The sequence below is a fragment of the Nocardioides sp. genome, assembly GCF_016462705.1.
Classification (GTDB): Bacteria; Actinomycetota; Actinomycetes; order Propionibacteriales; family Nocardioidaceae; genus Nocardioides.
In genome coordinates this window covers 1-41,572 of the sequence record NZ_JAEMSS010000012.1, presented here as the reverse complement: position 1 = coordinate 41,572, position 41,572 = coordinate 1, and the positions used below count along the sequence as shown (strand labels likewise).

Here is a 41,572-nt window from a genome sequence, read left to right as displayed (position 1 = left end):
CCTCCCAGCCGGTCCCGAACGGCCCCCGCACCCCGAGCACGGTGCCGGGTGGGGCCGTGGCCAGGGCGTGCGAGACGGAGCCGACGTCGCGGATCGTGTGCTGCAGCACCTCGGGCCGCGCGGGGTCCCCGCTGATCGAGATCGGTACCTCCCCCACACCGAAGGCGAGCAGCATCGTGAACTGGCCGGGCGCGAAGCGCAGCGGGCCACCCTCGGGCGCCTCGAGCTCCAAGGTTCGCGAGTCGCGGGTGTCCCGGCGGGTGCTGGTGACGACGAACCGACGCGGGACCATCGCGCCGGCGCCTGCCGGTGCGGACACCGGCGCCGTCGTGGTCCCGGTCATGGCTTGACCCCGTAGAGGTCGAGCAGCCGGACCCTGGCCGAGTGCAGCCGTCCGGACATCACCTGCACCACGCGCTGGAGCAGCGCGTAGCCGAGCGCGGCGTCGTTCTCGCACTTGCCGCGCAGGCAGGCACCGTCGAAGGCGATCGCCGACGTGTCCTCGGTGGCCAGGGCGTCGAACGTCCAGCGGTAGGGAGGGACCAGCCACGACCACCCGACGACGTCACCCGCGTGCGCGGTGTCGAGCAGCACGCCCTCCGTCGGCGTCCGCATCTGGATGGAGACCCGTCCGCTCCTCAGCACGTAGAACACGTCCGCCGGATCGCCTTCCCGGAACAGCACTGCGCCCGGCCGGAAGTGCACGTTCACCGCGCAGCCGGCGGCCAGCTCGAGGGTGGCCGGGTCGAGCCCGGCGAAGAACGGGTGCTCCGGGAGGTACTGCGCGATCGTCTGCACGGTCATGGGCCCGCACCTGTCTCGGCGGCGGAACGCAGGTGGGCCACTTCTTCGGTGATGTCGATGGCGGCCGGGCACCAGGTCACGCACCGGCCACAGCCCACGCACCCCGACATCCCGAACTGGTCGATCCAGGACCCCAGTTTGTGGGTCATCCACTGCCGGTAGCGGGAGCTCGTGGACTGGCGCACGTTGCCGCCGTGCAGGTGGGAGAAGTCGCTGTTGAAGCAGGAGTCCCACACGCGCGTGCGCTCGGACTGGTCGCCGCTCAGGTCGGTGAGGTCGGCCACGGTGGTGCAGAAGCAGGTGGGGCACACGGCGGTGCAGTTGCCACACGCCAGGCACCGGTCGGCCACGTCCGCCCAGACCGGGCTGTCCGCGCTGGAGTAGAGCAGGTCCTTCAGGCCGGCCGTGTCGAGGGTCCGCCCCATCCGGGTCGCGGCCCGCTCGGCGACCCGGTCCGCGAGGGCGGCCTCGGTCTCGCCCGCAGGTGGCGCCCCCAGCTCGGCGAGGACCTCCCCACCACGGTCGGTGCCGACCTCCACCAGGAACCGGTGCCCCGAGTCGTCCAGCAGCTCGGTCAGCGCGAGGTCGAACGGCGCCCCGTGCCCCACCCGGGGACGGGGGCCGGTTCCCATCGAGACGCAGAAGCAGGTCCCGCCCGGGTCACCGCAGGTCACCGCGACGACGAACGCGCCGTCGCGGCGGGCGGCGTACGCCCCGTCCTGGAAGCCCCGGTCCCGCAGCACCGTGTCGTGGATGCCCACCGCGTGCAGGTCGCACGAGCGCACGCCGAGCAGGGCGTACGGACCCTCCGCACCCACGTCCGTGGTGTCGGTCTCGAAGCCGTCCTCGGTGCGTCGGCCGCGCCAGAGCACCTCCTCGGTCGGGAAGAAGACCGGCTTGGCCGCCTGGGCGGCCGCGGCGAACCCGAACACCGCGCCGTCCTCGCGACGCCGGAGCCGGTAGCGGCCGGAGTCCTGGTCGTCACCCCAGCCGACCGGCAGGTCCGACACGGCCCGCACCGGTGCGTTGACGACCACTCCGTCGCGCACCGTCGGACCCAGCACGCGGTAACCCCGACCCGCCAGCGCATCGATCAGCGCCTGCAGGCCCGCAAGATCCAGCACCCGGGTCTCCAACGGTGAGCCCCCTCGTGTCGTCCTGCGAGCTGTGGCCAGTGTCACGCAGCTCGGTGTCTCCACGCCAGGGACCTCGGTCCCTTGTCTGGTGGCCCCGGCTGCCCGAGGGTGGAGGGTGTGACCACCCTCGAGGAGACCACCACGCCCACCCTGCCCCCCGACGAGCTCGAGCTGCTCGACGCCTGGTGGCGGGCCGCCAACTACCTCTCGGTCGGCCAGATCTACCTGCTCGACAACCCGCTGCTGCGCCGCCCCCTCGTGCGCGAGGACATCAAGCCGAGGCTGCTCGGGCACTGGGGCACGACACCGGGGCTCAACCTGCTGTGGGCCCACGTCAACCGGCTCATCCGGCAGCGGGACGTCAACGCGATCTTCCTCGCCGGGCCCGGGCACGGTGGACCGGCCGCGGTGGCGAACGCCTGGCTGGAGGGCACCTACAGCGAGGTCTACCCCCATGTCGGCCTCGACGAGCAGGGGATGCAGCGGCTGTTCCGGCAGTTCTCGTTCCCGGGCGGGATCCCGAGCCACGTCGCTCCGGAGACGCCCGGGTCCATCCACGAGGGCGGGGAGCTCGGCTACGTGCTCTCCCACGCGTACGGCGCCGCCATGGACAACCCCGACCTGGTGGTCGCGGCGGTCGTCGGCGACGGCGAGTTCGAGACCGGCCCACTGGCCGCCTCCTGGCACGCCAACAAGTTCGTCGACCCGGTGGCCGACGGCGCGGTGCTGCCGATCCTGCACCTCAACGGCTACAAGATCGCGAACCCGACCGTGCCCGCCCGGATCTCCCGCGACGAGCTCGAGAGCCTGATGCGCGGCTACGGCCACGAGGTGCTGTTCGTCGAGGGCGACGACCCGGAGGACGTGCACCAGCAGCTCGCCGCCGCGCTCGACCACTGCCACGACACGATCCGGGAGATCCAGCGCGCCGCCCGCGAGGACGGCGACGTCGAGCGGCGCCCGTGGCCGATGATCGTGCTGGTCACCCCCAAGGGGTGGACCGGCCCGCGTGAGGTGGACGGCGTCCTGATCGAGGGGACCTGGCGGGCCCACCAGGTCCCGCTGGCCAACACCCGTGAGGACGACGACCACCGCGGACTGCTCGAGGAGTGGATGCGCTCCTACCGCCCCGACGAGCTCTTCGAGGACGACGGCCGGCTGGCCGCGCGACTGCGCGAGCTGTCGCCGGCCGGCACCCGCCGGATGAGTGCCAACCCGCACGCCAACGGCGGGCTCCTCCGCCGGCCGCTGGTGCTGAGGGACTACCGCGATCACGCGGTGGAGGTGACGTCTCCTGGCGAGTCGGTCCACGAGGCCACCCGCGTGCTGGGCAACTACCTGACCGACGTCATGCGGGACAACATCGACAACTTCCGGATCTTCGGCCCGGACGAGACCGCCTCCAACCGGCTCGACGGGGTCTACGCGGTGACCGACAAGGTGTTCGCCGGCGAGATCTGGGACGTCGACGAGCACCTCGCGCACAGCGGCCGGGTCGTCGAGATCCTGTCCGAGCACACCTGCCAGGGCTGGCTCGAGGGTTATCTGCTCACCGGACGGCACGGCCTGTTCAGCTGCTACGAGGCCTTCATCCACATCGTCGACGCGATGCTCAACCAGCATGCGAAGTGGCTCAAGACGACGCGGGAGATCGAGTGGCGCCCGCCGATCGCCTCGCTCAACTACCTGCTGACCTCGCACGTGTGGCGCCAGGACCACAACGGCTTCTCCCACCAGGACCCGGGGTTCATCGACCACGTCGTGAACAAGAAGGCCGAGGTCGTCCGGGTCTACCTGCCGCCGGACACCAACACCCTGCTCTCGACGATGCGGCACTGCCTGGAGAGCACGCACTACGTCAACGTCGTGGTCGCCGGCAAGCAGCCGGTCTTCGACTGGCTCGACCGGGACGCGGCGGACCTGCACTGCGCCCGTGGGCTGGGCATCTGGGACTGGGCGTCCAACGGCGGTGACGACCCCGACGTCGTGATCGCCTGCGCCGGCGACGTACCGACCCTGGAGGCGCTGGCGGCCGTGTCGATCCTGCGCGAGCACCTGCCCGAGCTGAAGGTCCGGTTCGTCAACGTGGTCGACCTGATGCGGCTCCAGGACGACACCGAGCACCCGCACGGTCTCTCGCACCGGGACTTCGACACGGTCTTCACCAAGGACAAGCCGGTGATCTTCGCCTACCACGGCTACCCGTGGCTCATCCACCGCCTCACGTACCGGCGCACCAACCACGGCAACATCCACGTGCGCGGCTACAAGGAGGAGGGCACCACGACCACGCCCTTCGACATGGTGATGATGAACGACCTCGACCGCTACCACCTGGTCATGGACGTCATCGACCGGGTGCCGAGCCTGGGCTCGCGGGCCGCCTCCCTGCGCCAGCTCATGGGTGACACCCGGATGCGCGCCCGCGCCTGGACCCGGGAGCACGGCGAGGACCTGCCCGAGGTGCGGGACTGGTCGTGGTCCACGGCCAGCCCGGAGCGGGGCGAGTCACCGTCGACCACCGCGGAGCCCGCCTCGCCGACCGACGACAACTGACCGCAGCCGGGCGGGCCGGCCTCAGGAGGCGACGAGCGCGGAGACCTGCCTGGCGATCGAGAGCTCCTCGTTGGTCGGGACCACCAGCACCGGCACCGGTGAGGTGTCGGTGCTGACCACCCGTGCTCCGTTCGCGTCCGCGGAGTTGCGCTCGGGGTCGACCTCGATACCCAGCAGGCCCAGCCCGCTCAGCGAGTCGGCCCGGACGTCCGGGTCGCGCTCGCCGACCCCGGCGGTGAACACCACGGCGTCGAGCCGGCCCAGCACCGCCGCGTAGGCACCGACGTACTTGCGCAGCCGGTGGCAGTAGACCTCGTACGCCGACGTCGCCCGCTCGTCGCCGCGGGCCCGGGCGGCGTGCAGGTCGCGGAGGTCGTTCATGCCGGCCAGGCCCTGCAGGCCGGACCGGTGGTTCAGCAGGTCCTCCAGGTCCTCGACGGAGTAGCCCCGGTGCAGCAGGTGCAGGAGGACACCGGGATCCACGTCGCCGCCGCGGGTGCCCATGACCAGGCCCTCCAGCGGGGTCAGGCCCATCGAGGTCTCGACCGGGCCACCCTCGAGCACCGCGGTCGCCGACGCCCCGTTGCCGACGTGCAGCACGACCATCGCCAGCTCCTCGGGGGGCCGGCCGAGGAACCGCGCCGCCTCGCCGGCGACGTACTGGTGGCTGATGCCGTGGAAGCCGTAGCGCCTGATCCCCTCGCGCTCCATGACGTCCCGGTCGAGGGCGTACGTCGTGGCCGCGGCCGGCAGACCGGCGAACCAGGCCGTGTCGAAGACGGCCACCTGGGGTGCGTGCGGGAACGCCTCGCGCGCGAGCCGGATCCCGCCCAGGGCGGGAGGGTTGTGCAGCGGAGCCAGCACGGCGAGCTCGTCGATCGTGTCGACCACGTCGTCGTCGATCAGCACCGCCTCCGCGAACCGGTCTCCGCCGTGGACCACCCGGTGACCGACGCCGGCGAGCTCGTCGCGCTCGACGCCCGCTCCGCGGACCGCCTCGAGCACGCTGTCCAACGCCCCACCCCGGCCGGACTCGTCGACCCGCTCGACCAGGCCGCGGACCACCGTCTCGCCGGTGCCGGGAGCGACGACCTGGTACTTCAGCGAGGACGAGCCGGCGTTGAGGACCAGGACCAGTTCTGACACGCGAACACCGTACGGCGTGCGGTGCGGCCTCGGCCCGCTGGCCGGACTGCGGGCTGGGCGTGGTGCCCCGCGCCCCTGGTTAGCGCATGGATCGCACGCACCTGGTGCGTGCGGATCGCGCGCTTGTTGCGCCCGGCGGGTCGGGTTCGGGATGCGGCAGCCAGATGGCCAGGTGCAGGAGTCCGTGCACCGCCAGGAAGACGACCACGACGACCGTCGTCATGACGGGGATCCGGAGCGCGCTCCCCGCACCGCCAGGGTCATCGTCAACGCCGACAGGAGCAGCCCCACGGCTGCCGCGACGAGCAGCGCGACCGCCAGCCAGCCGAGCCAGTCGAGCGTGGCGCCGACCGCGACGTCCGCGGTCACGTCGGCACTGCCGTCGGCGTTCATCACGACGACGGTCCAGTCGCCGTCCTCGACCGGCCAGACCACGGAGACCGTCCCGGAACCGGTCGCCTGGGCCGACCACACGTCGAGCTCGGTGGGCGGGACGTTCGGCGCGTCCTGACCGGTGACGAGGTACTCGGGGTCGAGACCGCCGCCGTCGGTCGAGTCGAGGTCCACGACCTCGGCCTGCCGGACACCGTCGAGGTAGTCCTCCACGGCAGCGGTGCGCGCCACCCCGACGAACAGTGGCTCGCCGCCGGTGCTGGTCGCCTCGATCTTGGCGTCCCCGAGGATGGACTCGGGAAGGTCGGCGGTCGACGAGTCCGTGTGGATGGTGATCTGGTCGGACACCAGGGCGTAGGTGTCCGTGGTGAGGAGCTCCTCGTCACTCATCACGAAGCCGGCGTCGTCACGCGCCACCTGGTCCGCGTACGCGGCCATGCCGCCGGCCGCACCCAGCCCGAGCGACAGCAGCAGGAGCAGGCAGCCGGCCACCAGGGCGATGACCCGCCCGGCGGTCCAACCCCGCCGGGGTGCCGCTCGAGGAGGCGGAGGCGGAGCCACGACCCCCGGTGCGCCGGGAGGACCGGGCGGCACGGTGGGCGCCTGAGCGCCGGTCGCGGAGAGCTCCAGCCGGCCGTCGCCCGGGTCGGCGCCGCCCTGGTCGAGCCGGAACGGCGGGTAGTCGTCGGTCATCAGGCTCGCGTACGCCGCGACCCGGATCACCCAGCGGTTCAGGCCGAGCACCAGGTCGAAGATGGGCTGCGGGTAGCGCCCGGTGAACAGCAGCACGACGGCCGCCACGAACACCAGCAGGGAGATCAGGCCGGAGTTCCACAGCAGGTTCCCGTCGCGGTCGTCGACGGCCTCGCTGCCGAGGTACCAGCCACCGCCGAGGAAGAACCCGACCACGAGGTAGTGCGGGATCGCGAGCAGCCACGACTTCACCAGCACCAGCCCGCGGGACAGGTGCTCGGGATATTCGACCTCGAGGTGCGCCGGGTAGTCCGGCACCTCGTCGAGCGTGAACGGCGGGTAGCGGTCGGTGCCCAGGGCGCCGTACGCGTAGTAGGCCACCCGCCAGCTCCAGCGGAGCACGCCGACGTTGAAGTCGAAGATGGCCCGCGGGTAGCGGCCGGTGAACAGGATCGCGAAGAACGCGACCACGCTCAGCACCACGAAGGCCAGCCACAGGAAGGCCAGCACGATGTAGTGCGGGATCGCCAGCAGCCACTTGACCAGCCACAGCCAGCGGTTGAGGCCCGCCTCCAGGTGCGCGTCCACGTGCACGGGATAGGACGACGGGTGGGTGGGCGGATAGGTCGACGGGTAGGTCGGCGCAGTCATGCGGATCGCCTCCTGGGGGATCGTCTACTCGGTGGTGATGGCCTTGAGGATGTCGACGCGGCTGGCCCGGCGCGCCGGTCCGAGCGCGGCGAGCAGCCCGACCGCGACGGCGACGAGCAGGTAGATGACGAGGGTGGTCGTCGGCACCGTGATCGTGCTGATCCCCTCGTCCTCGAGCGCGCGGCTGAGGGCGACACCGGCGAGCGTGCCGAGGCCCACCCCGGTGAGCGCGCCGAGCAGGGACATGAGGACGGACTCGCGCCGGATGACCGCCTTGACCTGCCGCCGGGTCCCGCCGACGGCACGGAGCAGGCCGAGCTCACGGGTGCGCTGGACCACGGACAGGACCAGGGTGTTGACGATGCCCAGGATGGCCACCACGACGGCGAGCAGCAGCAGCGCGGTGACGATCCCGAGCAGCTGGTCGACGGAGGCGCGCGCGTCAGCGGTGATCTCCGCCGGGTCGTTCACCTCCACGTTCGGGTAGTCCACGAGGGCGTCGTCGATCGCGTCCTCGAGCTCCTCGGCGCCGACGCCCGGAGCCTTCGTGACGAAGATGGCGGCGTCGAGCGTCGAGGTGACGTTGGCGGCGAAGTCGGGGAGCGGCATGACGTAGGTCGCGTTGATCAGGCTGCCCTTGCTGAAAGTGCCCGCGACCTCCATCGTCGTGTCGCCGGTCTCGGCGAACGTCACGGTCACGGTGTCGCCGACCGCCAGCCCGAGCTCCTCGGCGTTGTCGGTGCTGACCAGGAGGCGTCCGGGTTCGAGCGCTCCGAGGCTGCCGGTCTCCACGCCGAGGTCGATCACCCGGTCGAGGCCCTCGGTGTCGATCCCGGTGACCAGGGCGTCGTGCCCGTCGACCTGCGCACCGGTCTCGCGGAACTCGACGACGTCCGCGACGTCGTCACGTGCCCGGAGCAGGTCGGCGACGACCGGGCTGACACCCAGACCCACGCCGACGGGCTCGAGGATCAGGTCCGAGCGGTTGCCACCGCTGACCGCCTCCGTGACCGAGTCCTTCAGCGACGAGGCGGTCACCGCCACGGCGGACACGACGGTCAGGCCGATGGTCAGTGCCATCGCGGTCGCCGCGGCCCGTCGCGAGCTGCGGCCGATGTTGCGCGCCGCCATCCGCCAGCCACCACCACGCCGGCCATGGTCGGCGAGCCGGGCCATGCCGCGCGCCAGGCTGGGCCCGACGAAGAGCAGCCCGACGAAGGCGACCAGCGAGGCGAAGACGGTGCCCCACCGCTGGTTGCCGACCACGGCGCACCAGACCAGGGCCGCGACGCCGGCGAGCATGAGGGCCCACCCCATCGTGTGCCGCAGCCGAGGCGAGCCCGGCAGCGTCTGGACGACGTCGCGCAGGGCCTCCATGGGCGACACCCGAGCGGCGGACCACGCCGGGAGGATCGCGGCGACGACGGTCACCACCAGCCCGACGGTCATGCCCACCAGCACGGTGCGGGTCTCGACGGCTGGGGACGTCGTCGGCATCTCGATGCCGATGAGGGTGAGCAGCTCACGGATCCCGATGGCCAGGCCGACGCCGACCAGGATGCCGAGGATGCCTGACACGAGGCCGATGAAGGCCGCCTCGACCAGGACCCCGCCCAGGACCTGGCGCCGGGTCGCGCCCACCGCGCGCAGCAGGGCGACCTCGCGGCGCCGCTGCGCCACCAGCACGTTGAAGGTGTTCCAGATGACGAAGGAGCCGACCAGCAGGGCGACCCCCGCGAAGACCAGCAGGACCGTGGTGAAGATGCCCATCGCGTCCTCGACCGCCGCGGTGCCGTCGTCGGCGACCTGTTCGCCGGTCAGCGCCTCGACACCGTCGGGGAGCACCTCGCCGATGCGGTCGCGGAGCTCAGCCGCGCTGACGCCGTCCTCGGCCAGCACGCCGACCTCGTCGACGACGCCGTCCTTGCCCAGCACCGACTGGGCGGTGGGCAGGTCGAAGCCGGCCAGGGTCGCGCCCAGGATGCTGTTGGTCTCGCCGAACCCGACGACGCCGACCAGCGTGAACGTCCCCCGGCCCTCCTCGAACACGACGTCCACGGAGTCGCCCAGGACGAAGCCGGCCTTCTCCACCGTCCGGGCGTCGATCGCCATCTCCTCAGGGCCCGACGGGGCGCGTCCCTCACGGAACGACACCTCACCCATCAGCCGCTCGTCACCGCCGACGTTGGTGCCGAACGTGGGCGCACCCCCGGGCTGGATGGCCTCGCCGTCCTTGTCGATGATGATCGCGAAGCCGAAGACCGAGCCCTGGGCGACCTCGACCCCCGGCACGTCGGCCACCGTGTCGACCATGGCCTCGTCGAGCGGAGCCACGGCACCGCCGTTGGTGGTCACGTCGGCCTCGAAGGCCGGCTCGGACTTCACCACGACGTCGGTGCCGGCACTGAGCCCGGTGTAGAGCTCGTCGAACGCCTTGACCATCGTGTCCGAGAGCACGAAGGTCCCGGACACGAAGGCGACGCCCACGGTCACCGCGGTGACGGTGAGGAACAGGCGGAGCTTGTTGACCAGAAGGTTGCGCAGCGAGACCTTGACCATGACGGGACCCCTCAGTCCCCCAGCCGGCCCATGACCTCGAGGACGCGGTCACGGGTGGGCTCGGCGAGCTCCTCCACCAGGTCCCCGTCGACCAGGAACACCACCCGGTCGGCGTACGCCGCCGCCCCGGGGTCGTGGGTGACCATCACGACCGTCTGCCCCAGCTGGTCCACGATCGACCGCAGGAACCGCAGCAGCTCGTGGCCCGCCTTGGAGTCGAGGGCGCCGGTGGGCTCGTCGGCGAAGACCACCTCGGGGCGGGAGATCAGCGCCCGGGCGATCGCGACCCGCTGCTGCTGGCCACCGGAGAGCTCGGAGGGACGGTGCCGGAGCCGCTCGCGGAGGTTGAGCTTGTCGACCACGGTGTCGAACCACTCACGGTCGACCGACCGCCCCGCCAGGTCGGCCGGCAGCGTGATGTTCTCCTCCGCGTTCAGCGTGGGGAGCAGGTTGAACGCCTGGAACACGAAGCCCAGCCGGTCCCGCCGCAGGAGGGTGAGCTCCCGGTCCGACAGGGTCGCGAGATCGGTCGAGCCGACGAGCACGTGCCCGGCGGTGAGCGTGTCGAGACCGGCCAGGCAGTGCATCAGGGTCGACTTGCCCGAGCCCGACGGTCCCATGACCGCGGTGAACTGGCCGCGGGGCAGCTGCAGCGACACGTCCCCGAGCGCGGTGACGGCCGCCTGACCGGTGGCATAGACCTTGTGCGCGTGCTGCGCCTCGGCGGCGAGCGTGATGTCGGTCGCGTGCGGCAGCGCCACCACGGACCCTGGGTGAGACGTCGGGGTCATGTGATCAGCCTCCGCCGGCGACCCGCTGGGCGTGAGAGTCTGCGGGCCTCAGTCCTCGGGACCAACGACAGATGACAGGCTTCGGCCCGGGCCACCCTGGGGTGACCCGGGCCGATGCCCCGGAGGCCTTGCGGTCCCGCTAGAGCGCTGCGCCGACCGCGATGAACGCAAGGCAGAGCACGAACAGGATGCCGACCAGCGGCATCACGAACCGCAGGTACTGGTCGTAGCGGACCTTGGCCAGTGCCAACCCGCCCATCACCACGGCCGAGGTCGGGGTGATGAGGTTCACCAGGCCGGACGCCGACTGGTAGGCCGTGATGACCATCGCCCGCTCGACGCCGGCGAAGTCGGCCAAGGGCGCCAGGATCGGCATCGCCAGGGCCGCGTGGCCCGACGTCGACGGGACCAGGAACGCCAGCGGGATGTTGATCAGGAACATCCCCGCACCGAACAGCGCGTTGGAGCTGTCGTTCACGATGTTCTCCATCGAGTGGAGGATCGTGCCGGTGATCTCGGAGTTGTTCATGATGACCGTGACACCGCGGGCGAGCACGATGATCAGGCCGACCCCGATGAAGTCTCCGGCGCCCTTGACGACCGTGTCGGTCAGCCCCTTCTCCCCCAGGCCCCCGATGAGACCGACGACCAGTGCCATCACGATGAACAGCGCGGCGAGCTCCGGGAAGTACCAGTCCAGCTGCCAGCCGTAGCTGGCCGCGTCCGGGCCGTCGATGACCTGGGCCCACGGGACGATCGCGAAGATCATGAACGCGAAGGTCACGCCCACGATCGCGAGGACCGTCTTCTCCCGGCCGGTGAGCGGGTCCGCCACGCGCAGGCCCTGCGCGCGCATCTCCTGGTCACCCTCGACCTCGCCGACCTTCGAGTACGACGGGTCCGCGTGCACCTTGCGGGCGTAGCGGAGGACCCACCAGACGCCGACCGGCACCAGCAGCAGGTACATGAGGAAGCGGAACCCGATGCCGTCACCGATGGAGATGCCGGCGGCGTCCGACGCCACGCCCGTCGCGAACGGGTTGACCGTCGAGGCCAGGACACCGATGCCGGCGCCCACCAGGATGGTGGCGGCCGCGACCATGCGGTCGTAGCCGAGCGCGAGCATCAGGGGGATCAGCAGCGCGTAGAAGCCCAGCGTCTCCTCGGCCATGCCCTCGGTGGTCCCGCCGATGGAGAACAGCACCATCAGCACGGCGATCAGCACCGTCCCGCGGCCGCTCATCCTGGTGGCGATCCGGGCGACGCCGTTGTCGATCGCGCCGGTGCGCATCGCCATCGTGATGAAGATGCCGATGGCGATGACGAACATGAACACCCCTGCGGCGCCGTACAGCTCACCGCTCTCGTACGGGCCGATGTAGCCGTCGGCGTTCATCACGCCGTAGAGGCCGTTGATGGGTGCGAGGAACAGCTCCATCAGCCGGTCGCCGAACGAGAGCACGCTGTCCGTGCCCTCGTAGCTGCCCGGGACCGGGGCGCCGGTCTCGGCATCGGTCGCGTACTTGCCGGTCGGCACGACGAACGCGAGAACCCAGACCGCGATGGTCACCGCGAAGAGCACGGTGAAGGCGCTGGGGAACCGGAACGACCGCGGCTTGGCGGTCTGAGTCTCCGCCGCGCCCCGGTGAGACGCTGACGGAGGGGTCTTGCTCTGGACGGCCACGGTGGGCCCCCTCTCCTAGTGGCGATCTGCCGACTCCACGCAACCAGGGGGCGACCTCGTCCGAGACCTGTCTCGGGGCCCTTGTCGACAGGACCTTGGACTCTCCGCCTGCGGCGTCCCACGACGTGACGCTCGTCAGGTAACCCCGGCGAGAGACCGGCGAGAGACCGATGAGAGAGAAGGTTCGATGACCCTGCACGTGGACTCGGAGGTGGGCCGTCTGCGACAGGCGATCCTGCACCGCCCGGACCTGGAGCTGAAGCGACTGACTCCGACCAACCACGACGAGTACCTCTTCGACGACGTGCTCTGGGTCAAGCGGGCCAAGCAGGAGCACGACGCCTTCGCCGAGACCCTGCGGGACCAGGGCGTGCAGGTCCACCTGCTGCACGAGCTGCTCACCGAGACGGTGGCGATCCCCGAGGCCCGCCAGTACCTCCTCGACCGGACCTTCGACGAGCGCGTCTACGGCCCGATGGCCCTGGACGCGCTGCACAGCGTCTTCAGCCAGATGGGCGACGAGGAGCTCATGACCAGCCTGATCGGCGGCATGACCAAACGCGAGCTGCTCGAGCTCGCGCCGGAGCCGCCGTCGGTGCGGATCCAGGCATTGGGCCTGGACGACCTGCTGCTGCCCCCGCTCCCCAACCACCTCTTCACCCGCGACACCTCGGCGTGGGTCTTCGACGGGGTCTCGATCAACGCCATGCGCAAGCGGGCCCGGATGCGCGAGACCATCCACTACGAGGCGATCTACCGCTGGCACCCCGCCTTCGCCGCCGAGGACTTCCGGATCTGGGCCGAGGGCACGGCGAACGGCCTGGCGACGACCGAGGGGGGCGACATCCTGGTCCTCGGCCGGGGCGCGGTGCTGGTCGGGATGAGCGAGCGGACGACCCCCCAGGGCGTCGAGCGCCTGGCGACGAAGCTCTTCGCGGCCGGCAGCGCGTCGAAGATCGTCGCGCTGGCGATGCCGCAGAAGCGGGCGTTCATGCACCTCGACACCGTGATGACGATGGTCGACGAGGAGACGTTCACCCAGTACGTCGGCCTCGGCATGCTGCCGTCGTACACGATCGAGCCGGGCGACACCGAGAAGGAGCTCAAGGTGACGCCGCACGCGCCCGAGGACATGCACGGCGCCATCGCCTCGGCCCTCGGGCTTCCGGAGATCAAGGTGCTCACCGCCACCCAGGACGTCCACGCCGCCGAGCGCGAGCAGTGGGACGACGGGTGCAACGTGCTCGCCGTCCGCCCTGGCGTGGTCGTCGCCTACGAGCGCAACGTGACCACCAACACCTACCTCCGCAAGCACGGCATCGAGGTGATCACCATCCAGGGCAGCGAGCTCGGCCGCGGACGCGGTGGCCCCCGGTGCATGACCTGCCCGATCGAACGAGAAGGGATCTGAGCGTCATGGCCTTCAACCTCCGCAACCGCAGCTTCGTCAAGGAGATCGACTTCACGCCCAAGGAGTGGAGGTTCCTCCTCGACCTGGCGGCCGAGCTCAAGGTGGCCAAGTACGCCGGCTCCGAGCAGCCCCGGCTCACCGGCAAGAACATCGCCCTGATCTTCGAGAAGACCTCCACCCGCACCCGGTGCGCGTTCGAGGTGGCGGCGTTCGACCAGGGCGCCCGGGTGACCTACCTCGACCCGACCGGGTCGCAGATCGGCCACAAGGAGTCCATGGAGGACACCGCCCGCGTGCTCGGCCGCATGTACGACGGCATCGAGTACCGCGGGTCGGCCCAGACCAACGTGGAGACGCTGGCGACGTACGCCGGTGTGCCGGTGTGGAACGGCCTGACCGACGAGTGGCACCCGACGCAGACGCTCTGCGACATGCTGACGATGCGCGAGCACTCCGGCAAGCACGACGAGGACATCGCGTTCGCCTACCTCGGCGACGCCCGCAACAACGTCGGCAACTCACTGCTGATCGCCGGCGCCATGATGGGCATGGACGTGCGGATCGTCGCCCCGAGGTCGCTGTGGAACCACGACGACGTGGTCACCAAGGCCGCGGAGATCGCCGAGGTCACCGGTGCCCGGATCACCCAGACCGAGGACGTCGAGGCGGGCGTCGCCGGCGTCGACTTCCTCTACACCGACGTGTGGGTGTCGATGGGTGAGCCCCCGGAGACCTGGGAGGAGCGGATCCGGCTGCTCAAGGCGTACCAGGTCAACATGGACGTGGTGAAGGCCACCGGCAACCCCAAGGTCAAGTTCATGCACTGCCTGCCCGGGTTCCACGACCGGCACACCAAGGTGGGCGAGGACCTGTTCCAGCGGACCGGCATGGAGGCGCTGGAGGTCACCGACGAGGTGTTCGAGTCGCGGCACTCGATCGTGTTCGACCAGGCCGAGAACCGCATGCACACCATCAAGGCCGTGCTCGTCGCCACGCTGGGCGGCTGAGGTGCGCGTCGTCGTCGCCCTCGGCGGCAACGCCCTGCTCCAGCGGGGCCAGACGCCTGACGCGGAGGTGCAGGAGGCCAACGTCGACCGGGCGGTGGCCGCCCTGTCCCCGATCGCGCACCACAACCAGCTGGTGCTGACGCACGGCAACGGCCCCCAGGTCGGCGTGCTGGCGCTGCAGAGCGCCTCCGACCCGCACCTCACGACGCCGTACCCCTTCGACGTGCTCGGCGCGCAGACCCAGGGGATGATCGGCTACTGGCTGCTGCAGTCCATGCAGAACCACCTGCCCGACCGCCAGGTCGCCGCGATCATCAACCAGACCCTGGTCGAAGCCGCCGACCCCGCGTTCCAGGACCCGACGAAGTTCGTCGGCGAGGTCTACACCCAGGAGGAGGCGGCCCGCCTCGCGGCCGACCGCGGCTGGGTGGTGAAGCCGGACGGCACCGGGTGGCGCCGCGTCGTCGGCTCGCCGCGACCGCAGCGGGTCGTCGAGACCCGCCTCATCCGGCTGCTGCTGGAGAGCGGCGCCGTGGTCGTGTGTGCGGGCGGTGGCGGCGTACCGGTGATCCGGGACGAGTCCGGCCAGCTGCGCGGTGTCGAGGCGGTCGTCGACAAGGACCTCACCAGCGCCGTGCTGGCCGAGGCGCTGGACGCCGACGTGCTGCTCGTGCTCACCGACGTGTCCGCCGTGATGGAGGACTTCGGCACCCCGGAGCAGCGGCCGGTCCCCCGCGCCACCCCGGCCGGCCTGCGGGCCCTGAACCCGCCCGCCGGCTCGATGGGACCCAAGGTCGACGCCGTCTGCCGCTTCGTGGAGCTCACCGGTGGCATGGCCGCCATCGGGTCCCTGGACGACGCGGCGGCCATCCTGCGCGGTGAGGCCGGCACGATCGTCACGCCGAGCGGGCAGTACGCCCCGCCGGACTGACCGCTCGGTCAGCGCCGAGCGACCTCGAGGCCCGCGTCCCATCCCGGTGCCCGTCCGCCTGCCGGCGGGCGCAGCGACGTCACGTCGTGACCACTGCGCGCCAGCAACCAGGCGACCAGGGAGTTGGAGTTCCACATCTCGCCGGTCCCGAGCTCGTCGCGGCCCCAGGTCGCCGCGGGGAACTCGGCAGCCTCGGCCAGCACCGCCTGCGCGCTGGCGGAGTCCTCGCTGAGCCGTTGCGGGCTCGCGACCGCTTCGGCCGCGTCGGGGATGACCCCGCCCGGCCAGCAGCGCACCTCGTAGCGGAACAGCCGGGACCGGCCCAGCAGCCGGTGGCCGACCGGCCCCTCGCGGACGACTCCTCGGTCGGGCTCGGCGTTCCCCCACACCGGGCCCATCTCGATGGCGTACCGCTCGCCGTCGAGGTGGACCACGAGGGCGGCGTGGTAGAGGTCTCGGCGGGCACGGTGCTGGCAGGCCGCCGACAGCGCCTCGTAGATGCGCCCGTTGACGCGGACAACGCCGGTGGTGCGCCCGGCCCCGAGCGGCAGCCAGTAGAGGTCGACCGCGTCCTGGGCGGGCTCCGGCAACGAGAGCCGCGCGACTCGGCCAGACCGTCCGTCCACGGGACCCAGCACAGCCCCGGCCGGCCGTCGTGCGTCAGGGCCTCCGGTCACCGGTCTGGGGGTCGAAGGTCGGCCGTCGGATAATTCGGACGACGACGTCGGTGCTGGGTGGAAAACTCGCGGGCGATGTCCGGGACACTCCTCGCACGCTTCCGCCCGCCCTCACCGCTGGCCGGGCGGCTCGCGACCCAGTCGCTGCTCTTCGCCCTGGGCGAAGGCACCTTCATGACCGGGTCGGCGGTGTTCTTCACCCAGATCGTCGGCCTGTCCGCAGCCCAGGTCGGGCTCGGTCTCACGATCGCCGGGGTCGCCGCGTTCGTGGCCGCCTACCCCATGGGCCGGCTCGTGGACAGGTTCGGCCCGAAGCGCTGCTGGGCCGTGAGCGCTGCCGGGCAGGCCAGCCTCTTCACGGTGTGGCCGTTCATCGACAGCTTCGCCGGGTACGTCGCGATGGCGGTCGCGATGGAGGTGGTGGGCTCCCTCGGCGGCGCGGCGTACGGCGCCTACACGATCGACGTGCTGCCCGCCGACGAGCGGGTGATGTCACGGGCCTTCATGTACTCGGCGCTCAACGTGGGGTTCACGCTCGGCGCCCTGCTGGGTGGCATCGCGCTCGCCTTCGACTCCAACACCATCCTCGAGGCGCTCCCCTGGTTCACCGCGACCGTGTTCGTGGTCAACGCGGTCGCCATCCTCCGGCTGCCCAACGCCTCGCACGACGACCGCACCGCCGAGGAGCGCAAGGTCAAGCTGCCTGGCCCCGGGCCGCTGCGCAACCTCGGCTGGATGAGCAGCACCTTCTTCCTCGGCGTGCTGTGGACCAACCAGGTCCTGCTCAACCTCGTCATCCCGCTGTGGCTGGTGGAGAAGACCGACGCTCCGCGGGTGCTGCTGGCGTTCCTGTTCGGCACCAACACGGTCATGTGCATCTTCCTGCCGATGGCCGCGGCCCGCGGCATCCGGGACGTGACCACGGCGCTGCGAGCGATCCGCTTCTCGACCGTCTTCTTCGTGGTGTCCTGCCTGATCACGCTCTACACCCACGACACGGTCGGCTGGGCCACGATCGTGCTCGTCTGGCTGGGCCACGTCACGGTCACCGGCGCGGAGCTCTACCTGTCCGCGGCGAGCTGGTCCTTCGAGGCCGAGCTGATGGACCCTCGACGTCGTGGGGAGTACCAGGGCGCGGCCGAGCTCAGCGGCACCCTGGGCAGGGTGTGGGCGCCGGCCCTCTACACGTTCCTCGCGATCAGCTGGGGCGAGGCCGGCTGGCTCGTGATCGCGGCCATCGTGGTCGTCGCCAGCGCCGGCCTCCACCGCTCGGCTCGGACCGCGCAGCGGTTCCTCGAGCGTCACGGTCCCGCCCCGGAGGCCGCCGGCGAGACCCCGCTGACGACTGCGACCTAGTCAGGCGAACGCCGGCCCATCAGTCGCAGATGTGCCTCGGTCTCGGCCTCGGCGGTCGCGTCGAGGCCGGCACCTGACCAGAGGATCGCCTTGCTGAGCGCGACCGCCTCGAGATCGGCGTGGGCGGCCACGTCGCGCGCCAGCTCGAGCGCGGCGGCCAGCACCTCGGAGGCGGGCAGGGCCCGGGAGGCGATGCCGCGCGCCGCGGCCTCGCGACCGGTGATCGGCCGGCCGGTCAGCAGCAGCTCCGCGGCGACGGACTGGCCGGCGGCCCGACGAAGGGTCGCGTGGCTCCCGGCGTCCCCCAGCACCCCCAGCCGGACCTGCGGGACCGACAGCCGGGCGTCCTCCGCGACGAGCAGGACGTCGCACTGGAGCGCCAGCGTGAAACCGATCCCGATCGCGGGGCCGTTCACCGCGGCGACCACCAGCTTGCCCACCCGCCACGCTGGTGGCTCGACGGGCGATGCCGAGAAACCCGGACCTGGTGGGGCGAACGGCGTGCTCCCGGGCGAGAGGTCGGCGCCCGAGCAGAAGGCACGCCCGGCACCGGTCACGACGACCGCGCGGACCCCGCTGTCGGCGTCGCACCGCTGGTAGGCGGCCGACAGGTCCCGGGCGACCGTCCCGGAGAAGGCGTTGAGGGTCTCGGGGCCGTCGAGGGTGATGACCGCGACACCGTCGCCACCGACGTCCATCCGAACCCGGGTGCCCACGCCAGTCACCCCCGTCAGCTGTTGCAGTCGGCTGCGGCCTGCTTGGCCCGGGTCATCAGGTCGTTGTAGTCGGGATCGCTGCTGTCCGTGCTCTCCAGCTCCGCCTCGATCGACGCGAGGTCGTCGCAGGTCGGGCTGTCACTGCAGCCGGCGAGCACGAGGCCCCCGACGAGTGCCAGCGCGGCCAGTAGGCGTCGGGTCACGGAGTCACTGTAGGGCGCCGCGGAGTCTCGCGTTCTCGTCGCGAAGCCTGGCGACGGAGCGCTCGAGCTCGAGCACCTTCGAGATCCCGGCCAGGTTGAGGCCCTCGGCCAGCAGGTCGCGGATGCGGTGCAGGACCTCGATGTCGGCCGGGCTGTAGAGGCGGTTGCCGCCCGAGGAGCGGTCCGGGTCGACGAGACCTCGACGCTCGTAGACGCGGAGGTTCTGGATCTGCATGGCCACCATGTCGGCCGCGACCGAGATGGCGAAGACACCGCGGTGGTGTGCGTCCTGGCTCACCGGAAGACCCCTCCTTCCTCTGACCTGATATCGGCTCGACCTCGACTTGACATCGGGAATACATGATACCTATAACAGTTGATATAGGTAAGCACCGCCCGGTGGGAAGCCGATCTCCCACCGCAACCCCAGAACCAGGAGGACACGCCATGCTGCTGCGAACCGCCGATCCGTTCCGTGACTTCGACCGGCTCACCCAGAGCCTGCTCGGCACCACCAGCCGTCCTGCGGTGATGCCGATGGACGCCTGGCGAGAGGGTGACCGCTTCGTCATCGAGTTCGATCTGCCGGGCGTCGCCCAGGAGACGATCGACCTCGACGTCGAGCGCAACGTCCTCACCGTCCGCGCTGAGCGCGTCGCCCGCAACGGCGACTGGGAGATGCTCGCTTCCGAGCGCCCACGCGGCGCGTTCAGCCGCCAGCTCGTCCTGGGTGACAACCTCGACCTCGAGCGCATCGAGGCGTCGTACGACGGCGGCGTGCTGCGCCTGATCGTCCCCGTCGCCGAGAAGGCGAAGCCGCGCAAGATCGAGATCAACACCGGCTCCACCGACCGGCAGGCCATCGAGGCCTGACCGCACTGACGCGGAGCACACCAAGAGGCGGGGCCTACGCGGACCCCGCCTCTTGCCCTGTCCAGGACCGGGACCGATCGGGCAGGCTGGAGGAGTGACCGACGTGCGACCGGTCCTGGACTCCGTGGCGGCGCTCACCGCGGACGCCGATCGACGCGAGGAGCTCGAGACACCGGGCAAGTCCGGCGCCCGCCTCGAGCGGGTGTGGATCGGCGGCCGGCCGCACGTGCTCAAGCACCTCGACGAGACCGCCGACTGGACCCTCCGGGCGGCTGCGGTGCCCGGGAGCGCCACCGTCGAGCTCTGGCGGCGCGGGATCCTCGACGCGCTGCCGGACTGCCTCGTCCAGCCGATCGTGGGAGTCGCCCAGGACCGCGACGACCCACGGCGTTCGGCGATCCTCATGCTCGACGTCAGTGAGCTGCTGGTGCCGGCGACCGACGACCCGGTGCCGCTCGACCAGCACCTGGCGTTCCTCGACCACATGGCCGCCCTGCACGCGGCGTTCTGGGAGACGGATCTCGACATCGACGTGGTGCCGGCAGCCCGCCGCTACCTCGAGCTCTCCCCCGCGATGGCCCGTGCGGAGGCGGCGCTCGGGTCGGACCACCTCGTCCCCCGCCTCGTCGCGCAGGGCTGGCCTGCCCTGGAGAGGGTCGCTCCCGCCGCGGCCGGCGTCGTGGTGCCGCTCGTGCACGAGCCGACGCCGCTGGTCGTCGCCCTCCAGAGCACGCCCCAGACCTTCGTGCACGGCAACTGGAAGCTGGACAACCTGGGCAGCGACGACGCCGGGCGCACCGTGCTGCTCGACTGGGAGCTGCCCGGCCGGGGCGCCGCACTCAGCGACCTGGCGTGGTACCTCGCCATCAACTGCCGCCGCCTGCCCACCTCCAAGGAGCAGGTCATCGCCGACTACCGGGACGCCCTCGAGCGCCGCGGCGTCGCCACCAGCGCATGGTGGGAGCGACAGCTCGGTCTCTGTCTCGTCGGTGCACTCGTGCAGTTCGGCTGGGAGAAGGCGCTGAGCGGGTACGACGAGGAGCTGGTCTGGTGGGAGGAGCAGGTGCTGCGTGGGCAAGCCTGGCTGTGATTTCCGGGTCGAGTTGCTAGCGTGCCCTGACTCGGGTCAAGGGTGAGAGCACGCAACCGGAGGGGCCGTGAGCGACGTCAGCGGTGAGGGGCCGGCGTCCCCGGCCGCCGCTGCCCCCGACACCACTCCGAGACCGGTTCCGGCTCCCGCTCCTGACCCCGCGCCGGGGCCGGCGGCGGCAGTTCCGGCCGGCCCCGAGTCACCTCGCCGACGACGCAGGAGACGTCGGGCTGCTGCGGCGGACGCCGCCGCGGGACAGGCCAAGAGCCGGTCCAAGCTGCCGACGGTGGCCGCGACGACGGCGGTCACGGCGCTCATCACCACCGTCATCGGCGGGGTCCTGTCCCAGGACCGGATCGACTCGCTGTTCGGTGACGACGACCCCACGGAGTCGGCGGACTCGTCGAGCGCCGCGGCCATGGTCGAGGTCGAGGTCGACTACAAGCACGTCTCCGAGAGCGGCAAGGCGATCGCCGTCGACGTCCCGGAGACCTGGGGCGCGGTCGACGCCGTCTTCGGCGGGATCGGTGGCGTCACGAGCCCGGGCCGCGGACTGCGCTCCGGCCCGGACCCGATGGCCGTCGTGTTCGCCAGCGACGAGACGGTCTGGGTCGGCGCGTCGACCCAGACCTTCGACGACCTCGGGGTCGACGCGCTCGACGACGCGGCCGTGGTCGACCTGTTCGAGGGACGGCTCGAGGGCTCGGTCTACCTGCCGGCGCACGGGTGCGCGCCGTCGGTCAGTCACGCCCCGCGTATCGGGGAGGGCTGGGTCGGGGCGGTGAAGGCCTGGCAGGACTGCTCGGCCATCGACGGGTGGCGAGCGATCGAGGTCGAGATGATCTCCAGCGACCGGGACGTCTACGTCTACGTGCAGATCGGCCTGGCGCCGACGACCCCGGACGAGGTCGGCCAGCGGATCCTCGACTCGCTGAGCGTGCTGCCCGCGAAGCTCCCGACCGAGTAGCCGCCCCGGCTCATGTCCGGCGGCACGCCTGGGCACCGGCTGCCCGTGCGTAGGTATCTGTGGCCCATCGCCGTGATCGGCGCGATCGTGCTGGTCCTCGGGATCCTCCTGCTGACCGGCGTCCTCCAAGGAGACGACACCGACCTCGAGCGTCGCCAGGAGGAGCCCCGGAGCGCCGCGGTCGGCTGACTCGCGGGCGTCAGTTGAGGATGCGCAGGTTCGACGGCACTCCGCCTCCGCGGTGGACCTCCTCGACCAGCTCCTGGAGGGCGGTCAGCGCGACGTTCTGTGACAACGGTCCGTACGACGTCCGCGCGACACCGTGAGCCTCCTGCCAGTCCCGCGGGGGAAGCCCCGGGATCCCGATCGTGGTGAGCCGCCGCGGACCGAACGCTTCCACGAGCTGGAGGATCTGGTCCTCGTCGAGGATGGCCGGGACGAACACGACCGGTGCGCCGGCGTCGAGATAGGCCCTGCCCCGCTCGATGGCCACCGCCAGGTTCTCCGCCGGATCTCCCTGGCGGTTCAGGGCGAAGGCGTCGGTGCGGGCGTTGAGGACGAAGTCGACGCCCTCCTCCTCGGCCACCTTCATGATGGCCTCGACCTGCGCGGCCGCCTCGGCGAGGGGCTTGAGCTGGTCCTCGATGTTGGCGCCGACGACGCCCAGCCCGATGGCGCGGCGGACGGTCTCGGGCGCGTTGCCGTAGCCGCCCTCGAGGTCGGCGGTCACCGGGAGGTCGGTGGAGTCGACGATGCGCTTGACCTGCTCGAGCATCAGGTCGAGCGGGATGTTCTCGCCGTCCTCGTAGCCGAACGACGAGGCGATCGAGTGACTGGCGGTGGCCAGGGCGGTGGTGCCCTCGACGGCGGCGACCGTCCGGGCAGTGATCACGTCCCAGACGTTGACGAGCGTGAGCAGCTTCTCGTCCTGGTGGAGGCGCAGCAGCTCGGCGCCCTTGGCCTTCGTCGCGTCGTCAGCAGTCATGGAGCCAACCTAGGACCCGGGACCTAGGCCCACTGCCTCCGCATGACCGTGCTCGCGTCGAACGGGTCGGTCCCCTGGTTGGCGGCGAGGATGCCCTGGCCCTCCGGCGAGCCGGTGTAGACGGGGTCCCCGCCGCCGACCCAGTGGTCCCAGGCCTTGGCGTACGCCGCCGCGCGCTCGGCGTTGACACCGAGGGCCGTGGGCACGGCGTGCCAGACCACACCGTCGGAGCGGATCCTCCCGAAACCCGCCAGCAGCGCCGACCAGCGCCCGGCCCAACGGCCCAGCCGTCCGGTGCGCGCGCGGGTGGTCCGCACCCAGCGCGGCACCAGGTAGCGCGGCAGGCCGATCGGTGCGACCGCCTCCTCCAGCGCCTCGGCGAACAGCCCCGCCTCGGTCGCGTCCACGTCACGGAGCAGGCAGCGGTACTCCCCCTCGTGGTCGAGGACGACCTCGACCGAGTCCGAGCCTCGACGGGTGAGTCCCGCTCCGAGCAGCCCGTCCGCCACCGCCGAGGCGACCCGGACCACCGACGGCGGGGTCTCCGCGGCCGCGAGGAGCTCGCGGCCACGCGAGAAGTGGCTGCACACCCGGGCGTACGCCGCGGCGCCGCCGACCACGAGGGCGCCGGCCAGGACGGGCAGGCCACCGGTCACCAGCGAGACCACCCCGGCGACGACCGCCGCGCCGGCGAGCAGGGACGTCGCCCGGTCGCGCACCGCGTGCCGGCGGATGCCGCGCAGCTCGGCGGCGTCCGGCCGCAGGACGACCTCCGCGGCCTCGGTGCCCAGCCCGAAGCCGGCCTGTCCGGGCTGCCCCCGCTCCTTGATCCGGATCGTGGGGACCGTGGCGTCGACGTACGGCTGACCGACCTGCCACTGCTGCCGCACCAGCGCCCGCTGCTCGCTGCGCAGCAGGGCCCGGGCGTTGGCGGCCGCGAACTCGCTGACCGGTGGGGGCACGAACGGGGAGAACGCCGGGTCGCAGTGGGCGACGCCGTCGATGATCTGGCCGTCGGCGTCCAGGCCGAGGAAGCCCTCGTGCTTGCGCACCAGCCGATCCCAGTCGTTGCCGCCTTTCGGATGGGTGTCGGTGACGCAGACCAGTGACCAGTTGACGGCCACCTTGTCCGGCCGGAGCGGGTCGGTCCGCAGCGCCCGGCCGCGGGTCTGGACGACGCTCGTGATCGTGGTGACCGCCGTGACGTCGGCCAGGCCGGTGATCCGCCGGGCGTCCCAGCCCTCGCCGAGCAGCGCCCGGGTGCCGACCAGGACCTGGCAGCGGCCGTCCTCGAAGTACGTCGTCACCAGGCCGACCCAGTCGCGGCTCTCCCACGGTCCCACCAGGCTGCTCAAGGTGGCCGAGCCCGCCAGGGGCTCGACCCGCAGCTTGTCGGCCAGCGCCCGGTCGGGCAGCCAGGCCTGGAACGCCAGCAGCGTGCCCGGCGCGCCCGCCACGGTCTGCCCCGTGACGAGCATCGGTGCCAGCGGCCCGGTCTCCGGGCCCGCCACCAGTGCGTACAGCATCGCGTGCGCCGACCCGGACTGCTGGTCGATGACGCCGGTGAGGTCGGCCGGCAGGGTGGCGCCGGCGCGCTCGTGGTCGCAGAGCACCAGCATCCGCATGTCGTCGCCCAGGTTGCGGTGCTCGGCCCCGACGATCGTCACGACGGCCTCGGTCTTGGACTCCGACCTGGCGAGCACCCGGTCGACCGGGCTGCGGCCGCGGCGGATCCCGCGCTTGGTCCACTGGTAGCCCACCGAGGGCAGCGCCCGGCGTACCGCCTCGACGACCTGGTCGTCCTCCGGCTTGCCGGTCTTCGTGAGGTGCCCGCGCAGCCAGTCGTCGATCAGCAGGCACCAGTCGTCTGCGGTCGGCCGGGTGCGGTCCTCCTCGGACATCCGGGCGCCCGGTGGGAGCCGCAGCATCCCGACGTGGTGGAGGCGCAGCACGGCACGGCAGACCTCGGGCTGCTCCTTGAGCAGGTTGAACCACGGCACCGTGGTCGCCACGAACCGCGCGTCGAGCCACTGCAGGAACGGGATCGACCCGAACGTCGGGGCGGACATCTGCGTGACCAGCTCCTGGAACCGGGCCGCCTCCTCCTTCAGCCAGTCCGCCTCCTGCGGCGTCGGCGTGGTGAGCCAGGCCAGCTCGACGTACGGCGCCAGGTCGCCGACCTTGACCACCGCCGGGATGCTCGCCCGGTAGAGCGGCGTGCCGAACAGCTGGTCGACCAGCACCGCCTGGTCGGCCGTGAGCGCCTCGGGCGGCGTCGCGGTCAGCCCGAGCACCATGGCGTCCGGCAGCTGGTCGAGCAGCTCGCCCAGCAGCCGGCCCCACACCTCGAGCAGGTGGTGGCACTCGTCGAGCACGAGCAGCAGCGGCCCGGCGGCCTTGAGCTGCTCGACGAACGCCTGGCCGTTGGGGTGCAGGCGAGTCAGAAGTGGCGACGTCACCGGTGGTTGAGGAGGTTGCGCAGCAACCGTCTCGAAACCAGGTGACGCGGTGCTGGGACTCAACCCCATGGGGTCGGGTTCCAGCACAGCTTGCGGAGGTTTCGAGACGGTCGCTAGCGCGACCTCCTCAACCACCGAGGTCGGTTCGCCGTCGTCGTCGACCTCCTGGTCCGGGTCGAAGACGGCCAACGCCTGGTAGGTCAATGCGGTCACGGCCGAGGAAAGCGTCCGGTCGGTCGCGACCTCCAGCCCGAGGTCGCGGGCCGCGCGCTCCCACTGGCCCTGGATCGCGGTGTTCGGGCCCAGCACCACGGCGCGGCCCACGGCGCCGGCGGCCAGCCGGTCGCGGATGGTCTCCAGGCCGACGAGCGTCTTGCCGGCGCCGGGGGGCATCGCCACCCAGGCCCGCCGACGACCGGCGGTCCAGGCACCGGCCAACGCCGCGAGCGCCTCCCGCTGGTGGACCCTCAGGGTCACCGGCGCCGGTGCCACGGTCACTCCCAGAACACCCGGTCGACGACCGCGTGCGAGACCCGCATGGTGCGGAGCAGGTCGTTGACCATCGCGTCGGTCGACCCGGCCGGGTAGCCGAGGATCGACGCGACCGCGGCCCGGTCCCGGCTGTCGTGGGGCAGCTGGTCGCTGCCCGAGCCCTTGACCAGGGCGATCGCGTTGCGGGCCCGGCTGACCGTGCGCCAGCCCTTGACCAGGACGGCCGCGTCCGCCGGGTCGAGGAGCCCAGCGTCGCGTGCCGCTTCGAGGGCCTCCACGGTGCGCGGCGTGCGCAGCCCCGCCACCTCGCCGGAGTGCCGCATCTGCAGCAGCTGGACCGTCCACTCGATGTCCGCGAGTCCGCCGTGCCCGAGCTTGAGGTGGCTCTTGGGGTCGGCGCCCCGCGGGAGGCGCTCCTTGTCGACCCGCGCCTTGATCCGCCGCACCTCGATGATGTCGTCGTCCGAGATCCCCTGCTCGGGGAAGCGCAGCGGGTCGATGAGCTCCTCGAACCGGCGTCGCAGGTCGAGGTCGCCGACCACGGCATCGGCCCGGAGCAGCGCCTGCGCCTCCCACGGCTCGGACCACTTCGCGTAGTAGGCGGCATAGGACTCCAGCGAGCGCACTAGCGGACCCTGCTTGCCCTCCGGGCGCAGGTCCGCGTCGACCTCGAGGGCGGGGTCGGGGCCGGGCAGCGAGAGCAGCCGTCGGATCTCGTTGGCGACGGCCTGGGCGTACGTCGCCGCCTCGTGCTGGTCGACGCCCTCCTCCGGGTCGTGCACGAACAGCACGTCGGCGTCGCTGCCGTAGGACAGCTCGAACCCGCCGTACCGGCCCATCGCCACGATCGCGATCCGGGTCGGTGCCTCGTCGAGCCCCTTCGCAGCCCGGACCGTCCCCTGGGCCACCGCGAGCGTCGCCTCCAGCGTGGCGTCGGTGAGCCGGGACAGCCCGGCACCCACGTCCGCGACGTCGGTGAGCCCGAGCAGGTCGCCCGAGGCGATCCGGAACAGCTCGCGCCGGCGTACGCCGCGGATCGCCCGCGCCGCCTTCTCGTCGTCGTCGTGCCGGCCGGCCGCGGCGAGCATCTCCTCGGTGAGCGCCTCGGCGGACAGCGGCTGCAGGTCCTCCCCCAGCATCCGCACGCCCTGCGGTTCGCTCTCCAGCAGGCTGGTGGCGTAGCGCGACGTGGCGAGGAGGGTCGCCAGCCGCTGGGCGACCTGGCCCTCGTCGCGCAGCGTCTTGAGGTACCACGGCGACCGGCCGAGCGACTCGCTGATCCGGCGGAAGCCGAAGAGGCCCGCGTCGGGGTCGGGCGCCTCCGCGAACCACTCGAGCATGGCCGGCAGCAGCGTGCGCTGGATGTTGGAGGTGCGGGTGACACCGGCGGTGAGGGCCTCGAGGTGCCGCAGCGCGGCGTCGGGGTCGGCGAACCCCAGGGCGTGGAGCCGCTTGCCGGCAGCCTCGGGCGACAGCCGGGCCTCGGTGCCGGGCAGCCGGGCGACCGCGGACAGCAACGGCCGGTAGAACAGCTTCTCGTGCAGCCGCCGCACCTCCCGGCGGTGGTGCTGCCACACCTTGTCGAGGGTCCCCACGGGGTCCTTGGTGTAGCCGAGGCTCCGGCCGAGACGGCGCAGCGACCTCTCGTCCTCCGGGACCACATGGGTACGCCGCAGCCCGGCCAGCTGGATGCGGTGCTCCAGCGTGCGCAGGAACGCGTAGGCCTCGTGCAGGGCCTCGCCGTCCTCCCGGCCGACGTACCCCCCCTGGGTCAGCGCCGCGAGCGCGCTCAGCGTCGTGGGCTGGCGGATCCGCTCGTCCGCGCGGCCGTGCACCAGCTGCAGCAGCTGGACCGCGAACTCGACGTCACGAAGGCCGCCGGAACCGAGCTTGAGCTGGCGCTCGGCGTGGTGGGCCGGGATGTGCTCGACGACCCGGCGGCGCATCGCCTGCGTGTCCTCGACGAAGCCGTCGCGCTCGGCCGCCGTCCAGATCATCGGCGACACCATCTCGACGTACTGCTGACCCAGCTCGCGGTCTCCCGCGACCGGCCGGGCCTTGAGCAGCGCCTGGAACTCCCAGGTGCTCGCCCACCGCTCGTAGTAGCCGCGGTGGCTGGCCAGCGTCCGCACCAGCAGCCCAGCCTTCCCCTCGGGACGCAGGTTGGCGTCGACGGGCCAGATCGTGCCCTCGCCGGTGTGGTCCGAGCAGACCTGCATGAGGTGGCTCGCGAGCTGGGTGGCGGCCCGGGCGGCCACCGCATCGGCCACTTCGCCGACCGGTTCGTAGACGTAGATGACATCGACGTCGGAGACGTAGTTGAGCTCGTGCCCGCCGCACTTGCCCATTGCGATCACAGCCAGCCGAGCGGTCGCCGCGCTGTCGCCGACCCGTTGTCGGGCGACCGCGAGGGCGGCGTCGAGCGTGCCGGCGGCGAGGTCGGACAGCTCGGCGGCGGCGTCGTCCACGGCGAGGTCGTGGGCGAGGTCGCGCGAGGCCAGCCTGAGCAGGACCCGGCGGTACTCCACGCGCAGCGCGTCGACCGCCTCCGCGTCGGGCAGCGTGGCGGTGGGCGACGGGCCGAAGGGATCGGCGCCGACCGCCTTCAGCAGCCCCTCGCGGACGGCGTACGCCGCCGGGCGGGTCGACCCGAGCGTCGGGTCGGTGAGCTCGCGCCAGTGCCCCGGGTGCCGGCACAGGTGGTCCGCCAGCGCCTCGCTCGCGCCCAGGACGCAGAGCAGCCGCATCGCTGTGCCCTCGTCGTCGACGAGGGCCTGCGTCATCGGGTCGGGGTCGTCCTGGACGTCGACGAGCCGGACCAGCCGGTCCAGGGCCGCGTCCGGGTCCGCGGTCCGGGCCAGGTAGGCGACCAGGACGTCGGCGGCGTCACCGAGCGTCCGCAGCGCCGTCATCGCCGCATCCGGGTCGAGGAAGCCGAGCCGGGTGAGGTGGCCCTTGGCGCTGACCGGCCTACCCATGAGCAGCGTGCTGGTGCACGACCCGTGCGAACGCCTCGGCGAACGGCTGCCACGCCTGGTCCAGCTCGGCGCGGGCCGCCGCGATCTCGGCGAAGATGCGCTCGGCGTCCAGGCCACGACCGCTGAGCGCGGTCCGCTCGTCGTCGGTCACCCAGGCGCCGACGATGGTCTCGTCCACCTCCGGGTGCAGCTGCACGCCCCACATCGCCGGGCCGAAGCGCGCCGCCTGCACCTCGCCCTCCGGGGTCTGCGCCAGCACCGTGGCACCCTCGGGCAACGGGTCGACGACGTCGTCGTTCCACTGCACGCCACGTCGCGGTGCGGTGCTGACGGTGGCCAGCAACGGGTCTCCCGCCGCCGCTGGGGTCCAGCCCACGTCGAGCAGGCCGACCTGCTGGCCGCGCGGGTTGCGCTTCGACACGCCGCCGAGCGCGGTGGCGACGAGCTGGTGACCGAGACAGATGCCCAGGGTCGGCAGCGCCGACTCAGCAGCGGTGCGGACCAGGTCCTTGGTGGGCGCCAGCCACCAGTGGTGGTCGTCGTCGTTGGCGCCCATCGCGCCGCCGAGCACCAGCATGCCGTCGTACCCGTCCAGGTCGTCGGGCAGCGCGTCATCCGCGTAGGGACGCCGGACGTCGAGCGTGCAGCCGGCCTCGAGCAGCCAGCGGCCGACGTGGCCGGGCGGGCCGTCCACCTCGTGCTGGATGACCAGGATCCGGGCCGTCATCCCTGTGTCTCCGGGTCGTCGCGGACCAGGGCGAGCATGAGCAGGACGGCGGCGAGGACCAGGATGACGATGCCCAGGTAGCTCGGGACGAACGCCAGCCCCACGAGGACCACCGCCACTCCGGCGATGATCGCCGCCCGCTTCGCGGGTGTGTCCCGGCCGGGGAGGAGCCGCAGGGCGATGGCGCTCGTGGTCATCAGGAGGACGGCCAGGGCGGCGAAGACGACCCCCGGCCGCCGCTGCTCGCCACCCACCACCACGACGGCGTACGCCGCCAGGGCTGCCAGGAGCCCGCCCACGACGAACACCACCCGCAGCAGGAGCCGCAGCCGACGCTCGCGGTCGGGGCTGTAGATGCGCGTCACAGGGACCGTCACAGGGGCCGTCACAGAGGCAACGTCAGAGGACCGGCAGCATCCGGTCGCGCTCGAACGCCGACACCTGGCCGCGGTACTCGTCCCACTCCGCCCGTTTGTTGCGCAGGAAGAAGTCGAAGACGTGCTCCCCCAGCGTCTCGGCGAGCAGCTCGGACTTCTCGGCGATCTCGATCGCCTCGTTGAGGCTCTTGGGCAGCGGCTCGATACCGAGGCTGGTGCGCTCGCGCTCGGTGAGCGACCAGACGTCGTCCTCGGCCTCGCGGGGCAGGTCGAGGCTCTGCTCGATGCCCTTCATGCCGGCCGCCAGGACCACCGCGAACGCCAGGTACGGGTTGCACGCCGCGTCGATGGTCCGCAGCTCGACCCGGGTCGACTGGCCCTTCAGCGGCTTGTACATCGGGACCCGGATCATCGCCGAGCGGTTGTTGTGGCCCCAGCAGACGTACGACGGTGCCTCTCCGCCGAACATCAGCCGCTTGTAGCTGTTGACCCACTGGTTGGTCACCACGCTCATCTCGGGGGCGTGGGCGAGCACGCCCGCGATGAACTGGCGGCCGGTCTTGGAGAGCTGGTACTCCGACCCGGCCTCGTAGAACGCGTTCTGGTCGCCCTCGAACAGGGACACGTGCGTGTGCATCCCCGAGCCCGGGTGCGTCGTGTAGGGCTTGGGCATGAACGTGGCCCACACGCCCTGGCTGAGCGCGACCTCGCGGATCACCGTGCGGAACGTCATCACGTTGTCGGCGGTCGACAGCGCGTCGGCGTAGCGCAGGTCGATCTCCTGCTGGCCGGGCCCGCCCTCGTGGTGGCTGAACTCGACCGAGATCCCCATCGACTCGAGCTGGGTGATCGCCTCGCGCCGGAAGTCGGCGCCCATGGACTGGGCGGTGTGGTCGAAGTAGCCGCTCCGGTCGACCGGCACCGGCTCGACGCCCAGCTCCGGGGGGTTCTTGAACAGGTAGAACTCGATCTCGGGGTGCGTGTAGAACGTGAACCCCTTCTCGGCCGCCGCGGACAGGGTGCGCTTGAGGACGAAGCGCGGGTCGGCGTAGGACGGGCTGCCGTCCGGCATCACGATGTCGCAGAACATCCGCGCGGTCGCGGGGCCCTCGCCGCGCCACGGCAGCACCTGGAACGTCGACGGGTCGGGCTTGGCGAGCATGTCGGACTCGTAGACCCGGGCGAAGCCCTCGATCGCCGAGCCGTCGAAGCCGATGCCCTCGGCGAAGGCCCCCTCGAGCTCGGCCGGCGCCACCGCGACGGACTTGAGGAACCCCAGCACGTCGGTGAACCACAGCCGCACGAACCGGACGTCCCGCTCCTCGAGTGCCCGGAGCACGAAGTCTTCCTGCTTGCCCATGCGGGCCAGCCTAGGGGTGGGGCGACGGCGGTGCGTGGGCCGCTGTCGAATCGGGTCACCGGCGTTCGTGGTACTCACATGGAGAGTGAGCTGGATACCCGCATGGAGACCATGAACGCCACCACCCGGGCCGCCCGCCGCCTCGGCCCGCTCGTGTCCGCGATCCACGAGGTGACCTACTCGCAGATCCCGCACGACGGGTTCGCGGCGCGGGGCGCCCGCAACTACTGGGACGGCTACTTCGCCGGCCGTGCGGCGCCGCTGGGGCTGGCGCCGGCCGAGGTCGTGCACGCTGCGTTCTACAACTTCGGGCCGGGCGAGGTGGCGCGGCACATCCCCTTCGTCTGGGGCCTGATGACGCCCGAGCAGGCTCTGGAGGTGCGGCTGCGCGGCAGCACCGAGGCGCTGCGGGCCGGTCTGGGTGAGCTGGCGGACTCCCCCGCCGTCCTCAGAGCCGGCGAGCTGGCCGAGCGGGCCGCCTACAGCGCGCCGACCGAGGGCCGGATGCTCTACGCCGGCCTGAGGGCGCTCCCGGCGCCCGAGGAGCCGGTCGCCCGGCTGTGGCACGCCGCGACGCTGCTGCGCGAGCACCGCGGCGACGGGCACATCGTCGCGCTCGTGGCCGACGGCATCGGCGGGCTCGAGGCGCACATGCTGCTCGCCATCCACCTCGGGATGGAGCCGGAGCGGTTCGGCCGGATCCACCACCTGCCTCCGGCCCTGCTGGCCGACGTCCTCCACGGGCTTCAGGAGCGTGGCCTCGTCGACGGCGAGAAGCGGTTCACGGCTGCCGGCCGCGCCACCAGGGACCGGATCGAGGCGCTCACGGACACGCTCGCCGCGCCGGCGTACGACGTCCTCTCCCGTGCCGAGGTGGCGGAGCTGATCGCCTGCCTCGAGCCGCTGGCCGCGGCGGTCCGGGCGGCTGATCTCTAGTCCCCTAGGAGGCCGGGACCTCGTCCAGCTCGGTGAGCCATGCCGCCGGGCTGGCGTCCGACGGCATCCGCCAGTCGCCGCGAGGTGACATCGTGCCGCCGGCGGCGACCTTGGGCCCGTTGGGCAGTGCGGAGCGCTTGAACTGGCTGGCGAAGAACCGCCGGACGAAAACCTCCAGCCAGTGACGCACCTCGCCCAGGTCGTAGGCGACGCGGCGGGACTCGGGGAACGCCGGCGGCCAGTCCCCGGCCGAGGCGTCGCGCCACGCGTGCCAGGCCAGGAAGGCGATCCGGCTGGGCCGGGCGCCGCGCCGGATGACGTGGAAGAGCGTGAAGTCCTGGAGGTTGTAGGGCCCCACCGACATCTCGGTCGACTGCGGCAGCTCGTCCTCACGGGTCGGGATCAGCTCGGGGGTGATCTCCTGCTCGACGATCTCGCGGAGCAGGTCGTTGGTCTCCTCGTCGAGCTCGCCGTTGCCCGCCTCCCAGCGGATCAGGTGCTGCACCAGCGTCTTCGGGACCCCGGCGTTGACGTTGTAGTGCGACATCTGGTCGCCGACGCCGTACGTGCACCAGCCGAGCGCCAGCTCGGAGAGGTCGCCGGTGCCGACCACGATGCCGCCGCGGTGGTTGGCCAGCCGGAACAGGTAGTCGTAGCGCAGGCCGGCCTGGACGTTCTCGAACGTGACGTCGTAGACCTCCTTGCCCTCGGCGAACGGGTGGTCGATGTCGGCCAGCATCTGCCGCGCGGAGGCGGTGATGTCGATCTCCTCGAACGTCACCCTCAGCGACTTGGCCAGCCTGGTGGCGTACGAGCGGGTCGTGTCCCCGGTCGCGAACCCGGGCATCGAGAACGCGTGGATGTCGCTGCGCGGCCGGCCCAGCCGGTCCATCGCCCGGGCGCTCACGATCAGCGCGTGCGTCGAGTCGAGCCCGCCGCTGATGCCGATGACGACCTTCGGGCTCTGCTGACCTCCTTGGGCGATGTAGGAGAGCCGCTGCTCGAGCCCGGAGACCTGGATGTTGTAGGCCTCGTAGCAGTCGAGCGCCAGCCGCTCCGGGTCGTCGGGCACGAACGGGAACCGGTCGACCTTGCGGCGCAGCCCGATGTCACCGGCGGGCGGCTGGAGCTCGAACCCGACGGTGCGGAACTCACGGACCCGGTCGTCGAAGGTGCGCCGGTTGTCGTCGAAGGTGCCCTGCCGGATCCGCTCCTGGCGGATCCGCTCGAGGTCCACGTCGGCCACGGTCATCCGCGCGCTGTCGGGGAACCGGTCGCCCTCGGCGAGCAGGTCGCCGCACTCCCAGACCATGGTCTGGCCGTCCCACGACAGGTCGGTCGTCGACTCGCCCTGGCCGGCCGCCGCGAAGACGTACGCCGCGCTGCAGCGGGCGCTCGCGCTGCGGACCAGGAGGGTGCGGTCCTCCGCACGGGCGATGGTGATCGGGCTGCCGGAGAGGTTGGCCAGCACCGTCGCGCCTGCGAGCGACGCCTCCGCGCTCGGTGGGATCGGCACCCACATGTCCTCGCAGATCTCCACGTGCAGCCTGAGGCCCGGCACGTCGGACGCGCTGAAGATCAGGTCGGGACCGAAGGGCACCTCCGCGCCGCCCAGGGTGATCGTCCGCGCGCGGTGGTCGTCTCCGGGCGCGAACCAGCGCCGCTCGTAGAACTCGCGGTAGGTCGGCAGGTAGGACTTGGGCGCGACCCCGAGGATCCGCCCGCGCTGGATGACGACCGCGCAGTTGAGCACCCGGGTCCCGAACACCAGCGGTGCCCCCACGACCAGCACCGGCCGCAGCTCCGCCGACGCGGCCACCACGTCGTCGACGGCCCGGAGCGTCGCGTCGAGCAGCGTGTCCTGGAGGAACAGGTCGTCGATCGCGTAGCCGGTCAGGCACAGCTCCGGGAACACCGCGACGGCCACGCCGTCCTCGTGGGCCTCCTTCGCCAGCGCGACGACCTGCGCGGCGTTGGCCGTCGGATCGGAGACGGTCACCGGCAGCGTGATCGCCGCGACCCGCGCGAACCCGTGCGCGTACGCCGAGTAGAAGTCCACGCTGCGAGTCTAGGCGGGGTAGAGGTCCCTCAGGCTCACGTCGTAGGAAGCCGGGTAGGAGGCCACGTGACCCAGGTTGCCGCGCAGGTGCGTGTCCCAGGTGACCAGGTGGACGGTGTCGGTGCCCGGGTCGAGCACCGAGAAGAGCACCGTGACCTTGTTCAGCCACTGGACCGGCCTGAGCTCGCCGCGCCTGACCATGCCTCGGACGTCGCCCTCGATCGGGAGGAAGGCCCGGGCACTGAGATCGCCCCGGTCCAGGACGACCAGCCCGTCGTCCCCGTCGTCGGTCACCCGGGTCACCGCGACGGCGTCCGCGAAGGCCGAGAGGTAGGTCCGCTTCCCCAGCTCGGGGGCCAGCGCGCCGTCCTGCACCGGGGTCGTGCCCTCGAACTCGGTCACCGAGATCGAGAGTGGGGGCCGCGTCACCAGGTGGCCGTCGGGGGCGACGTCGAACGCCGTGCCACCTCCCAGGAAGCCCAGGTCGCTGAGCTCGCCGGTGTCGAGGTCCACCTCGTAGGCGCCCCGGAAGGCGGCGACGACGACCTTGCTGCTGTCCTGGGTCCAGGTGATCCGCGAGTCCGCCTCGAGAACCTTCCGCGGCACGTCCACCCGGGACCAGGAGGGACAGACCTCGACGGCGTCGCACCAGTACAGGCCGCCCTCGCCGGCGACGGCGATGCGCGTCCCGTCGCGGGACAGCGCCGAGTCCCAGAGATCGCCTGCGTCGGTCGGTCGCCGCAAGCCGTACCAGGCCCGGCCGCCGTACTGGAGGAGCAGCTCGTCGTTCTCCGTGCGGGACAGGGCGAGGGGCTCGGCCCGGTCCCCGGGGGCTGAGCGCGACCCCTCCAGCGCCAGGACCGTGGGCAGCGACTCGATCGGGTAGTCCGGCAGCTGGGCCGCGGTCGCCGGGTCCCACGCCGGGTGTCTCGCGTCGGCCGGGATCGGCGGGAGTGCCGGCGCCGGCTCGTCCGGCGACGGCGTGGGCGCCGGGCCCGTGGTCGGCTGTTCCGTGGGCCGCTCGGGGTCGGGATCCGAACCCACCAGCTGCGGCACCACGACGACTCCCGCGACCGCCACCCCGGCGGCGAGACCGGCGACCAGGCCGCGGCGTCGGGTACGTCGACGGCGAGCCGCCGCCAGTGCCGTGCGCGCCAGGTCCGGGGTCTCGACCTCGTCCGTGACCAGGTCCAGGAGGGTGTGCAGGTCGGTCATCGGGACTCTCCGATCAGGTCCAGGAGCTCGGGTGCTCCCTCGCGCAGTCGCGCCAGGGCGGCGGCGTTCGTGCTCTTGACGGTGCCGACGGTGACGCCGAGCACCTCGGCGGTCTCCCGCTCGGTCAGGTCGTCGAAGTGCCGCAGCACGAGGACCGCTCGCTGCCTGGGCGCGAGGCGGGCCAGCGAACGCTGGACGACCAGGGCGGTCTCCGGGTCGGACGACGCCGACGCGACGTCGGCCCGTTCGGGTGACGGCACGTCCCGGTGCCGGCGCCACCACGAGATGTTGTCGCGGACGATGATGGTGCGGGCGTAGGCCGTCGGGTTGCCGTCGTGCAGCCGCGACCAGCGCAGCGCCACCTTGACCAGCGCCTCCTGCACCAGGTCCTGGGCCCGGTGCAGGTCACCGGTGAGCAGGTACGCCGAGCGCAGCAGCTGGCGCTGGTGGCCCGCGACCCACTCGGTGAAGCCGTTCTCGTCCATGCGCGCCCTCCGGTGCCGTCATGGTGTCAACGCGTCGGCCGCCGCGCATGGTTGTGCCGACCTCGGGCGGGCAGGATGCCGGGCACCTGCGGCGGACCGATGAGTCCGGGGACGGCGCGCGGTCTCATCCCGCATGACGCTCAGCACCACGATCAGCCCGTGCCTGTGGTTCGACGACGACCTCGAGGAGGCGGCGGAGTTCTACACGGCGATCTTCCCCAACTCCTCCATCGGTCACCTGACCCGCTACACCGACGCCGGACCGGGCGAGCCCGGCGCCGTCATGGCCGGCGAGTTCACCATCGACGGGCTGACCTTCCGCGGCATCAACGGCGGGCCCGAGCACGCGGCGTTCACCGAGTCGATCTCGTTCTCGGTCACCTGCGCCGACCAGGCGGAGGTCGACCGCTACTGGTCAGGCCTGACCGCCGACGGTGGGGAGGAGTCGGTGTGCGGCTGGCTCAAGGACCGGTTCGGTCTCTCGTGGCAGATCGTGCCGCAGCGCCTCTACGAGCTGGTGTCCGACCCTGACCCTGACCCCGCCCGCGCCCAGGCCGCCACCCGGGCGATGCTCAGCCAGCGCAAGATCGTCATCGCCGAGCTCGAGGCCGCCGCCGACTCGGCGTCGACGGAGGGCAGAATCGCGTAGGTGCCGCTCGTCGTCGCGACCGCGAACGTCCGGTTCTCGCTGCCGAGGGACGAGGCGCGCGAGGCCGTGGCGGCCGTGCTCGCCCACTCCCCCGACCTCGTCGGCCTCCAGGAGTGGCACGGCTGGTTCCCCTCCAGGTGGCGCGGGCTCCGGGACTTCGAGGACTACGCCTGGTTCACCCCCTGGCTCGGCGGCTGTGCGGTCGGTGTCCGGCGCGGCCGCTTCGAGGAACCGGCCCGGCGCGGTGCGTGGCTGAGCCGCCCGGGGCGGGCCGATCGCTCGGGCCGGTTCCTGGGTCTGGAGCCGCCCCGCCGGGCGAGTGTCGTGTCGTGCCGCGAGCTGTCCTTCGTCGTCTACCACCTCGCGTCCCAGGTCCAGGGCGACGACGACGCCTACCGCCCCGACCGGCCCCGGCTCGCGGCCCGGCACCGGCGTGAGGCCGCGGCGCTGACGTCGCTCGTCGGCGCGCTGCCGGGACCCGTCTACGCGTGCGGCGACTCGAACTTCCACGGCTTCCGGATGCCCGGGCTGGTGTCGGCCTGGGACTCGGTGGAGCGCACGTCGGGCACCCGCGGACCGCGGCGCCAGATCGACGACATCCACGGCCCGGTGGCTCCGGTCGACGTCGTGACCGTGCCGACGCCGAGCGACCACCTCGCAGTCGTCGCGACCTACCCGGATCTCGCGTGACCAACGACACGGAGGGTTACTGGCCCGTAGGTCGTTAGCCTCGATGACGGTCCGTGGACTCCACCAGGGAGCTGCGAGACCACGCACGAACGGAGCTCGACGATGAGCAGTCCCGAGGAGACCGCGCCCTACGGCAGCGGCCCGGCCGCCGCCCCCGCCCAGAAGTCCGGCACGGCGAAGGTGCGGACGCACCACCTGCGCGAGATGAAGGAGCGCGGGGAGCGGATCACCATGCTGACGGCGTACGAGCAGTACGCCGCGCAGACCTTCGACGAGGCCGGCATCGACGTGCTGCTGGTCGGCGACAGCGCCTCCAACAACGTCTACGGCAACGAGACGTCGCTGCCCGTCACCGTCGACGAGCTCCTCCCGCTCACCCGCGCGGTCAGCCGGGCCACGAAGCGCGCACTCGTCGTCGGCGACCTTCCGTTCGGCAGCTACCAGGCCAGCCCCGAGCAGGCCTACCTCACCGCCGTCCGGTTCATGAAGGAGGGCGGCGCGCACGCCGTCAAGCTCGAGGGCGGCGTCGAGATGGTGCGGCAGATCGAGCACCTGACCCGGGGCGGGATCCCCGTCATGGCACACATCGGCTTCACGCCCCAGAGCGAGCATGCTCTCGGCGGCTACCGGGTCCAGGGGCGAGGCGAGACCTCGGCGCGCGTGCTCGCCGACGCCGAGGCGGTCCAGGACGCCGGGGCGTTCGCGGTCGTCATGGAGATGGTGCCCGGCGACGTCGCCGGCGAGATCACCCGCAAGCTCCGGATCCCGACGATCGGCATCGGCGCCGGCAACGAGACCGACGGCCAGGTGCTGGTCTGGCAGGACGCCTTCGGTCTCCGGACCGGACGGATGGCGAAGTTCGTGAAGCAGTACGCCGACGTGCACGGCGTGCTCCTCGAGGCCGCCCGCACCTACGCCGACGACGTCAAGGCCGGCACCTTCCCCGGGCCCGAGCACACGTTCTAGGCACCCGGTTCCTGACGTCATCAGGATCGAGGGTCTGGACCCACGATCCTGATGACGTCCCGGTGATCCACAGATGGCCGGGGCGGCGTCCTCGTCCACAGCTCGTCACTGAATGGGTCCACACCACGTGTGTCCCGCGGATGCTGGCGTCATGGACAAGGACAGCCACGAGCCCGACCCGTGGGCGGTCGTCAGGGACCTGGCCGCCGCCCAGTCGGACGTGGTCTCCCTGCGGCAGCTCTACGCAGCGGGCCTCATCCGATGGCAGGTGGCCGCTCAGCTCAAGGCCAAGCGGTGGCAGCGGCTCGGCGACCAGTCCGTGTGCCTCCACAACGGGCCGGTCACGGACACCCAGCACCAGTGGGCGGCTGTGTTCCAGGGCGGACCTCGTGCCAAGCTCGACGGCGCCGCAGCACTCGTCGCGGGTGGGCTCGAGCGCTACACGGTCGATCGGCTCCGCGTCTCCGTGCCCCGTGGCGCGCAGGCCAGGCGGACTCCGCGCTACGACGTCCGCCAGACGCGACGCTGGGACCCGGACGATCGGGCACCGTCCGGCGTCCCCCGTGCCCGACCGGCACCGGCGGCCGTCCGCGGCGCGCTCTGGGCCGTCTCGGACAGGCAGGCGATCTACCTCCTGACCCTGACGGTGCAGCAGGGGATGGCCACCGCGGAGGAGATCGGTGCCGAGGCGTTGACCGTGAAGCGGCACGCGAGACGTCTGCTCGTGCAAGAGGTGGTGGGCGAGCTCCTGGACGGCGCCCGGTCGCTCGGCGAGATCGACGTCGCTCGGCAGCTGAGACGTCGTGGCCTGCCGCCGCCTACGCGCCAGGCGGTGCGGAAGGACAGCCGTTGCCGCTACTACCTGGACCTCTACTGGCCGGAGTGGCGGCTCGTCGTCGAGATCGACGGCATCCACCACGCGTGGGTCGACAACGTCGTGGCCGATGCGCTCCGTCAGAACTCCTTGGCCATCGCCGGGGACACCGTGCTCCGTCTCCCGCTCCTCGGGCTACGTCTTCAGCCAGACGACTTCTTCGAGCAGGTCGAGGAGGCGTTGCGGGCGAACGGCTGGACAGCCGCGGCCTGAGCCTCCGGAGCGTCATCAAGATCGTGGCTCTGGACTCACGATCCTGATGACGTCCGGCGCCCGGTCAGTAGGCGTACCCCCACGCGTCGGCGTACCCGAACTCGTAGGCCACCGGCGGGGCGTCGCCCTTGTGGGCCGCGCAGTAGAGGTCGCGGGACACGGTCGTGGTGAACGGCGGCGTGTAGGACTGCAGCAGGAGCAGGCTCTGCGCGGCGGCGTTCGCCTCGGCCTCGATCGTGGCCGCCACGACCGCCCGGGCCGCCGGGGTCGGCGCCGACACGAGCAGCTCGGCGTTGCGCCAGGCGTTCTCCCTCCACGCCGACACCATCTGGAACAGCGTCCAGTTGCCCAGCCCGAGCGGGTCGCTCGTGTCGTCGATGGTGGGGTCGAACCTGGCGGCGAACTCCGCCATCAACGGCGCGGTGGCGTCGTAGAGCCACTGCTCCACGGCGTCGTAGTCCCGCTTGTACGACGAGCCCTCCGGGGAGACCAGACCGGTCCCGGCCAGCACGAACGCGAGATCGCGGTTGATGTGGGCGTTCATCCCCAGCAACAGGTCGCCCGCGCCGGTGACCCTCTTGTCCCTGGCCGCGTCGAGGGCGATCAGCCACGACTGCGGCACCGTCGAGCGGTTGCCGCTCTTCCACCCGTGGTAGGCGTCGAAGTAGTACTTCGCGAACACGGCGTCGAGGTGGTTCACCGCCCGGACGTCCTCGTAGTAGCCGGGGATCTCGCGGGTGTGGCCGTAGAGCTGGGTCATCCGCAGGTAGGCGCGGGCGAACACCGCATCGTGGCCGCAGGCGTTCGCGGTGGAGTCGGCGATCCGGCTCATCTCGCGCAGCGTGGCCTTCAGGCAGCTGTCCCGGCCGGCGACGCAGTCGTTCTCGCTGCTGGGGACGTACTCGTCGGTCCAGCCGACCAGGTACGACGACCAGGGCACGTAGGGAAGCAGCCCGTCGGCGTGCGCCGGGCCCGTCGCCAGGACGGGCGCGAGCGAGACGGACAGCGCCGTGACGGTGGCGGCCACGACCAGCCGGGCGCGCCGGCGCAAGGACCTCGCGAGCATGAGACTCCCTCCCCAGGGTGTGCTGTGCCCGAGGCGTCGATGTTCTCGCCGGCGGCCGGCGTTCGCACCTGATCGGGCGCGATTCGGTCCGCAGGTCTAGACGCCTCGCGGCTCCCGCCCGCAGGCGCCCACACGCCGAGGTGGGCGCGCGTACCGTGTCACCCGGCTCGCACCTTCTCGGGTGCTGCGGGCACGGGGACCTTCCACAGACCACAGAGAACGCCCACCCAGTCCGAGGAAGAGCGATGACCGAGGCGCCGAGGCTCGTGCGGCCGCACCTGCTGCCCGGCGACCCCACGTCTGGCCGGCTCGACCCGCGCGTCTCGATGGTCCTCGCCGTGCTCGGCGGCCGAGCCGTCGACGACGTCGCCCAGGAGTGGGACGTCCTCCCCTCCCTGCTGCACCGGTGGGTCGGTGACTTCGTGGTCGCCGGCTCGGGCGCGATCACGAACCAGCCCGACCCGGACGCGGCCCGCCAGCGGGACCGGTTCATGGCCGCGCTCGCGCACGAGCTGCGCACCCCGATGGCCGTCGCCCGCGGGTGGGCCGAGTCGCTCGCGGAGGGTGGCCTGTCCGAGGAGAGAGCCGCGGACTCCCTCGACCGGCTGCTCGGTGCCCTGGCCCGGCTGTCCGAGCACATCGTCGACGTGGAGCTCGCCGCGTCGTCCTCCCTGGGCCTGATGCAGGTCGCTCTCGAGCCGGTGGCCGTCGCCGATCTGTGCCAGGCGCTTCCCGGCAGTCCCGCGGTACGTGAGGGCGCCCACCTCAGCGTGCACGCCGACCCCGCGCTGCTCGGCCGGGTGCTCCGCGACCTGTGGTCGACCGCCCATCGCGACCCGGCACCGGACCACGTGGCCATCGACGTCGTCGGGGCCGGTTCGTGGCACGAGATCAGGGTCGTCCGCGAGGGCAGCCCCATCAGCCCGATCATCCTGCGGGCGCTGTTCGACCCGTTCGACGCCAACGACGACACCACCGGCGTGACCGACGGGCTCTACCTGGCGCGGGCCCTCGTCGTCGCGCACGGCGGGTTCCTCGGGGCCGAGGGCGACGACCAGGACACCGTGCTGTTCGCACGGCTGCCCCGCGAGCCGGCGGCCGGTCCGGAGCCACCGGGGCTCCAGGACCCTGACGAAGGAGGAGACAGATGAAGTTCAAGCTCTCGTGCGGCGACGCCGTTCCGGGCTGTTCGGCCAGGTTCGAGGACGAAAGCCGCGACGCGATCCTCGAGCAGGTCACCCGGCACGCCCGCGAGGACCACGGTGTCACCGACGTGACGCCGGAGATGCTGGAAGCCATCGGGGCCAACATCGTCCCCGCATGAGCGGGCGATGACCGGGTTACGGTGAGGCCATGCGCCTCCTCCCCCCGGTCGTCGCCGCCGTCCTGTCCGCCTC

Annotated in this window: 38 protein-coding genes; 16 read left to right on the top strand and 22 right to left on the bottom strand. The window is 71.9% G+C overall.

Annotated elements, in window-relative coordinates; all coding sequences use genetic code 11:
• From JHD21_RS02935 to JHD21_RS02925, 3 genes are all read right to left on the bottom strand, one after another.
• The coding region (locus JHD21_RS02935; RefSeq protein WP_292671505.1) for a hypothetical protein at positions 1-343 on the bottom strand (343 nt) is incomplete at its 3' end.
• Complete coding sequence (locus tag JHD21_RS02930; protein ID WP_292671503.1) at positions 340-804, bottom strand: cyclic nucleotide-binding domain-containing protein; 465 nt, start codon at positions 802-804, stop codon at positions 340-342. The genes JHD21_RS02935 and JHD21_RS02930, both read right to left, overlap by 4 nt.
• Positions 801-1,928, bottom strand: coding sequence for a 4Fe-4S dicluster domain-containing protein (locus JHD21_RS02925; protein ID WP_292671501.1), 1,128 nt, complete (start codon positions 1,926-1,928; stop codon positions 801-803). The genes JHD21_RS02930 and JHD21_RS02925 overlap by 4 nt, the downstream gene beginning before the upstream one ends.
• Positions 1,929-2,057: 129 nt before the next feature.
• On the opposite strand from JHD21_RS02925, the gene JHD21_RS02920 reads away from it, so the two are divergent.
• Positions 2,058-4,496 (top strand): phosphoketolase family protein, encoded by a 2,439-nt coding sequence (locus JHD21_RS02920; protein ID WP_292671499.1) that lies wholly within the window; start codon positions 2,058-2,060, stop codon positions 4,494-4,496.
• A gap of 21 nt (positions 4,497-4,517) precedes the next feature.
• On the opposite strand, the gene JHD21_RS02915 is transcribed toward JHD21_RS02920, so the two are convergent.
• The 5 genes from JHD21_RS02915 to JHD21_RS02895 form a co-directional block, all read right to left on the bottom strand.
• The gene (locus JHD21_RS02915; RefSeq protein ID WP_292671497.1) at positions 4,518-5,642 is read right to left on the bottom strand and encodes an acetate kinase; all 1,125 of its coding nucleotides are present in this window, start codon (positions 5,640-5,642) and stop codon (positions 4,518-4,520) included.
• 219 nt (positions 5,643-5,861) lie between these two features.
• Positions 5,862-7,379 (bottom strand): DUF4389 domain-containing protein, encoded by a 1,518-nt coding sequence (locus JHD21_RS02910; RefSeq protein ID WP_292671496.1) that lies wholly within the window; start codon positions 7,377-7,379, stop codon positions 5,862-5,864.
• Between the two features lie 24 nt (positions 7,380-7,403).
• Positions 7,404-9,938 carry an ABC transporter permease gene (locus JHD21_RS02905; protein ID WP_292671495.1) on the bottom strand — a complete coding sequence of 845 codons (2,535 nt, stop codon included), beginning with the start codon at positions 9,936-9,938 and terminating at the stop codon, positions 7,404-7,406.
• 11 nt (positions 9,939-9,949) lie between these two features.
• Positions 9,950-10,729 (bottom strand): ABC transporter ATP-binding protein, encoded by a 780-nt coding sequence (locus JHD21_RS02900; RefSeq protein WP_292671494.1) that lies wholly within the window; start codon positions 10,727-10,729, stop codon positions 9,950-9,952.
• Positions 10,730-10,868: 139 nt separating this feature from the next.
• Positions 10,869-12,413 (bottom strand): YfcC family protein, encoded by a 1,545-nt coding sequence (locus tag JHD21_RS02895; RefSeq protein WP_292671492.1) that lies wholly within the window; start codon positions 12,411-12,413, stop codon positions 10,869-10,871.
• A gap of 187 nt (positions 12,414-12,600) precedes the next feature.
• On the opposite strand from JHD21_RS02895, the gene JHD21_RS02890 reads away from it, so the two are divergent.
• From JHD21_RS02890 to arcC, 3 genes are read left to right on the top strand one after another with little or no spacing between them, the layout of a single operon-like run.
• Positions 12,601-13,824, top strand: coding sequence for an arginine deiminase (locus JHD21_RS02890; RefSeq protein ID WP_292671490.1), 1,224 nt, complete (start codon positions 12,601-12,603; stop codon positions 13,822-13,824).
• A gap of 5 nt (positions 13,825-13,829) precedes the next feature.
• Complete coding sequence (gene argF / locus JHD21_RS02885) at positions 13,830-14,831, top strand: ornithine carbamoyltransferase (RefSeq protein WP_292671489.1); 1,002 nt, start codon at positions 13,830-13,832, stop codon at positions 14,829-14,831.
• 1 nt (position 14,832) lies between these two features.
• Positions 14,833-15,762 (top strand): carbamate kinase, encoded by a 930-nt coding sequence (gene arcC, locus JHD21_RS02880; RefSeq protein WP_292671488.1) that lies wholly within the window; start codon positions 14,833-14,835, stop codon positions 15,760-15,762.
• 8 nt (positions 15,763-15,770) lie between these two features.
• Here the strand turns inward: arcC and JHD21_RS02875 are convergent, their stop codons facing one another.
• On the bottom strand, positions 15,771-16,388 hold the full coding sequence (locus JHD21_RS02875; protein ID WP_292671487.1) for a hypothetical protein: 618 nt from the start codon (positions 16,386-16,388) through the stop codon (positions 15,771-15,773).
• A 126-nt stretch (positions 16,389-16,514) separates the two neighbouring features.
• Between JHD21_RS02875 and JHD21_RS02870 the strand changes: the two genes are divergently transcribed.
• Positions 16,515-17,795, top strand: coding sequence for an MFS transporter (locus tag JHD21_RS02870; RefSeq protein WP_292671486.1), 1,281 nt, complete (start codon positions 16,515-16,517; stop codon positions 17,793-17,795).
• Here JHD21_RS02870 and JHD21_RS02865 read toward each other — a convergent pair.
• Genes JHD21_RS02865 through JHD21_RS02855 form a run of 3 tightly spaced genes read right to left on the bottom strand, consistent with a single transcriptional unit; the run spans position 17,792 to position 19,012 of the window.
• On the bottom strand, positions 17,792-18,511 hold the full coding sequence (locus tag JHD21_RS02865) for an enoyl-CoA hydratase/isomerase family protein (RefSeq protein WP_292671485.1): 720 nt from the start codon (positions 18,509-18,511) through the stop codon (positions 17,792-17,794). The two genes, JHD21_RS02870 and JHD21_RS02865, sit on opposite strands and share 4 nt — an antisense overlap.
• 14 nt (positions 18,512-18,525) lie before the next feature.
• Positions 18,526-18,714: a hypothetical protein gene (locus JHD21_RS02860; protein ID WP_292671484.1), complete on the bottom strand. Its 189-nt coding sequence runs from the start codon at positions 18,712-18,714 to the stop codon at positions 18,526-18,528.
• Positions 18,715-18,718: 4 nt separating this feature from the next.
• A complete protein-coding gene (locus JHD21_RS02855) occupies positions 18,719-19,012 on the bottom strand; it encodes a MerR family transcriptional regulator (RefSeq protein WP_292671483.1) in 294 nt (97 codons plus the stop codon).
• 149 nt (positions 19,013-19,161) lie between these two features.
• On the opposite strand from JHD21_RS02855, the gene JHD21_RS02850 reads away from it, so the two are divergent.
• The 4 genes from JHD21_RS02850 (at position 19,162) to JHD21_RS02835 (ending at position 21,833) form a co-directional block, all read left to right on the top strand.
• Complete coding sequence (locus tag JHD21_RS02850) at positions 19,162-19,587, top strand: Hsp20 family protein (RefSeq protein ID WP_292671482.1); 426 nt, start codon at positions 19,162-19,164, stop codon at positions 19,585-19,587.
• 94 nt (positions 19,588-19,681) lie between these two features.
• A complete protein-coding gene (locus tag JHD21_RS02845; protein ID WP_292671481.1) occupies positions 19,682-20,677 on the top strand; it encodes a phosphotransferase in 996 nt (331 codons plus the stop codon).
• A gap of 286 nt (positions 20,678-20,963) precedes the next feature.
• Entirely contained in the window at positions 20,964-21,644 is a 681-nt protein-coding gene (locus tag JHD21_RS02840) for a hypothetical protein (protein WP_292671479.1), read from the top strand.
• A 45-nt stretch (positions 21,645-21,689) separates the two neighbouring features.
• On the top strand, positions 21,690-21,833 hold the full coding sequence (locus tag JHD21_RS02835) for a hypothetical protein (RefSeq protein ID WP_292671478.1): 144 nt from the start codon (positions 21,690-21,692) through the stop codon (positions 21,831-21,833).
• 10 nt (positions 21,834-21,843) lie between these two features.
• Here the strand turns inward: JHD21_RS02835 and JHD21_RS02830 are convergent, their stop codons facing one another.
• Genes JHD21_RS02830 through JHD21_RS02805 form a run of 6 tightly spaced genes read right to left on the bottom strand, consistent with a single transcriptional unit; the run spans position 21,844 to position 31,022 of the window.
• Entirely contained in the window at positions 21,844-22,629 is a 786-nt protein-coding gene (locus JHD21_RS02830; RefSeq protein WP_292671477.1) for an isocitrate lyase/phosphoenolpyruvate mutase family protein, read from the bottom strand.
• A 23-nt stretch (positions 22,630-22,652) separates the two neighbouring features.
• The gene (locus JHD21_RS02825; RefSeq protein WP_292671475.1) at positions 22,653-25,586 is read right to left on the bottom strand and encodes a DEAD/DEAH box helicase family protein; all 2,934 of its coding nucleotides are present in this window, start codon (positions 25,584-25,586) and stop codon (positions 22,653-22,655) included.
• The gene (locus JHD21_RS02820) at positions 25,583-28,558 is read right to left on the bottom strand and encodes a bifunctional [glutamine synthetase] adenylyltransferase/[glutamine synthetase]-adenylyl-L-tyrosine phosphorylase (RefSeq protein WP_292671473.1); all 2,976 of its coding nucleotides are present in this window, start codon (positions 28,556-28,558) and stop codon (positions 25,583-25,585) included. Before JHD21_RS02820 ends, JHD21_RS02825 begins: the two co-directional genes overlap by 4 nt.
• Positions 28,551-29,285, bottom strand: a complete 735-nt coding sequence (locus JHD21_RS02815) for a type 1 glutamine amidotransferase (protein ID WP_292671472.1) — start codon at positions 29,283-29,285, stop codon at positions 28,551-28,553. Before JHD21_RS02815 ends, JHD21_RS02820 begins: the two co-directional genes overlap by 8 nt.
• Positions 29,282-29,650: a hypothetical protein gene (locus JHD21_RS02810; RefSeq protein ID WP_292671471.1), complete on the bottom strand. Its 369-nt coding sequence runs from the start codon at positions 29,648-29,650 to the stop codon at positions 29,282-29,284. The genes JHD21_RS02815 and JHD21_RS02810 overlap by 4 nt, the downstream gene beginning before the upstream one ends.
• Positions 29,651-29,684: 34 nt before the next feature.
• The gene (locus JHD21_RS02805) at positions 29,685-31,022 is read right to left on the bottom strand and encodes a glutamine synthetase family protein (RefSeq protein ID WP_292671469.1); all 1,338 of its coding nucleotides are present in this window, start codon (positions 31,020-31,022) and stop codon (positions 29,685-29,687) included.
• A gap of 102 nt (positions 31,023-31,124) precedes the next feature.
• Between JHD21_RS02805 and JHD21_RS02800 the strand changes: the two genes are divergently transcribed.
• On the top strand, positions 31,125-31,958 hold the full coding sequence (locus JHD21_RS02800) for a MarR family transcriptional regulator (RefSeq protein ID WP_292671468.1): 834 nt from the start codon (positions 31,125-31,127) through the stop codon (positions 31,956-31,958).
• Between the two features lie 4 nt (positions 31,959-31,962).
• Here the strand turns inward: JHD21_RS02800 and JHD21_RS02795 are convergent, their stop codons facing one another.
• From JHD21_RS02795 to JHD21_RS02785, 3 genes are read right to left on the bottom strand one after another with little or no spacing between them, the layout of a single operon-like run.
• Positions 31,963-34,017, bottom strand: a complete 2,055-nt coding sequence (locus JHD21_RS02795; RefSeq protein ID WP_292671467.1) for an NAD(+) synthase — start codon at positions 34,015-34,017, stop codon at positions 31,963-31,965.
• 9 nt (positions 34,018-34,026) lie between these two features.
• On the bottom strand, positions 34,027-35,232 hold the full coding sequence (locus JHD21_RS02790; RefSeq protein WP_292671465.1) for a hypothetical protein: 1,206 nt from the start codon (positions 35,230-35,232) through the stop codon (positions 34,027-34,029).
• Positions 35,229-35,717 (bottom strand): SigE family RNA polymerase sigma factor, encoded by a 489-nt coding sequence (locus JHD21_RS02785; RefSeq protein WP_292671463.1) that lies wholly within the window; start codon positions 35,715-35,717, stop codon positions 35,229-35,231. The genes JHD21_RS02790 and JHD21_RS02785 overlap by 4 nt, the downstream gene beginning before the upstream one ends.
• 133 nt (positions 35,718-35,850) lie before the next feature.
• Between JHD21_RS02785 and JHD21_RS02780 the strand changes: the two genes are divergently transcribed.
• The 4 genes from JHD21_RS02780 to JHD21_RS02765 all read left to right on the top strand — a co-directional run bounded on the left by JHD21_RS02780 (position 35,851) and on the right by JHD21_RS02765 (position 39,109).
• A complete protein-coding gene (locus JHD21_RS02780; RefSeq protein ID WP_292671461.1) occupies positions 35,851-36,366 on the top strand; it encodes a VOC family protein in 516 nt (171 codons plus the stop codon).
• Positions 36,367-37,056 (top strand): endonuclease/exonuclease/phosphatase family protein, encoded by a 690-nt coding sequence (locus JHD21_RS02775; RefSeq protein WP_292671459.1) that lies wholly within the window; start codon positions 36,367-36,369, stop codon positions 37,054-37,056.
• Positions 37,057-37,158: 102 nt separating this feature from the next.
• On the top strand, positions 37,159-38,022 hold the full coding sequence (gene panB, locus JHD21_RS02770) for a 3-methyl-2-oxobutanoate hydroxymethyltransferase (RefSeq protein ID WP_292671457.1): 864 nt from the start codon (positions 37,159-37,161) through the stop codon (positions 38,020-38,022).
• Positions 38,023-38,173: 151 nt separating this feature from the next.
• The gene (locus JHD21_RS02765; RefSeq protein WP_292671455.1) at positions 38,174-39,109 is read left to right on the top strand and encodes a DUF559 domain-containing protein; all 936 of its coding nucleotides are present in this window, start codon (positions 38,174-38,176) and stop codon (positions 39,107-39,109) included.
• Between the two features lie 64 nt (positions 39,110-39,173).
• Here the strand turns inward: JHD21_RS02765 and JHD21_RS02760 are convergent, their stop codons facing one another.
• Positions 39,174-40,175, bottom strand: coding sequence for a DUF5995 family protein (locus JHD21_RS02760; RefSeq protein WP_292671453.1), 1,002 nt, complete (start codon positions 40,173-40,175; stop codon positions 39,174-39,176).
• 245 nt (positions 40,176-40,420) lie between these two features.
• Between JHD21_RS02760 and JHD21_RS02755 the strand changes: the two genes are divergently transcribed.
• Together JHD21_RS02755 and JHD21_RS02750 are read left to right on the top strand one after the other, a co-directional pair.
• Complete coding sequence (locus JHD21_RS02755; protein ID WP_292671451.1) at positions 40,421-41,326, top strand: HAMP domain-containing sensor histidine kinase; 906 nt, start codon at positions 40,421-40,423, stop codon at positions 41,324-41,326.
• Positions 41,323-41,499 carry a DUF1059 domain-containing protein gene (locus JHD21_RS02750; RefSeq protein WP_292671450.1) on the top strand — a complete coding sequence of 59 codons (177 nt, stop codon included), beginning with the start codon at positions 41,323-41,325 and terminating at the stop codon, positions 41,497-41,499. The genes JHD21_RS02755 and JHD21_RS02750 overlap by 4 nt, the downstream gene beginning before the upstream one ends.
• Positions 41,500-41,572: the final 73 nt, after the last annotated feature.

Excerpts from the sequence above, each read along its gene's own strand:
- JHD21_RS02905 (WP_292671495.1), bottom strand. The coding sequence starts at position 9,938 with ATGGTCAAGGTCTCGCTGCGCAACCTTCTGGTCAACAAGCTCCGCCTG.
- JHD21_RS02765 (WP_292671455.1), top strand. The coding sequence starts at position 38,174 with ATGGACAAGGACAGCCACGAGCCCGACCCGTGGGCGGTCGTCAGGGAC.
- JHD21_RS02805 (WP_292671469.1), bottom strand. The coding sequence starts at position 31,022 with ATGGGCAAGCAGGAAGACTTCGTGCTCCGGGCACTCGAGGAGCGGGAC.
- JHD21_RS02850 (WP_292671482.1), top strand. The coding sequence starts at position 19,162 with ATGCTGCTGCGAACCGCCGATCCGTTCCGTGACTTCGACCGGCTCACC.
- JHD21_RS02890 (WP_292671490.1), top strand. The coding sequence starts at position 12,601 with ATGACCCTGCACGTGGACTCGGAGGTGGGCCGTCTGCGACAGGCGATC.
- JHD21_RS02830 (WP_292671477.1), bottom strand. The coding sequence starts at position 22,629 with ATGACTGCTGACGACGCGACGAAGGCCAAGGGCGCCGAGCTGCTGCGC.
- JHD21_RS02820 (WP_292671473.1), bottom strand. The coding sequence starts at position 28,558 with ATGGGTAGGCCGGTCAGCGCCAAGGGCCACCTCACCCGGCTCGGCTTC.
- JHD21_RS02870 (WP_292671486.1), top strand. The coding sequence starts at position 16,515 with ATGTCCGGGACACTCCTCGCACGCTTCCGCCCGCCCTCACCGCTGGCC.
- JHD21_RS02910 (WP_292671496.1), bottom strand. The coding sequence starts at position 7,379 with ATGACTGCGCCGACCTACCCGTCGACCTATCCGCCCACCCACCCGTCG.
- JHD21_RS02790 (WP_292671465.1), bottom strand. The coding sequence starts at position 35,232 with ATGACCGACCTGCACACCCTCCTGGACCTGGTCACGGACGAGGTCGAG.
- JHD21_RS02750 (WP_292671450.1), top strand. The coding sequence starts at position 41,323 with ATGAAGTTCAAGCTCTCGTGCGGCGACGCCGTTCCGGGCTGTTCGGCC.
- JHD21_RS02900 (WP_292671494.1), bottom strand. The coding sequence starts at position 10,729 with ATGACCCCGACGTCTCACCCAGGGTCCGTGGTGGCGCTGCCGCACGCG.
- JHD21_RS02930 (WP_292671503.1), bottom strand. The coding sequence starts at position 804 with ATGACCGTGCAGACGATCGCGCAGTACCTCCCGGAGCACCCGTTCTTC.
- JHD21_RS02815 (WP_292671472.1), bottom strand. The coding sequence starts at position 29,285 with ATGACGGCCCGGATCCTGGTCATCCAGCACGAGGTGGACGGCCCGCCC.
- JHD21_RS02760 (WP_292671453.1), bottom strand. The coding sequence starts at position 40,175 with ATGCTCGCGAGGTCCTTGCGCCGGCGCGCCCGGCTGGTCGTGGCCGCC.
- panB (WP_292671457.1), top strand. The coding sequence starts at position 37,159 with ATGAGCAGTCCCGAGGAGACCGCGCCCTACGGCAGCGGCCCGGCCGCC.
- JHD21_RS02800 (WP_292671468.1), top strand. The coding sequence starts at position 31,125 with ATGGAGACCATGAACGCCACCACCCGGGCCGCCCGCCGCCTCGGCCCG.
- argF (WP_292671489.1), top strand. The coding sequence starts at position 13,830 with ATGGCCTTCAACCTCCGCAACCGCAGCTTCGTCAAGGAGATCGACTTC.
- JHD21_RS02785 (WP_292671463.1), bottom strand. The coding sequence starts at position 35,717 with ATGGACGAGAACGGCTTCACCGAGTGGGTCGCGGGCCACCAGCGCCAG.
- JHD21_RS02755 (WP_292671451.1), top strand. The coding sequence starts at position 40,421 with ATGACCGAGGCGCCGAGGCTCGTGCGGCCGCACCTGCTGCCCGGCGAC.
- JHD21_RS02780 (WP_292671461.1), top strand. The coding sequence starts at position 35,851 with ATGACGCTCAGCACCACGATCAGCCCGTGCCTGTGGTTCGACGACGAC.